This is a genomic window from Pseudomonas sp. GW823-FHT06B06 (assembly GCF_058795195.1).
In genome coordinates this window covers 1-56,198 of sequence record NZ_JBXAHO010000019.1, presented here as the reverse complement: position 1 = coordinate 56,198, position 56,198 = coordinate 1, and the positions used below count along the sequence as shown (strand labels likewise).

At 61.4% G+C, this 56,198-nt stretch carries 47 protein-coding genes, 2 pseudogenes and 1 riboswitch (1 of these 50 running past the window's edge); of the genes and pseudogenes, 31 read left to right on the top strand and 18 right to left on the bottom strand.

What is annotated here, in order from left to right; genetic code table 11:
• The 4 genes and pseudogenes from AC1Q8Q_RS18535 to AC1Q8Q_RS18520 form a co-directional block, all read right to left on the bottom strand.
• A pseudogene (locus AC1Q8Q_RS18535) lies at positions 1-35 on the bottom strand (methyl-accepting chemotaxis protein); its annotated part reaches 565 nt to the left of the window's first position; the annotation flags it as partial.
• 255 nt (positions 36-290) lie between these two features.
• A pseudogene (locus tag AC1Q8Q_RS18530) lies at positions 291-1,343 on the bottom strand (methyl-accepting chemotaxis protein); the annotation flags it as partial.
• A gap of 350 nt (positions 1,344-1,693) precedes the next feature.
• Positions 1,694-3,016, bottom strand: coding sequence for an alginate export family protein (locus AC1Q8Q_RS18525; RefSeq protein ID WP_168758343.1), 1,323 nt, complete (start codon positions 3,014-3,016; stop codon positions 1,694-1,696).
• 206 nt (positions 3,017-3,222) lie between these two features.
• Positions 3,223-3,939 carry a glycosyltransferase family 25 protein gene (locus AC1Q8Q_RS18520; RefSeq protein WP_020797716.1) on the bottom strand — a complete coding sequence of 239 codons (717 nt, stop codon included), beginning with the start codon at positions 3,937-3,939 and terminating at the stop codon, positions 3,223-3,225.
• Between the two features lie 258 nt (positions 3,940-4,197).
• Between AC1Q8Q_RS18520 and AC1Q8Q_RS18515 the strand changes: the two genes are divergently transcribed.
• Together AC1Q8Q_RS18515 and AC1Q8Q_RS18510 are read left to right on the top strand one after the other, a co-directional pair.
• Entirely contained in the window at positions 4,198-4,587 is a 390-nt protein-coding gene (locus tag AC1Q8Q_RS18515) for a c-type cytochrome (RefSeq protein WP_020797717.1), read from the top strand.
• Between the two features lie 52 nt (positions 4,588-4,639).
• Entirely contained in the window at positions 4,640-6,130 is a 1,491-nt protein-coding gene (locus AC1Q8Q_RS18510; RefSeq protein ID WP_492615334.1) for an aldehyde dehydrogenase family protein, read from the top strand.
• A gap of 113 nt (positions 6,131-6,243) precedes the next feature.
• Here AC1Q8Q_RS18510 and AC1Q8Q_RS18505 read toward each other — a convergent pair whose 3' ends face one another.
• Complete coding sequence (locus tag AC1Q8Q_RS18505; protein WP_033042502.1) at positions 6,244-8,625, bottom strand: DUF3772 domain-containing protein; 2,382 nt, start codon at positions 8,623-8,625, stop codon at positions 6,244-6,246.
• Positions 8,626-8,883: 258 nt separating this feature from the next.
• On the opposite strand from AC1Q8Q_RS18505, the gene AC1Q8Q_RS18500 reads away from it, so the two are divergent.
• From AC1Q8Q_RS18500 to AC1Q8Q_RS18490, 3 genes are read left to right on the top strand one after another with little or no spacing between them, the layout of a single operon-like run.
• Complete coding sequence (locus AC1Q8Q_RS18500) at positions 8,884-9,849, top strand: Bug family tripartite tricarboxylate transporter substrate binding protein (RefSeq protein ID WP_033042503.1); 966 nt, start codon at positions 8,884-8,886, stop codon at positions 9,847-9,849.
• Position 9,850: 1 nt separating this feature from the next.
• On the top strand, positions 9,851-10,336 hold the full coding sequence (locus AC1Q8Q_RS18495) for a tripartite tricarboxylate transporter TctB family protein (protein WP_033042504.1): 486 nt from the start codon (positions 9,851-9,853) through the stop codon (positions 10,334-10,336).
• Between the two features lie 18 nt (positions 10,337-10,354).
• The gene (locus AC1Q8Q_RS18490; RefSeq protein WP_492615333.1) at positions 10,355-11,863 is read left to right on the top strand and encodes a tripartite tricarboxylate transporter permease; all 1,509 of its coding nucleotides are present in this window, start codon (positions 10,355-10,357) and stop codon (positions 11,861-11,863) included.
• Positions 11,864-12,000: 137 nt separating this feature from the next.
• On the opposite strand, the gene grxC is transcribed toward AC1Q8Q_RS18490, so the two are convergent.
• Both grxC and AC1Q8Q_RS18480 read right to left on the bottom strand, forming a co-directional pair.
• Entirely contained in the window at positions 12,001-12,252 is a 252-nt protein-coding gene (gene grxC, locus AC1Q8Q_RS18485; RefSeq protein WP_020797723.1) for a glutaredoxin 3, read from the bottom strand.
• Between the two features lie 27 nt (positions 12,253-12,279).
• A complete protein-coding gene (locus AC1Q8Q_RS18480) occupies positions 12,280-12,798 on the bottom strand; it encodes a carboxymuconolactone decarboxylase family protein (protein WP_020797724.1) in 519 nt (172 codons plus the stop codon).
• A gap of 131 nt (positions 12,799-12,929) precedes the next feature.
• Between AC1Q8Q_RS18480 and AC1Q8Q_RS18475 the strand changes: the two genes are divergently transcribed.
• The 5 genes from AC1Q8Q_RS18475 to AC1Q8Q_RS18455 all read left to right on the top strand — a co-directional run bounded on the left by AC1Q8Q_RS18475 (position 12,930) and on the right by AC1Q8Q_RS18455 (position 21,049).
• Entirely contained in the window at positions 12,930-13,742 is an 813-nt protein-coding gene (locus tag AC1Q8Q_RS18475; RefSeq protein WP_492615332.1) for a cupin domain-containing protein, read from the top strand.
• Between the two features lie 87 nt (positions 13,743-13,829).
• The gene (locus tag AC1Q8Q_RS18470) at positions 13,830-14,702 is read left to right on the top strand and encodes a mechanosensitive ion channel family protein (RefSeq protein ID WP_033044521.1); all 873 of its coding nucleotides are present in this window, start codon (positions 13,830-13,832) and stop codon (positions 14,700-14,702) included.
• Positions 14,703-14,789: 87 nt separating this feature from the next.
• On the top strand, positions 14,790-17,600 hold the full coding sequence (locus AC1Q8Q_RS18465) for an amino acid adenylation domain-containing protein (protein ID WP_492615331.1): 2,811 nt from the start codon (positions 14,790-14,792) through the stop codon (positions 17,598-17,600).
• A gap of 97 nt (positions 17,601-17,697) precedes the next feature.
• Complete coding sequence (locus AC1Q8Q_RS18460; RefSeq protein ID WP_033044524.1) at positions 17,698-18,078, top strand: RidA family protein; 381 nt, start codon at positions 17,698-17,700, stop codon at positions 18,076-18,078.
• A gap of 973 nt (positions 18,079-19,051) precedes the next feature.
• Entirely contained in the window at positions 19,052-21,049 is a 1,998-nt protein-coding gene (locus AC1Q8Q_RS18455) for a peptidase U32 family protein (protein WP_083349303.1), read from the top strand.
• A gap of 58 nt (positions 21,050-21,107) precedes the next feature.
• Here the strand turns inward: AC1Q8Q_RS18455 and katG are convergent, their stop codons facing one another.
• Positions 21,108-23,360: a catalase/peroxidase HPI gene (gene katG / locus AC1Q8Q_RS18450; protein WP_020800947.1), complete on the bottom strand. Its 2,253-nt coding sequence runs from the start codon at positions 23,358-23,360 to the stop codon at positions 21,108-21,110.
• Between the two features lie 492 nt (positions 23,361-23,852).
• Between katG and AC1Q8Q_RS18445 the strand changes: the two genes are divergently transcribed.
• On the top strand, positions 23,853-24,392 hold the full coding sequence (locus tag AC1Q8Q_RS18445; RefSeq protein WP_168758336.1) for a hypothetical protein: 540 nt from the start codon (positions 23,853-23,855) through the stop codon (positions 24,390-24,392).
• A 4-nt stretch (positions 24,393-24,396) separates the two neighbouring features.
• Here AC1Q8Q_RS18445 and msrA read toward each other — a convergent pair whose 3' ends face one another.
• The 3 genes from msrA to AC1Q8Q_RS18430 are packed head-to-tail and all read right to left on the bottom strand — an operon-like array spanning position 24,397 to position 26,050.
• Positions 24,397-24,903, bottom strand: coding sequence for a peptide-methionine (S)-S-oxide reductase MsrA (gene msrA, locus AC1Q8Q_RS18440; RefSeq protein WP_033044096.1), 507 nt, complete (start codon positions 24,901-24,903; stop codon positions 24,397-24,399).
• Between the two features lie 53 nt (positions 24,904-24,956).
• Positions 24,957-25,445, bottom strand: coding sequence for a copper chaperone PCu(A)C (locus AC1Q8Q_RS18435; RefSeq protein WP_168758335.1), 489 nt, complete (start codon positions 25,443-25,445; stop codon positions 24,957-24,959).
• Entirely contained in the window at positions 25,445-26,050 is a 606-nt protein-coding gene (locus AC1Q8Q_RS18430) for an SCO family protein (protein ID WP_020800942.1), read from the bottom strand. The genes AC1Q8Q_RS18435 and AC1Q8Q_RS18430 overlap by 1 nt, the downstream gene beginning before the upstream one ends.
• Positions 26,051-26,290: 240 nt before the next feature.
• Here AC1Q8Q_RS18430 and AC1Q8Q_RS18425 point away from each other — a divergent pair, with 240 nt between their 5' ends.
• Positions 26,291-26,491, top strand: coding sequence for a YbdD/YjiX family protein (locus AC1Q8Q_RS18425; protein ID WP_033044098.1), 201 nt, complete (start codon positions 26,291-26,293; stop codon positions 26,489-26,491).
• 1,115 nt (positions 26,492-27,606) lie between these two features.
• On the opposite strand, the gene AC1Q8Q_RS18420 is transcribed toward AC1Q8Q_RS18425, so the two are convergent.
• Both AC1Q8Q_RS18420 and AC1Q8Q_RS18415 read right to left on the bottom strand, forming a co-directional pair.
• Positions 27,607-28,920, bottom strand: a complete 1,314-nt coding sequence (locus AC1Q8Q_RS18420) for a PQQ-dependent sugar dehydrogenase (protein ID WP_083348464.1) — start codon at positions 28,918-28,920, stop codon at positions 27,607-27,609.
• A 68-nt stretch (positions 28,921-28,988) separates the two neighbouring features.
• The gene (locus AC1Q8Q_RS18415; RefSeq protein ID WP_020800356.1) at positions 28,989-29,573 is read right to left on the bottom strand and encodes a hypothetical protein; all 585 of its coding nucleotides are present in this window, start codon (positions 29,571-29,573) and stop codon (positions 28,989-28,991) included.
• Between the two features lie 151 nt (positions 29,574-29,724).
• Positions 29,725-29,959, top strand: a riboswitch (cobalamin riboswitch).
• Between the two features lie 83 nt (positions 29,960-30,042).
• On the opposite strand from AC1Q8Q_RS18415, the gene cobO reads away from it, so the two are divergent.
• The 14 genes from cobO (at position 30,043) to AC1Q8Q_RS18345 (ending at position 41,643) form a co-directional block, all read left to right on the top strand.
• Positions 30,043-30,654 (top strand): cob(I)yrinic acid a,c-diamide adenosyltransferase, encoded by a 612-nt coding sequence (gene cobO, locus AC1Q8Q_RS18410; protein WP_168757473.1) that lies wholly within the window; start codon positions 30,043-30,045, stop codon positions 30,652-30,654.
• Positions 30,651-32,036, top strand: coding sequence for a cobyrinic acid a,c-diamide synthase CobB (locus AC1Q8Q_RS18405; RefSeq protein ID WP_168757474.1), 1,386 nt, complete (start codon positions 30,651-30,653; stop codon positions 32,034-32,036). Before cobO ends, AC1Q8Q_RS18405 begins: the two co-directional genes overlap by 4 nt.
• A complete protein-coding gene (bluB, locus tag AC1Q8Q_RS18400) occupies positions 32,029-32,679 on the top strand; it encodes a 5,6-dimethylbenzimidazole synthase (RefSeq protein ID WP_033043976.1) in 651 nt (216 codons plus the stop codon). The genes AC1Q8Q_RS18405 and bluB overlap by 8 nt, the downstream gene beginning before the upstream one ends.
• Positions 32,676-33,584 carry an adenosylcobinamide-phosphate synthase CbiB gene (cbiB, locus tag AC1Q8Q_RS18395; protein WP_492615330.1) on the top strand — a complete coding sequence of 303 codons (909 nt, stop codon included), beginning with the start codon at positions 32,676-32,678 and terminating at the stop codon, positions 33,582-33,584. Before bluB ends, cbiB begins: the two co-directional genes overlap by 4 nt.
• Positions 33,577-34,569: a threonine-phosphate decarboxylase CobD gene (gene cobD / locus AC1Q8Q_RS18390; RefSeq protein ID WP_020800351.1), complete on the top strand. Its 993-nt coding sequence runs from the start codon at positions 33,577-33,579 to the stop codon at positions 34,567-34,569. The genes cbiB and cobD overlap by 8 nt, the downstream gene beginning before the upstream one ends.
• A complete protein-coding gene (locus AC1Q8Q_RS18385; RefSeq protein WP_492615329.1) occupies positions 34,566-36,017 on the top strand; it encodes a cobyric acid synthase in 1,452 nt (483 codons plus the stop codon). The genes cobD and AC1Q8Q_RS18385 overlap by 4 nt, the downstream gene beginning before the upstream one ends.
• 148 nt (positions 36,018-36,165) lie before the next feature.
• The gene (gene cobU, locus AC1Q8Q_RS18380; RefSeq protein ID WP_168757476.1) at positions 36,166-36,687 is read left to right on the top strand and encodes a bifunctional adenosylcobinamide kinase/adenosylcobinamide-phosphate guanylyltransferase; all 522 of its coding nucleotides are present in this window, start codon (positions 36,166-36,168) and stop codon (positions 36,685-36,687) included.
• Positions 36,684-37,739 carry a nicotinate-nucleotide--dimethylbenzimidazole phosphoribosyltransferase gene (cobT, locus tag AC1Q8Q_RS18375; RefSeq protein WP_168757477.1) on the top strand — a complete coding sequence of 352 codons (1,056 nt, stop codon included), beginning with the start codon at positions 36,684-36,686 and terminating at the stop codon, positions 37,737-37,739. Before cobU ends, cobT begins: the two co-directional genes overlap by 4 nt.
• On the top strand, positions 37,736-38,311 hold the full coding sequence (gene cobC / locus AC1Q8Q_RS18370; protein ID WP_492615328.1) for an alpha-ribazole phosphatase family protein: 576 nt from the start codon (positions 37,736-37,738) through the stop codon (positions 38,309-38,311). Before cobT ends, cobC begins: the two co-directional genes overlap by 4 nt.
• Before the next feature lie 2 nt (positions 38,312-38,313).
• Positions 38,314-39,048: an adenosylcobinamide-GDP ribazoletransferase gene (locus AC1Q8Q_RS18365; RefSeq protein ID WP_033043969.1), complete on the top strand. Its 735-nt coding sequence runs from the start codon at positions 38,314-38,316 to the stop codon at positions 39,046-39,048.
• 157 nt (positions 39,049-39,205) lie between these two features.
• Positions 39,206-39,610 (top strand): MarR family winged helix-turn-helix transcriptional regulator, encoded by a 405-nt coding sequence (locus AC1Q8Q_RS18360; RefSeq protein ID WP_020800345.1) that lies wholly within the window; start codon positions 39,206-39,208, stop codon positions 39,608-39,610.
• 52 nt (positions 39,611-39,662) lie between these two features.
• Positions 39,663-40,871, top strand: a complete 1,209-nt coding sequence (locus AC1Q8Q_RS18355; protein WP_020800344.1) for an MFS transporter — start codon at positions 39,663-39,665, stop codon at positions 40,869-40,871.
• Positions 40,868-40,990: a hypothetical protein gene (locus AC1Q8Q_RS18350; protein WP_492615327.1), complete on the top strand. Its 123-nt coding sequence runs from the start codon at positions 40,868-40,870 to the stop codon at positions 40,988-40,990. Before AC1Q8Q_RS18355 ends, AC1Q8Q_RS18350 begins: the two co-directional genes overlap by 4 nt.
• Positions 40,991-41,076: 86 nt before the next feature.
• Positions 41,077-41,643, top strand: a complete 567-nt coding sequence (locus tag AC1Q8Q_RS18345; RefSeq protein ID WP_020800342.1) for a glutathione peroxidase — start codon at positions 41,077-41,079, stop codon at positions 41,641-41,643.
• Between the two features lie 180 nt (positions 41,644-41,823).
• On the opposite strand, the gene AC1Q8Q_RS18340 is transcribed toward AC1Q8Q_RS18345, so the two are convergent.
• From AC1Q8Q_RS18340 to AC1Q8Q_RS18330, 3 genes are all read right to left on the bottom strand, one after another.
• Complete coding sequence (locus AC1Q8Q_RS18340; RefSeq protein ID WP_033038448.1) at positions 41,824-43,092, bottom strand: OmpP1/FadL family transporter; 1,269 nt, start codon at positions 43,090-43,092, stop codon at positions 41,824-41,826.
• Positions 43,093-43,238: 146 nt separating this feature from the next.
• Positions 43,239-43,721, bottom strand: coding sequence for a hypothetical protein (locus tag AC1Q8Q_RS18335; protein WP_020800340.1), 483 nt, complete (start codon positions 43,719-43,721; stop codon positions 43,239-43,241).
• A gap of 262 nt (positions 43,722-43,983) precedes the next feature.
• Positions 43,984-44,208: a hypothetical protein gene (locus AC1Q8Q_RS18330; protein WP_007898912.1), complete on the bottom strand. Its 225-nt coding sequence runs from the start codon at positions 44,206-44,208 to the stop codon at positions 43,984-43,986.
• 976 nt (positions 44,209-45,184) lie between these two features.
• Here AC1Q8Q_RS18330 and AC1Q8Q_RS18325 point away from each other — a divergent pair.
• Entirely contained in the window at positions 45,185-45,508 is a 324-nt protein-coding gene (locus tag AC1Q8Q_RS18325; protein WP_080725343.1) for an SEL1-like repeat protein, read from the top strand.
• A gap of 175 nt (positions 45,509-45,683) precedes the next feature.
• Positions 45,684-47,048 (top strand): DNA recombination protein RmuC, encoded by a 1,365-nt coding sequence (locus AC1Q8Q_RS18320; protein WP_169840440.1) that lies wholly within the window; start codon positions 45,684-45,686, stop codon positions 47,046-47,048.
• Between the two features lie 190 nt (positions 47,049-47,238).
• Here the strand turns inward: AC1Q8Q_RS18320 and AC1Q8Q_RS18315 are convergent, their stop codons facing one another.
• Both AC1Q8Q_RS18315 and AC1Q8Q_RS18310 read right to left on the bottom strand, forming a co-directional pair.
• Positions 47,239-50,709 carry a hybrid sensor histidine kinase/response regulator gene (locus AC1Q8Q_RS18315; protein ID WP_454866412.1) on the bottom strand — a complete coding sequence of 1,157 codons (3,471 nt, stop codon included), beginning with the start codon at positions 50,707-50,709 and terminating at the stop codon, positions 47,239-47,241.
• 236 nt (positions 50,710-50,945) lie between these two features.
• Positions 50,946-51,482: a TetR/AcrR family transcriptional regulator gene (locus AC1Q8Q_RS18310; RefSeq protein WP_110746374.1), complete on the bottom strand. Its 537-nt coding sequence runs from the start codon at positions 51,480-51,482 to the stop codon at positions 50,946-50,948.
• Between the two features lie 126 nt (positions 51,483-51,608).
• Between AC1Q8Q_RS18310 and AC1Q8Q_RS18305 the strand changes: the two genes are divergently transcribed.
• The 3 genes from AC1Q8Q_RS18305 to AC1Q8Q_RS18295 all read left to right on the top strand — a co-directional run bounded on the left by AC1Q8Q_RS18305 (position 51,609) and on the right by AC1Q8Q_RS18295 (position 56,036).
• Complete coding sequence (locus AC1Q8Q_RS18305; RefSeq protein WP_432669190.1) at positions 51,609-52,799, top strand: MFS transporter; 1,191 nt, start codon at positions 51,609-51,611, stop codon at positions 52,797-52,799.
• Between the two features lie 105 nt (positions 52,800-52,904).
• Positions 52,905-54,056, top strand: a complete 1,152-nt coding sequence (locus AC1Q8Q_RS18300) for a TDT family transporter (RefSeq protein WP_020800333.1) — start codon at positions 52,905-52,907, stop codon at positions 54,054-54,056.
• A 105-nt stretch (positions 54,057-54,161) separates the two neighbouring features.
• The gene (locus AC1Q8Q_RS18295; RefSeq protein WP_151141038.1) at positions 54,162-56,036 is read left to right on the top strand and encodes an MFS transporter; all 1,875 of its coding nucleotides are present in this window, start codon (positions 54,162-54,164) and stop codon (positions 56,034-56,036) included.
• Positions 56,037-56,198 lie beyond the last annotated feature (162 nt).

Sequence of the window (56,198 nt, the reverse complement as noted above, 5' to 3'; positions counted from 1 at the left end):
ATTTTTGCCGACAGTTCGTGCATCACTTCAATGGTGCGTTGCACCACCTGGCGACCGTCCTCGGCCTGTTGTCGCGCACTGGAGGCCTGGTGCGAGGCATCGGAGGCGTTATGCGCGATCTCTTGCGCAGCGGCGCCCAACTGATTGATGGCGGCGGCGACACTGTTGGTGCGGCTCGATTGATCGTCGAAATTGCTCAGCGACGAATGGGAGGCCTCCAGCACCCGGCGGGCACCTTCGTTGACGCCCAGGGCTGCCGACGACACTTCGCGAATCGACTGGTGAATGCGCTCGACAAAGCGGTTGAACGCCATGGCCAACTGGCCGATTTCATCCTGTGACTGTACTTGCAGGCGCCGGGTCAAATCACCCTCGCCAAGGGAGATATCCTCCATGACCCGGGTCAGCACTTGCAGCGGCCGGGTGATGCGCCGTGCCGTGTACCCGATCAGCAGGAGGCCAAGCAAGGCCGAGCCGCCACCGAGCAGCAGTTCCAACGCCGTGCTTTGCACGCCCTGGGCGTCGAGTTGTTTTTGCAGGCTGGCGACCGGTGCCAGCAATACGTCTTGGGGCACGCCGACCAGCACACCCCAGGGCGCAGCACCGGCAATCGGTGGCAGCGGTTCAAGGACGTTGATCTGCTGCGGGTCTTCAAACACCTTCGGCTGACCCTGGCGCAAGGCGTCCATCACCTGGGCATTGTCCATCGGTTGTCCGAGGCGGCTGACATCCTGGCTGTTGGCGGAGATCACGCCACGGGGGCTGACGATGCTGATCTGGCCGCGGCCATCGAATAATTGCAGCGCACTGTTCTCGCTGTTCTTTTGCAAGGCGGCGAGGTTGATGTCGAGGCCGACCACGGCGATGACTTTGCCGTTCTCCAACAGCGGGAAGGCGACGCTGGTCACCAGTTTGCGACTGCCCGATGCCTCGTCGAAGTAGGGTTCCAGCACACAGGCCTGGCGAGTGTCGCGGGCGCAGGTGTAGAAGGCGTTGTAGGGTGCGCCGCTGGGGCCTGGCTCGGTGTTGGCCAGCAGGCCTTCATCGCCGATCACCGCTTGCAGTTCGCCGGGTTTGCTTTGCACCCAGTACAGGGAGAAGCGTCCGGTTTCGTTGCTGCCCAGGTCCGGCTTGCCGGCGAAGCCCGCGTCGGCACCGTCCAGCGCATCGGGTTCAAAAATGACGTAAAGCCCGAGCAGGTCGGGCTTGTCGATCAGGGCCTGTTGAAGCTGGGTGCTCAGCTCCTGGCGCAGTTGTTGGCGGGTCAGATTGCCCTGATGCTGGAGTTGCCTGAGGTACAACAGATACCGCGACAATCCCTGGCCGAATTCGTGGGTCTGCATGAAGGTGCGTTGCACTTGCATGGCCTGCACTTTACCCAGGGCCTGCATGTGTTCCCGGGCCGCGTCGGCGAGCATGTCGCTGCTGGCCCGGGCCACTTGCTGGCTGCTCTTGTGTGTCTGGTAGAGCGACAGGCCCATCAGCAAACCCACCACCAACACCAGGCAGAGGCCGGCGAGCAGGGTGATCTTGCTCTGGATCGTGAGGAATCTTCTGTGCATCGGAAAGGCCTTTTCCATGGGAAACAATAGCGCTGCGATTACGAACCTGTAGGAGCTGCCGCAGGCTGCGATCTTTTGACTTTCAAGATCAAAAGATCGCAGCCTGCGGCAGCTCCTACATCGGTTCGAGATTAGAAATTGGTGGCGAAAATCAGCTGGCTGTAGAGGTTCTTGTCGTTGTTGCCCAACTGCGTACCGCCCTGGTCGGCGCTCTTGTCCGGCTGGAACAGACCGACCAGCGGCATCACCGAGATGTGGTCGTTCAGGTGCCATTCGGCGTACAGGTCGACTTCGTGGCCATCGGTGTTGCCCAGGTCGCGGTCGATGGTGTCGAAGTTGAAGTACATCGCGCCGACGGTCAGGTTCTCCAGTGGCGAGACGGTGAACTTGAGTTGCTGGATGCGCGAGTTGGTGTTGAACGGGCCGGCGTAGTTGCCCGCCACTTCACCCTGGAACCAGGTGCCGAAGCCACGGCTGAAACCGTAGAACAGCGTGTCGTAGCCTTCCGAGAAACGGCTGTAGCGGTAGCCGGCATACGGCGTCCATGGCGCCTCGGAAAAGGTCCAGCCGGCTTCCAGGTACCAGGCGTCTTCGGTGGCCGTGTGGGGTTTGTCCTGCTTGGCATATTCACCGGAGAGGAACAGGTCCTTGAACCCGGCGTTGCCGGTCGCGCGCAGGCTGTAGGTCTTCATGCCGTCGCGCTCGAGTTGCGCGGGGGAGGCGAACTGCTCATCGACGTCCGTGGTGTCGATGTAGGTCAAGCCGACGGTACCGGCCTCGGACACGTGCTCCAGGGTGCCGACGTACATTTCGGTCTTGGCTTGCGCGCGGTTGTTGGATTTCAACCACATCAGGTCACTGCGCCAGCCTTCCTTGCCGCCGATACGCAACACCGCGGTTTCGTCGAAGGCCTTGCGCGCGGCCAGCCAGTAGGCGCCACCGCGATTGAATTCGCCGTCGGCCAGGCCCTTGCCCAGATTCAGTGCATCGCCGTTGATCAGGAAACCGTCGCCGACCACGATGTTCTGGCGGCCGAAAGACAGGTCGATGCCGTCAGCACCCAGCGCGGGAAACAGATCGCTCGAGCGCCAGCCGAGGTACGCATCTTCGAACTTGGTGGTGCGCTCCGAACCGTCGGTGAAGCCAGCGGCGTCACCGTCGCCCCAAGTGCCGGAGCTGAGCATGTTCGCCGCGCCGTAAGCAGTGCCGACCCCAGCCAGGCCCTGGTCGAAGCTCAGGCCGTACTTGATGTAGCCCTCGCGCCAAGAAGACGAACCTTCGTCGAGGCGACCCGACAGGGCGTAGTTTTCCTGGCTGTGGAAAACGCCGAAAACCGCTTCCAGGGTGGCGTTCAGATGACTGTCGTCACTGGCGTAGAGTTCGTAGGCGCTCGCCTGGCCGGCACTGATCATCAGCGCCAGGGTTGAAAGGCGAAGCAAGGGGGACTTGAGCATGGTGTGGCATCCGTTCTTGTTCTTGAGCGCAGGGTTGCGGTCCTTCCAGATACTAATGCCGGGATTTTTTGCGCCTTGTTGCCTCGGTGCCAAAGAGTTGGTTGTGCTTGCCAGATTGCATGGCGAGGTGACAGTGCACACGTGGGTGCACTGATTGAGAGGGGAGTGTGGGATTGTTTCCGGTTAAAGAGAGGCGGAGCGGGACACTATCGAATTCTTCTCAGGTTCATGGCCTTCAACTTCCTGAGCATGCCCATGACATCGCGCAGGACAGGCGTCCTGTCGAACAGGGACAGCGCATGCAAGTCCGTGCGCGAGGGTCTTTGATAGCCCAGGTTCCAGGTGAAGTAGTAGGCCTGGACGTCTTTGTTCGAATGAATGAGCGTATTGAGGGCGGCGTCATAGTGCATCGGCCCGCCGTCAGGATGCCCTGGCGGGCGCTCCAGGATCTGCAGCAGGAAATCGCGCAACCGGGTAATGCATTTGCCGTTTACCGCATAGAAATGCGACAAGTGTATGGGCTGGTCGACCGCTTTCCAGGTGGGCGAGCTCGAATCGCCTTCGAACGGATGGCCAAAGTAGGCGATGTCCCACTCCATGCCTTGCAGGGATTCGATGGCCTGTTTTCCATAGTGGGAAATGCGTCTGGAAAACTGTATGTCATCCTCCAGGATCAATATGTTTTTCACGTTCAGGCGTATCGCCTCTTCCAGGATCCCCAGGTGACTCATGAAGCAGCCCCTGGCGCCGATGCTTGGAAAACCGTTGTCTTCACTGGGCGTCACCGCCTGGAAAAAGCTGACTTTTTCGTGATCAAAGGGAAAGCCGTTGCGCGCGAATTCTTGTACCGTTTCTACGCGGCGATCCTTTCTTGACGCGATGTTGATGATTCTGGCTCGATCGAAATAGTCGGTCACATTCATCCAGCAGTTCCTCAGCGCAGGTGATCGGGGCGGCTGGATTGCAGTATAGGCAGAACTTTGGATCAAGCCTGGCTATCGCTGATCGCGCCCGTGCAGCACTTTGGCAGAACCGCCAACACAACTGGCAGGCAGGGCAAAACCTGCTAGCCGGCGACCACCGACAATCGCTCTCAACCTGCCGAAGCACCAAAGCCTCGGCACTTTCAGTGTTGGCGTTCGCTTTGCCAGCGAATGCGTGGATTTTCAAGGTCGTTTCTTATGTTCACCACCCTGCGTTTGTCCCTCGTTGCTGTGTTGTCCGTCACTCTGGCGCAGGCTGCTGTTGCCGCCGATTGCGCACCGCTGCAGCAGCGTGGCGCCGAAGTGTTCGCCAATGAATGCGGGGTGTGCCATGCGGTGAGCAAAGGCACGATGGGCATGATGGGGCCGAACCTTGCAGGCGTGGTGGGGCGCAAGTCCGGCTCGCTGGAAGGCTTCAACTACTCGCAAGCCATGCGCAACAAGAACATCGACTGGCAAGCCGAGAACATCGCGCAACTGATCACGCAACCCCAGGCCTATGTGCCTGGCACCTACATGCCCTACATGGGCATGGCCTCGGCGGATGATCGCCAGGCGGTGGTGTGCTTCCTCAAAGAACAACACTAATTGACGCTTTCGCCGGCAAGCCGGCTCGTCCATCTGAATTCAAAGGTGATTTATGAGCAACGTTGAAATTCTGCCGCAGGTTGCTGCATTCCTCGATCGCCAACACGGCTGCTTTATCGATGGCCGGTGGGTGTTTGCCGAAGGTCAGACCATTGCAGTGGTCAACCCGGCCACCGGGCAAACCCTGTGCGAAACCCTCGACGCGCCCCTGGAGATCGTCGAGCGCGCCGTGCAATCGTCGCACCAGGCTTTCAAGTCGGGCGTGTGGTCGGGCCTGCGTCCAGCGGACCGCGAGCGCATCCTGCTGAACTTCACCCGCCTGGTGGAGGAGCATGCCGAAGAGCTGGCGCAGCTGGAAACCCTGAGCCAGGGCAAGTCGATCAACATGGCCCGCGCGCTGGACCTGAACGCCACGGTGGAGTTCATGCGCTACATGTCCGGCTGGGCGACCAAGATCGAAGGGCAGACCTTCGATGTGTCGATCCCGCTGCCGCCGGGTGCCAAATTCACGGCGTTCACCAAGCGTGAGCCAGTGGGGGTCGTGGTCGGCATTGTGCCGTGGAACTTCCCGCTGCTGATCGCCGCCTGGAAACTGATGCCGGCGCTGGCCACCGGTTGCACGGTGATCATCAAGCCGGCGATGGAAACCCCATTGACCGCCATGCGCCTGGCCGAGCTGGCCCTTGAAGCGGGCATTCCGGCGGGTGTGTTCAACGTGGTGACCGGCGGCGGTGCCTCGGTCGGCGGCGTGCTGACCGCGCACCCACTGGTGAGCAAGGTGTCGTTCACCGGATCCACCGCCGTGGGCAAGAGCGTCGGCGTGGCGTGCATGGAAAACATGACACGTTTCTCCCTGGAGCTGGGCGGCAAGAACCCGATGATCGTGCTCGCCGATGCCGACATCGAAAAAGCCGTGCAGGGCGCGATCCTCGGTGGCTTGCTGAACAATGGCCAGGTGTGTGCGGCGGCTTCGCGTTTCTACGTGCATCGCTCAATCCACGACAAATTCGTCGAAGCCCTGGCGGCGGCGGTCTCGGCGATGCCGATTGGCGCGGGCATGAACTGCGAGGCGGCGATCAACCCACTGGTGTCGCGCAAGCAACAGCAGAGCGTGCTCAAGCACATTGAGCTGGCCCGCCAGGAAGGTGCGCGGGTGGTGGCGGGCGGCGAGTTGCTGGAAGGCGAGGGGTTCTTTGTCCAGCCGACCATCCTCGCCGACATTGACCACAGCATGGCCGTGGCGCGCGAGGAGGTGTTCGGTCCGGTGCTGGGAGTGATGCCGTTCGACGATGAAGACGCCGTCATCGCACTGGCCAACGACAACCGCTACGGGCTGGCCGCCAGCCTGTGGACCAACGACCTGGGCAAGGCCATGAACCTGGTGCCGCGTATCGAAGCCGGTACGGTATGGGTCAATGCCCACGTATTGCTCGACCCGGCGATGCCGTTCGGTGGCGTCAAGCAGTCGGGCATGGGCCGTGAGTTTGGTCGTGCGGTGATCGAGGCCTATACCGAGCTGAAATCGGTGTGCATCGCTCACTGATCAACCCGTAGGAGCTGACGAGTGAAACGAGGCTGCGATCTTTTGATTGTTAAATGCAAAATCAAAAGATCGCAGCCTCGTTTCACTCGGTAGCTCCTACAAAGGCATTCGCGTTACGCTGTTGGCGGTTTCGCCAGTTCTATCCCGGCGGCACCCAGCCGCTTGAGAATCTCGAACAACAGCTCGCTCTTGATTGCAGTGACCATGCGCGGGCTGTTGACGTAACCGGTGACGGTCAGGGTAATGCCCTCCGGTTTGAGTTGGCTGAAGCGCACCACCGGCGCCGGTTTTTCCAGAATGGTCTCGTGCTCGCTGAAGGTCTCGTACAGCAGGTTGCGCACTTGCTCGGGGTCGATGTCCAGCGGGAACATCAGTTCAAGTGTCGCCACCCCCTGGGCGCTGCCACCCAGGGTGACGTTGCGCAGGTTCTGCGAGATCAACTGCGAGTTGGGCACGATCACGATCGAGCGGTCGGCCAGCTGTATTTCCGTGGCCCGCACGTTGATCCGGCGGATGTCGCCTTCGACCCCGCTGATGCTGATCAGGTCGCCGACTTTCACCGGGCGTTCGGTCAAGAGGATGATGCCGGAAACGAAATTCTTGACGATCTCCTGCAGGCCGAAGCCGATGCCCACTGACAGGGCGCTGACGATCCAGGCCAGGTTGGTCCATTGGACCCCCAGCGATGACAGGGTCAGCAGGAGCACCAAGGCATAGCCGATGTTGGAGAACAGCGTGCTGAGCGAGGCACACATGCCGGGGTCCATTTCGGTTTTCGGCAGGAACTCGTCGTCCAGCCAGCGCCGCAGCGAACGAATCAGGTAGAGGCCGATGACCACGGCGAGCACGGCATGCAACAGGTTGGCCGGGACGATGTTCAGTTTGCGCAGGCCGTCGCCGCCGAGCATGGCGAGGATGTTGGTGGCCAGTTGTTCGAGCGTCGAGCCGATCCCGCCCACCATCAAGGTGATCAGCGCTATCAGCAACAGTGCGGCGCGACCGGCACCGGACAGGATGACCGAAATCTGTTCCAGCCGCGTATCGCCAATGCCCAGCAGCTGCTTGAGGGTCTTGCCGGTGGAGTGGCGGGGGGAAAACAGGTGTTCGCAGCCGTCCTTGAACAGCTGGGTCAGCAAATAGAAGCCGGCGAATATGATGAAAAACCACACCAGTTCGTAGGTGATGAACCGCGAGAGCGATATGTAGCCGGTGAGCAGGGCGAGGAGGGAAATCGCGATCGCGATGCTGGCGAAGGCATAGATCATCCCGGCCAACGTCCGCCCCGCTTCGGGGGCAATGCCCGCCGCGACCATGTCCCGGCGGGTTTTGTTAACGCGCAACAGCAGCATGGCGATCATGGCCGAGACGATCAATGCGACCAGGCCACGGACCGAGATCACCAGCCCCGGGGTCATGCCAGTGACATTGGTTATCTGCGCCAGCGACACCAGCACAAGCAATGCCAGGGCCAGGCGTGTGGGGTAGGGTTTGATCGCCAGGGCGAGCGGATCGGCAAAGGCCGGCAGGCGCCATGAAGGGTGCTGCGTGGATAGCAGTGCGCGACTCAGGCCGGTAATCAGCACGCAGGTATAGACGATCTTTTCAAAATCCTGGGAAAACCCTGTGAGTTGCGGCGTCAGGGGCAGCTCGCGGGTGACGGTAAAAAACAGCAACTGCAGGGCGATCCAGGCAGACAGGATCGTGGCCACCACCGATGAAAGCGCAAGGGTGCTGCGTCGCAGGCGTCCTTCCGGCATCCGGTGAATGCACAGCCAGGTCAGCCCGCGCTCGGCCACCCTCCGACCGAAGATCCAGAAAACCAGGGCCATGACGATTAAAAAGCTGGTCAACAGGCGTTCGCCCGGTCGCCAGGTGGCGCCAAGCGTGGCGCCGATCTGCTGGAGGAATGCGTTGAATTTTTGCCGGTCATCCTCTGGCGGATTGAACAATGTTGCCCAGAACCAGGGATTGAGCACGCTGCGGGTCCGCTGGGTCACTTCGGATTCCAGCAGGCTGCGGCGAATGGCGGCAATCTGGATCAGCAATTCCGCCGCGCTGCTTTTAAGCGTTGCCAGGGATTTCAGTTTGGCGTCGACCAGGGCTTTTTGACCCGTCAGGGTGGCTCTTTGCAGGGCGATGTCGGATTTCTCGGGCGTGGCATCCGGTGGCGCGGGTCCCAGCACGCCCAATTGCGCCTGCAGCTGAGCCTGCTCGGGCAGCAGCAGCGTCGTCAGGCGATCGACCTCCTTGATGAGTGCCTGAACCAGGTCCTGCGGGCCTTCAAGCTGGCTGTAATTGCTGGCCTGTGAAACCTGCTGTTTGAAACTGCTGAGTTGGCCCAGCAACGCCTCCAGTTCGCTGTCGGAAACGCTGGCGGACGGGAGGGGCTGGGCGGTGACGGGGGCATCGGACATGGGCGCCGCCGACAGCCATCCGACGCTCGGCCCCAGCAGCGCGAAAGCGATGAGGATCACTAGCTTCAATGCATAACGCATGGGCGTGCTCGACTGGTTGATAGTCATTGCGCCTATGAGGTTAGGTCATGATGGGGGCAATCGAGCTTTTTTTGGACGGATGTGCCTGGCGCCTTCATATGTAGGCGCGAGGCGACCATGAATAAGGTCAACGAGTTAAAACTGCCCGATCAACGGCGTCATGGCCTACGCTTGTTGGCAGGCCGGATGTCGTCGCGCAGGCGTTTACTGCACATGTGCAAATGGCACCCATAAAAACAAGGTACTCAGGAGGTGCGCATGTCCGCTTTGATCCGTAGCTTCAGCCGTAGTCTGTTGGTCGGCATTACCGCTGCCACGCTTTGCTCCCCGGCCTTCGCGCTGGATACCGTCAAGTTCATGGCCCCCGGTTCGGTGGGTGGCGGCTATGACCAGACGGCTCGGGTGCTCGGCAAAGCCCTGATTGAGGCCAATGCGGCCAAATCCGTCACCTTTGAGAACAAGGGTGGCGCGGGCGGTACGCTAGGGCTGGCGCAGTTTGCCAACAGCACCAAGGGCGACCCGAATGCGTTGCTGGTGGTCGGGGCGATCATGGTTGCGGGCATTGAACAGAACAAACCGCAAATCAGCTTGAAAGACGTGACGCCGATTGCCCGCCTGTTTACCGAATACAACGTGATCGCGGTGCGCAAGGACTCGCCGTACAAGACCCTCGATGACCTGATCAAGGACTTCAAGGCCAAGCCCACCAGCGTTACCTTTGGCGGTGGCTCTAAAGGCTCGATCGACCATATCGGCATTGCTGAACTGGCCGGCAAGCTGGATGTGCCGGTCAACAAGGTGAATTACATCGCTACCGGTGGTGGCGGTGAAATCGTTGCCCAGGCCCTGGGCGGCCAGATCAAGGTGATCACCGGCGGTTACGCCGAACTGGGTCAATACATCAAGAATGGCCAGTTCCGCGTGCTCGCCATCGGTGCCCCTGAGCGCGTGCCCGGGATCGATGCCCCCACCCTCAAGGAAAGTGGCTACGACGTGGTTATCGGCAACTGGCGTGGTGTCTATGGCGCCGCGGGCCTCACGCCCGAGCAGCGCAAGGAAGTGACTGACGCGGTGGTGGCCGCTTCCCGGAGCAAAGTCTGGCAGGACAACATCAAGACCAATGCCTGGACGCCGAGCGTGCTAACCGGTGACGATTTCGGCAAATTCGTCGAGGAAGAACACGTGCGGTTGCGCGCCATGTTGGTCAAGGTCGGGTTGCTTTGAAATGGCCGGTGCGCGCGCTGTCGTACCGACCCAGTTGGCCATTGGCGTTGGCTTGATTGTGCTCAGCGTCGTGTTGGCGGTGGGCGCCTGGCGCTTTCCGCCGGAGATGGGCTTCGTGATACTGCCGGCCTATGTCTACCCCTGGGTGGTCGCGGGTTTTCTGGGGGCGGTGGGCGTGTTGTTGAGTTATCAGGCGGTGAGTGGCGGTTTTCGCGAACTGGATAACGAACAGACCCACACCGTGGCGGGCGGCAAGGCCGGCGCGGCCTGGGTCACCGCAGGCTTGATCGGTGTGGCCGTGCTCATCAACCTCATCGGCTTCGTGCTGGCGGCGGGCTTGCTGTTTGCCTGTTCGGCGCGGGGCTTTGGCAGTCGTCATCCGCTGCGCGACCTGGCCATCGGCATGGCCCTGACCCTGCCGATCTATTGGTTGTTCAATGCCGGGCTGGGCGTCTCCCTGCCGCCGCTGGTCAACGCCTGGATCTGATCCAAGGAGATCGACAGCATGGACATTCTCGCCAACCTGGCGATGGGTTTTTCCGCAGCGCTGACGCCGATCAATCTGCTGTGGGGCTTTATCGGCTGTCTGCTGGGCACCGCCATTGGCGTATTGCCGGGCATCGGGCCGGCGCTGACGGTGGCCTTGTTGTTGCCGATCACCGCCAAGGTCGACCCCACGGGCGCCCTGATCATGTTCGCCGGGATCTACTACGGCGCGCAGTTCGGCGGTTCCACCACCTCGATCCTGCTCAATACGCCCGGTGAGTCCTCGTCCATGGTCACGGCGCTGGAAGGCAACCTCATGGCGCGCAATGGCCGGGCAGGGCCGGCGCTGGCCACGGCGGCGATCGGTTCGTTCGTGGCCGGCACCATTGCCACCGTCCTGCTGACCCTGTTCGCACCGGTGGTGGCCAGGTTGGCGCTGAATTTCGGGCCGGCGGAATATTTCGCGATCCTGGTGCTGTCCTTCACCACGGTGTCGGCGGTCCTCGGCGCCTCCATGCTGCGTGGCTTTGCGTCACTGGGGATCGGATTGACCATCGGCCTGATCGGCCTCGATTCGACGTCGGGCATTGCCCGCTACACCCTTGGCGTACCCGAACTGGTGGATGGCATCGAGGTGGTGCTGGTGGCGGTCGGTTTGTTCGCGGTCGGCGAAGCCCTGTACAGCCTGCTTTATCAAACCGAGCAGGCGGAGGGACGGCATCGCCTGACGTCGTTGTGGATGACCCGCGCCGACTGGAAACGCTCGGTGCCTGCATGGCTGCGGGGCACGCTGATCGGTTTCCCGTTCGGCTCGATTCCCGCTGGCGGCGCAGAGATCCCGACCTTTCTGTCCTATTCCACCGAACGCAAGCTGAGCAAATACCCGAAAGAGTTTTCGGCCAACAAAGGCGAGGGCGCCATCGAGGGGGTGGCCGGCCCGGAAGCCGCCAACAATGCGAGTGCCACCGGCTCGTTGGTGCCATTGCTGACCCTGGGCATCCCGACGTCCGCCACGGCGGCGATCCTGTTGGCGGCGTTCCAGAACTACAACCTGCAACCTGGGCCGATGCTCTTCGAGACCTCCGCCGAGCTGGTCTGGACCCTGGTGGCTTCGCTCTACATCGGCAACGTCATCTTGCTGATATTGAACCTGCCGTTGGTGGGCCTGTGGGTCAAGTTGCTGCAGATCCCCCGGCCTTACCTCAACGCCGGGATCCTGGTGTTCGCCACCATTGGCGTCTACGGCATGCGTCATTCTTCCTTCGACCTGCTGCTGATGCTGGCCATCGGTTGGGCTGGGGTGCTGATGCGGCGCTTCGACTTCCCGGTGGCGCCGGTGATTGTCGGCATGCTGCTCGGCCCGATGGCCGAGAAACAGTTGCGCAACGCCTTGTCGATCAGTGAGGGCGACTGGACGATTTTCCTGACCCAGCCCATCTCGGCGGCGTTCATGGCCCTGACGTTGTTGGTGCTGGTGGTGCCACCGCTGTTGCATGCACGTGGTATCAAGTTGCATGAGGATGACTGAGATGTCGGTCCCCTGTAGGAGCGAGCATGCTCGCGAAAAACTCAAGAGCGCCACGGGGTGCCAGGCTTCCCGCATCATCGTTGACGACCATCGTCGGAACGCCGCCCGGAGCATGCTCGCTCCCTACAAACAGGGGATCAGGCCAGCATGGACATCAGGGCACCCTGGCGGTCCAGTTTGGCCAGGTCGTCGAAGCCGCCGATGTGCGTGTCGCCGAAGAAAATCTGCGGCACGCTGCGCCGGCCGCTGCGACTGAGCATTTCTTCGAGTTTGCCGGGCGTGCGCTGAACGTCGATCTCCTGCGGTGTCACGCCTTTGCCGGCCAGTAACGCCTTGGCGCTGCGGCAGTACGGGCAGGTGTCGGTGGTGTACAGGGTTACCGTCTTCATGAAATTTTTCCTCTGCAGCAGAGTGGTTCAGGCGTCGATAGCCGGAAAGTCGATCTCGGTCAGGGCGACGTTGTTCAGGTAGTTGGTCAGCGTCTGCGAAGCGACATGGGCGACCACTTCGACGATTTTCGCGTCATCGATGCCAGCGGCGCGGGCCGCGGCAATTTGCTCGCTGCCCAAGTGGCCACGACTTTCGGTGATTTGCCGGGCGAGCAACGCGTAGGCATCGAGCTGGCCTTCACGGGCACTGAGTATCTCCTCGCTGGAAAGCCCCGCCTTACCGGCAAACAGCGTGTGCGCCGCGAGGCAGTAGTCGCAGCCGTTGACCTGGGAGGTGGCGAGGAAAATCGCTTCCTTCTGTTTGGCGCTCAAGGACGTCTTCGTCAATGCCGCCGAGTTCTGCAGGTAGGAGGCCAGTACCGCGGGGGCGTGGGCCAGGACCCGGAACACGTTGGGCAGGAAGCCGATTTTCTTCTGTACGCCGTCGAGCAATGGGCGGGAGTTCTCGGCGGCGTGTTCGAGGCTGACAGGGTTGATGCGTGGCATGGTGATTCTCCGTGGTTGATGCGCGACAAGCGCTGGGTACGGAGTGGATGCTAATGATTCGGGCTGGCCTATTGGGTGCAAATCGTCGACGATATGCGACAGATCGTCCAGAACTGCTGCCGGGGGTATTCATGGATCGCCTGTCCACCTTGCTTGCGCATTTCGGTGTCAATGCCGGGACCTTTCACAGCGGTGCGTTTTGCGGCACGACAGCGTTCGATGGCCGCCAGGCCTGCGGTCATTTGCATTTGCTCCAGGCGGGCGAGTTGTCCCTCAGGCTCGCGGATGACCGTGAGCTGCACATCACCGAACCGACGCTGATCTTTTTCCCCCGGCCGTATCGCCACCGCCTGCTTGCCCCACAGGACGGCGATACGCAACTGGTATGCGCGACCCTGGACTTCGACGGCGGCGCGGGTAACGCCCTCGCCACGGCGCTGCCGGATTACCTGGTGCTGAAACTGGATGAAATCCCGGCCCTGGCCAACACGTTGCAATGGTTGTTCAACGAAGCCTTCGACGGTACCTGCGGTCGCGAGGCGGTGATGGATCGGCTGTTCGAGCTGGTGGTGATCCTGTTGTTGCGGCACATCCTGAGCAGTCGCAATCAGCAGCCCGGCATGATGGCCGGTCTTGCCGATCCTCGCCTGGCGCGGCCCTTGAACCTCATGCACGAGACGCCCGGCAAGGCCTGGAGCGTGGCCGAACTGTCGGTGGCGGCCAACATGTCCCGGGCCAGTTTCGCCGAGCACTTCAAACGGGTGGTCGGGCAGGCCCCAGTGGATTATCTGGTGAGCTGGCGTATTAGCCTGGCGCAAAAGCGCCTGCGTGAAGGCAAGCCCATTGCCTTGATCGCCGAAGAGGTCGGGTATGAAAGCCCTTCGGCACTGGCCCGGGCTTTTCGTCGCAAGACCGGGGTCAGTCCCCGGCAATGGCGAGGATAAAGGTGCAGGACCTGCGGCGGCGGACTGGCGGGCCATGGGAGCTGTGCTAGCGTCTTGGGGTGAATCTCTCATTTGCGAGCCTCTGCCATGGACGAGACAATCGTTAACGTGACCACCCAGAAGTTCAATGCCCTGATTGCCGTGGTACAGGCCTACGGCGCCGCATTCGCGGTCAAGCTGCTGACCGCCATCGCCTTCTGGATTGTCGGACGCTGGCTGATCGGCTTTGCCGTCGGCATGGTGCAGAAGGCCTTGGGCAAGCAGAAGGTCGATCCGACCGTGCTGCGCTATGTGGGCTCGGCGATCACCGTGACGCTGAACATCATTCTGGTGATCGGCATCCTCGGCTACCTCGGCATGCAGACCACCACGTTCGCGGCGCTGCTGGCCGCCGTCGGCCTGGCGATCGGCATGGCCTGGTCCGGGCTGCTGGCCAACCTGGCGGCCGGCGCCTTCATCATTGTGTTGCGTCCATTCAAGGTCGGTGACTTCATCAGTGCGGGCGGAGTGGTCGGTACCGTCACCGAGATCGGCCTGTTCGCGACGGCGATCAATACCCCGGACAACGTGCTGACCCTGGTCGGCAACAACAAGATCTTCAGCGATAACATCCAGAACTTCTCCCACAATATGTTCCGTCGTGTCGAACTGAAGGCGCAATTGTCTGGCGCGGCCGACTGGAAAGCGGCGGCGGCCTTGCTCAAGGAGCGCATCGCGGCCATCCCCAATGTGCTGGCCGAGCCGGCCGTGGATGTGGAAATTCTCGAGTTCAACCTGGTCGGCCCGGTACTGGCGGTGCGGCCTTATTGCCACAATGAACATTACTGGCAGGTGTATTTCGATACCAACCGCACCATCAAGGATGCCCTCGGCGAAGCCGGCTTCCCGGCCCCAATGCCAGCGCAGACGGTGATCTTCCAGCAAGGCGCCGCGTTACCGCAGGCGATGACAAAACAATGAGTGAGCAGGGCTCGGGGCGGTCTTTCCAGACAGGCCGCCATGGGCCTGCCGTTGTGTCTTACAGGCCATGGGGAGTCAATCAATAACATGCAGGATGCGCGCCCAAACCCGACGCTGGAACTGGCGTATTGCGTCGAACGTCCGATATTCATGGACTTCCTGCAACACGCTGGACGTACCCCCGATACCGTGGCCGTGGTTTCGCAAGAGGCCACGTGTAGCTACGGTGAGCTGGAGACGATAAGCCAGCGCCTTGCCTGCTTTCTGCTGGAACAGGGCGCGAGCGCATCCGATCGGGTCGTGATCGTCTCCAGTCGCTGTGCCGGCCTGGTCTACGCCATGCTCGGTGCCTCACGGGCCGGCTTGACGTTCACCGTGGCCGATATGGCCTATCCCCGTGCGCGCATCGAACAGATCATCCAGGCGCTCAAGCCGACCTTTGTCCTGGTCTGCGGCGAGGCCACCTATGAGCCAGATCCCCAACGCGGGTCCGTCGTACGCGTGGTCGACATACCGGAAATGCCCACCGACGCGCTCAAGGCGTTCGCCGTCGAGCCAAAGGCCTTGCCCGAGGTAAACCCTGGAGACCCGGCCTATATCACCTTCACTTCGGGCAGTACCGGTGAGCCGAAAGGCATCGTCACCCATCACTCGCCCCTGGTTCATTTCATCGAATGGCATAGCCAACGTCACTCATTGACCAAGGACAGTTGTTTTTCCCTGCTGTCGGGGCTGGGCCACGACCCGGTCTACAGGGATGTGTTCACGCCGCTCTCCATTGGCGCAAAAGTCATCATCCCGGCCCAGTCGACCGTGATCGATCCAGCCGCCTTGGCGAGGTGGATACACCAGCATGGGATCACCGTCATTCACCTCACGCCGCCCTTGGGCAAACTCATTGAAACCGGCGCGAAAATCAGTGGCTTGCAGTTCAACGCGCTGCGCTATCTGTTTTGGGGTGGCGATGCCTTGAGCAGCACCCTTTACGAGCAAATACGCGCCATCGCGCCCAACGCCGTCAGCGTCAACTTCTACGGCACGACCGAAACGCCGCAGGCGATGGCTTACCATCAACTCGATCCTGCGCTCGACAATGCCAAAATCCCTCTGGGCAAAGGAATCGAGGGCGCGCAACTGTTGCTGGTCAATGAAGCCAATCAATTGGTCGGCGAAGGCCAGGTCGGGGAAATCCTGATCCGTAGCCCGTATCTGTCCCTGGGGTACTACGGCGACGCAGCACTCACCCGGGAAAAATTCGTGGTCAACCCCTTCACCCATGCCGAGGGTGATATCTGCTATCGGACCGGCGACCTGGGCACTTACCTGGCCGATGGCAGTGTCATGTTCCGCGGGCGCGGCGATAGCCAGGTGAAGATTCGCGGCCATCGCATCGAGCTGGCCGAAATCGAAGCGTCGATCTCAAGGCATCCGCGGATCAAACAGTGCGTGGTGCTGGCCAACAACGACCGTTCGAACGTGAAACTGGTGGCCTGTTGCGTTTGCGCCAAGCCTGTTGCATCGGGTGAGCTGCGTGAACAGGTGGGGCAGCAGTTGCCGGACTACATGGTGCCGGCCTTGTTCGTGTTCGTGGAGGCGATTCCACTGACGCCGAACGGCAAAATCGACAAGCGGGCGTTGCAAGCGCTTGTCGATAAACAGGCGGCACCGGTCAATAGCAGCCAAGACCTGTCGCCGCTGGCGCTCAAGTTGAGCCAGGCATGGGCGGAAATTCTTGAAGTGCCGCGCATCGATCCAGCGTTGACGTTCGTGGAGCTGGGCGGGGACTCACTCTCGTTCGTTCAGGCGTCAATGGTGCTGGAAGAGCTTATCGGTCATCTGCCCGATCAATGGGAAATGATCCCGGTACTCGAGTTGTGTGAACTGGCCAGCGACACCAAGGCCTCGAGGTTTTCGATACGGGCAATGGAAGTGCCGGTGTTTTTACGCGTGGTTTCCATCGTGTTGATTGTGATGGGGCATTTCCAGGTCGTTGAACATTGGCCGATGTTCGGCGAAACAATGGCCTTGTTCCTGGTTTCCGGGCTCAGCCTGGCAAGGTTTCAATTCAAGGCCATCAAGGAGTCCGGCAGCGTGCGCACGCTGGTCAAGTCCGTTGCCAGTATCGCGGTGCCCACGATCCTGTACACGGTGTTGGTGCAGGTGCTGTTCGATAAGGTGCATTGGCAATCCTTGCTGCTGATTTCCAATTGGTATTCGCCGAACCTGATCGGCAACTTCGTCTATTGGTACATCGAAGTATTGGTGCAGATGCTGCTGATCATCGGGTTCGTCCTGTCGTTCGAGCGCGTCAGGAACATCATCAGTGCCGACCCGTTTCGCTGTTTCGTCATTGCGACTTGCGTGTTGGCGGTGGCTGACGTGCTGATCAGTCGCTATGTGTTCGATGCAAGCGCGCTGTTCAATCGGGTGCCACAGCATTACCTGGCGATCATGGTGCTCGGAATGGCCATTCACAGTGCCAATTCGACTACCCAGAAGTGGATCGTCACGCTGGTTGCCATCGTGGTGGTAGGTTGGCAGGACATGCAGGCAATGCTGGGGTTTGGACCCCTCGCTGCCGACGTCTGGAGCCATATCGATATCGCCGTGCCTGCCGCTCTCCTGGTGATCTGGGTCCGCTCCATTCCCGTGCCCGGCCTGATGGCGAGGGGCATGGCATTGATTGCCTCCTCGACACTGTATATCTACCTGACGCACTTCCAGTTCCTGTCGGTGGCCCGGCGCATCGGCGATTATCCGCTGCTCGGGGTGGTTTTCGCCGTCGTCGGTGGTGTCGTGGTGGCTTATGCCTGGAACAAGGTCGTGCGCTGGGTATTGATGCGTGGCAACTTTGATGCCAAGAAACGTCGCGCGGATAAAGTCGAGCGGGTGGCGTGAGGGTTCCGTAAACTGGCGGCGCAACAGGCGTTGCCGCATGAATGCCGCGGCTGACATGCGTGCGCCGCCGCCTTACCACCTCAAACAAGAGACCCCCATGGCTAACCAAGACCTGACCTTCGTTCCCGATCCCGATGCGGACTCCATCTCCTCCGACGTCGCCGGTTTCGCCGGCATGCTGGTCTCCACCCAGATTCCGACCCGTGCCGATGGCAGCCTTGAACTGGGCGATATCACCCTGCAAAGCGAGTGCACCCTGCAGGCGCTGAAAGTGGCCCTGGAGCGCGCCGGCAGTTCCATGGACCGCGTATTGCACTTGACTATCTACCTCACCGACATGGCCGACCGCGCCGCCTTCAACGAGGTCTACAAGCGCTTCTTCGCCAAGCCGTGGCCCGTGCGCGCGGCTGTGGGCGTGGCGTCGTTGGCGGTTGAGGGCATGCGGGTGGAAGTTACGGCGATGGCTGCGAAGGCCTGATCTGATCCCACGCGCGCTCTGTAGGAGCCAGGCTTGCCGGCGAAGAACGATGACGCGGTTTAATTGGGTACATATCCATTGCTGCGGTAACGGCCACTTATGGTTTCGCCCTTACGGCGAGTCCCTTTTGGCAAACGCCCCAAAAGGAACCAAAAGGTCTTGCCCCACCACTCGGTGCCTCGCTAAGGCTCGGCATGCCCTCACTCCGGCATTGCTCCGTGGGTCGCCGCGATGGGCCATCCCTGGCCCAGCGCGGCTAAACCGGCGTCCTGCCGGTTTACCCACTGCGCAATGCCTGCGTTCGGCCAGCGTGGTTAACGGGGCGCCCGCGATCAACAGCAAAGCGAGGCGGCCTTAAAGCCGACCTGACTTTTCCGGTTACCCCCAATGATCGTTCCCACGCTCTGCGTGGGAATGCATCCTGTGACGCTCCGCGTCACCGTTGCGCATTGCTCACGTCGTGTGTCGTCTGCGGAACGCGGAGCGTCCCTGGCGGCGTTCCCACGCAGAGCGTGGGAACGATCAATGCGCACGGCTCCCGATCAGGTCGGCTGTCAGGCCGCCTCGCTTTCGCGTTTGATCTTGATCTGGCTTTTGATTTTCTTGCCCCATCGCGGCGACCCACGGAGCAGGACCGGAGCGAGGGCATGCCGAGCACTAGCGAGGCACCAAACGCCAGGGGCAAGAGCCCTTGGTTACTTGGGGCCAGGCGGCGTTCCGTTTTTCCAAGTGACTCGCTGTAAGAGCGAAACCATAGGTGGCCGTTACCGCAGGAATGGATATGTACACCGTAAAAATAGATTCGCCTATAAGGCCGCCTTCGCCGGCAAGCCGGGCTCCTACAGGGTTTATGCGGTACATGCGATGTTGAAGGTTCGCTCCCGAACCCGCCACCTGGCAGTACACGGGTGCCCCGCGCTCATTTCACCGCTACAATGCGCGCCTCGACCGTGACAGCCTGACTAAAAAATATATGTCCCTGCCCAAACATCACCTGGAATTGCTCAGCCCCGCCCGTGACGTGGCCATCGCCCGTGAGGCGATCCTGCATGGCGCCGACGCCGTTTACCTCGGTGGCCCAAGTTTCGGCGCGCGCCACAACGCCTGCAACGAGGTGAGCGATATCGCCGCGCTGGTGGAGTTCGCCCATCGCTACCACGCCCGGGTGTTCACCACGATCAATACGATCCTGCACGACAACGAGCTGGAGCCGGCCCGCCAGTTGATCCATCAACTGTACGACGCCGGTGTCGACGCGCTGATCGTCCAGGACCTGGGTGTGATGGAGCTGGACATCCCGCCGATCGAGCTGCACGCCAGCACCCAGACCGATATCCGTACCCTGGAGCGGGCGAAGTTCCTCGACCAGGCCGGCTTTTCGCAACTGGTACTGGCCCGCGAGCTGAACCTGCAAGAGATCCGCGCCATTGCCGATGAAACAGAGGCGGCGATCGAGTTCTTTATCCACGGTGCGTTGTGCGTGGCGTTTTCCGGCCAGTGCAATATTTCCCACGCGCAGACCGGCCGCAGCGCCAACCGCGGTGACTGCTCCCAGGCCTGCCGCCTGCCGTACACCCTCAAAGATGAAAAGGGTGGGGTGATCGCCTACGAGAAACACCTGCTGTCCATGAAGGACAACAACCAGAGCGCCAACATTCGTGCGCTGGTGGAAGCTGGCGTGCGCTCGTTCAAGATCGAAGGGCGCTACAAGGACATGGGCTACGTGAAAAACATCACCGCCTACTACCGCCAGCGCCTGGACGCCGTGCTCGAAGACCGTCCGGACCTGGCTCGCGCCTCCAGCGGCCGCACCGCGCATTTCTTCCTGCCCGATCCGGACAAGACCTTCCACCGAGGCAGTACCGACTACTTCGTCAGCGAACGCAAGATCGACATCGGCGCGTTCGACTCGCCGACCTTCACCGGCCTGCCCGTGGGCGTGGTGGAAAAAGTCGGCAAGCGCGATCTGCTGGTGGTCACCCACGAGCCGCTGTCCAACGGTGACGGCCTCAACGTACTGGTCAAGCGTGAAGTGGTGGGTTGGCGGACCAACATCGCAGAAGCTAAAGGCGAGTTCGAAGAAGACGGCGAGAAGCGCTATCGCTACCGCGTCGAGCCCAACGAGATGCCCAAGGGCTTGCACCAGTTGCGCCCGAATCACCCGCTTAGCCGCAACCTGGATCACAACTGGGCCCAAGCGCTGCAAAAAACCTCGGCCGAGCGCCGGATCGGTCTGTCCTGGGTCGCCCGCTTGCGCGAGGAGCGCCTGGAACTGACCGCCACCAGCGAAGAGGGCGTCAGCGCCAGCGTTGCCCTGGACGGGCCATTCGGTGTGGCCAACAAGCCGCAGCAGGCCCTTGAGCAACTGCATGACCTGCTGGGTCAATTGGGCACCACCGAATACCACGCCACCGACATCAAGCTGGATGCACCGCAGGCGTACTTCATTCCCAACTCGCAGCTCAAGGCCTTGCGTCGCGAAGTGATCGAGGTGTTGACCGATGCACGCATCCAGGCCCATCCACGGGGTGGCCGCAAGGCCGAGACCAGCCCGCCGCCGGTGTATCCGGAGTCGCACCTGTCGTTCCTGGCCAACGTCTACAACCAGAAGGCCCGCGACTTCTATCACCGTCACGGGGTCAAGCTGATCGATGCGGCCTACGAGGCCCATGAAGAAACCGGCGAAGTCCCGGTGATGATCACCAAGCACTGCCTGCGGTTCTCCTTCAACCTGTGCCCCAAGCAGGCCAAGGGCGTGACGGGCGTGCGCACCAAGGTCGCCCCGATGCAGTTGATCCACGGCGACGAAGTGCTGACGTTGAAATTCGACTGCAAGCCGTGCGAGATGCACGTGATCGGCAAGATGAAGGGGCATATCCTCGATCTGCCGCAACCGGGCAGCGTGCAACAGGTCGTCGGGCACATCAGCCCCGAAGACCTGCTCAAGACCATCCATCGCGCGCCCCACTGAGTGATCGGCGAGCGCGCAGCCGAGGCTGCGCGCTCGTCAACTCACCCGGCGAGTCCGCTCACCTCAGGTCGAAGCGGTCAAGGTTCATCACCTTGGTCCAGGCCGCCACAAAGTCCTTCACGAACTTCTCCTCGCCGTTACTGGCATAGAACTCCGACAGCGCGCGCAATTGCGAGTTGGAGCCGAAGACCAGGTCGACTCGCGTCCCCGTCCACTTTTTCTGGCCGGTCTTGCGATCGCTCGCTTCAAACTCTTCCTGGGCGTCCGACACCGGTTTCCACTCCACGCCCATGTCCAGCAGGTTGGTGAAGAAATCGGTGGTCAGTGCTTCGGGCCGCGTGGTGAAGACGCCGTGTGAAGTCTGCCCGACGTTGGTGTTGAGCACGCGCATGCCGCCAATCAACACGGTCATTTCCGGCGCTGTGAGGGTCAGCAACTGTGCCTTGTCGATCAACAGCGACTCTGCCGATACGCGGTATCGCCCCTTGAGGTAATTGCGGAAGCCATCGGCAATCGGTTCGAGAAAACCGAAGGATTCGACATCGGTCTGCTCCTGGGAAGCGTCTGTGCGCCCCGGCGAGAAAGGCACCGTGATCGTGTGTCCGGCATTTTTAGCAGCCTGTTCAACGCCTGCACAACCGGCGAGCACGATCAGGTCGGCCAGGGAGATCTTCTTGCCACCGGCGTTGAATTCCTGCTGGATACTCTCCAGTTTTGAAAGTATCCCCGCCAGTTGCTCGGGCTGGTTGGCCTGCCAGAACTTTTGTGGAGCCAGGCGCAAGCGCCCGCCATTGGCACCGCCGCGCTTGTCCGAACCGCGGAAGCTGGACGCCGCGGCCCAGGCCGTCGAGACCAGTTGCGAGACCGACAGACCCGAGGCCAGCAGTTCGCTTTTCAGGGCCGCGACGTCGCTGTCGTTTACCAACGGATGATCGACTGCAGGTATCGGGTCCTGCCACAGCAGTTCTTCATTGGGCATTTCCGGGCCAAGGTAGCGCGAGAGCGGGCCCATGTCGCGGTGCAGCAGCTTGTACCAGGCACGGGCGAACGCGTCGGCCAGTTGATCGGGGTTCTGCAGAAAGCGCCGTGCAATCGGCTCATAGATCGGGTCGAAGCGCAGCGCCAGGTCCGTGGTCAGCATGGTCGGGTTGCGACGCTTGGTTGGATCGTGCGCGTCAGGAATGATCCCGGCGCCAGCACCGTTCTTCGGCGTCCACTGATGGGCGCCTGCCGGGCTCTTGGTCAGTTCCCATTCGAAACCGAATACGTTCTCCAGGAAGTTGTTGCTCCATTTCGTCGGCGTGGTGGTCCAGGTCACTTCCAGGCCACTGGTGATGGTGTCGGGGCCTTTGCCGGTGCCAAAGCTGTTCTTCCAGCCCAGCCCTTGCATTTCGAGGCCAGCGGCTTCGGGTTCGGCACCGACATTGTCGGCAGGGCCAGCGCCGTGGGTCTTGCCGAATGCGTGACCGCCGGCAATCAGCGCCACGGTTTCCTCGTCATTCATGGCCATGCGGCCGAACGTCTCGCGGATATCCTTGCCGGCGGCTACCGGGTCCGGGTTGCCTTCCGGACCTTCCGGGTTGACATAGATCAGGCCCATTTGCACGGCCGCCAGCGGGTTCTCCAGATTGCGTCCTTGCTCGGTACGGCTCTCCTCATTTTCCCCGGGCTCAGCGACAAGTGGGCCTTCGCCGGGCTCCTGCATGGCTTTTTGCGCCTTGTCGTAGCGTACGTCGCCCCCCAGCCATTTGTTTTCCGAGCCCCAGTAGACATCCTCGTCCGGTTCCCAGACGTCAGGCCGGCCACCGGAAAAGCCGAAGGTCTTGAAGCCCATGGTTTCGAGTGCGACGTTACCGGTCAGGACGATCAGGTCGGCCCAGGAAATGTTGTTGCCGTACTTTTGCTTGATCGGCCACAGCAGGCGGCGGGCCTTGTCCAGGCTGACGTTGTCGGGCCAACTGTTGAGCGGCGCAAAGCGTTGCTGGCCAGAGCCGGCGCCGCCTCGGCCATCGCCTGTACGGTAGGTGCCCGCGGCGTGCCAGGACATGCGCACGAACAGCGGTCCGTAATGTCCGAAGTCCGCAGGCCACCAGTCTTGAGAGTCAGTCATCAACGCGGTCAGGTCACGCTTGAGCGCGGCAAAATCCAGGGCCTTGAACGCCTCGGCGTAGTTGAAGCCCTCGTCCGCGGGGGAGGACAGGGACGAGTGCTGGTGCAGGATCTTCAGATTCAGCTGGTTCGGCCACCAATCGCGGTTCGTGGTGCCACCACCAGCGGCATGATTGAACGGGCATTTCGTTTCAGTTCCCATCTGTGAGCTACCTTTGGTCGTGTTCATTCAGCCATCGTTCCGTTTCGGGCACGATGGCGGTGAGTGAAATCAATGACTCAGGCTGTTGGCCCAGCAAGTCGATCAACTGATCATCGTGGCCAAATGGGCATCTCCGGCACTGGCAAGCGAATTGCCAACGGGATGACCCACGGTATGCCTAGTCGGTTTCTGACTCCCGCGTTATCTTCTTATCAGGTCTCGACCGGCCAGACGGCACCGGCGTTAGATAAGGCTAGACCGCCCTTGGGCAGACGGCTAATAGCTGGAGTATTTGTAGCCGATAGGCGGAATCTTTCAAGGCGTCTTCGATTACTGTCGAGCACCGCTCAGTTCCTTCCCCCAAGGCAGCTGAAAGGGGGCAGGTAAGGGCGGCGACGGATTGATAGCTATTTGCCACATCAGCCGACCATTGGCATGGCGAACAGCGCCTTCCTGTGCCTTACTCGGGAATCGGTCCGGGGAGGGCAGTGGATGCGACATAGAGGCGCACAATTCTGGCTTTGGCTCAATAAACGCCTGCCCGTCAAAAGCTACGAAGACGTACTGGTGGACGGCAGGCAGATCGAGGTCCAGGCCCGCATTACCCCGCAGGGCATGACCCAGGTATTCATCGGGATCTACGCCGCCAATGGTTCTTCGATTTGCGAAGAATTTCATGACCGCAGCCTGCGCGAGCCGTTTGCGCTGGCGCTGCAGTGGGGTGGTCAGCGGGCCAGGGCGATTCTCCTGGAGACCCAGCCGTTCATTGCGCCCCATCGAGCCCAATTGACCTTGAGCACGATCATCACTGACGAAACGGTATTGGCCTTGCGTCGTCTGGAGATGAGCAAGTACGAGCGCTTGAAAATCATGGCCGACGATGCCCAGGCCGAATACACGGCGGCACTGTCGGCCATGCTCGAGCTGATGCGTTCACCCAAAGTCGATCCCCAAGTGTGGGATGAACACAGTGAACGGTTGCGCCAGGCCATTGATCGACGGGTCTGCGTACAACGCAGTTATCTGTCTTGATTCATTATTTACGTCTGGGCAGTGTCCAGTTCGGTCGTATGAAGTGGCAGGTGTAACCGTTAGGGTAATGCTCGAGGTAATCCTGATGCTCGGGCTCCGCTTCCCAGAATGGGCCGGCGGGGGCTATTTCCGTGACCACCTTGCCGGGCCAGAGGCCGGAGGCGTCAACGTCGGCCACGGTGTCTTCGGCGATGCGTTTCTGCTCGTCATCCAGGTAAAAGAGTGCCGAACGATAGCTCGTCCCCAGGTCATTGCCCTGGCGGTTTCTGGTGCTCGGGTCATGGATCTGGAAGAAAAACTCGAGGATCTGGCGATAGCTGATCTGCTCCGGGTCGAAGACGATTTCGATCGCTTCGGCGTGGGTGCCATGGTTGCGATAGGTGGCATTGGGTACATCGCCCCCCGAGTAACCGACACGCGTGGAAATCACCCCCGGGTAGCGTCGAAACAGGTCCTGCATGCCCCAGAAGCAGCCGCCAGCGAGGATGGCGGTTTCAGTGTTCGTCGTCATCAGTACGCACCTCCCATCAAAGAGCGGCCTCCATGGCGGAGGCCGTCAGACCCTCAATGCATCTTGCTGTGATCCATATTGCCATGATCCATCGTATTCAGTGCCTTTGCCGGCGCGTTCACCTGGATCGTTTCTTTCTCGCCCTTGGCGTTTTCCACGGTCAGGTTCAGGGGCACGCTATCGCCTTCCTTGATCTGGCCCGTCAGGTCCATGAGCATGACGTGGTAGCCATGGGGATCGAAGCTCACCGCCTTGCCGGCCGGCAATGCCACGGACTCGACCTGCTGCATGCTCATCACATCGTCCTTCATGCTCGACTGGTGAACCTGCACCGTCTTCGCCACGGGCGATTGCACGCTGAGCAGCTTGCTGTCGCTGTCGGCCTGCAAGGTCATGAAGGCGCCGCTCGAAGGCTGGCCGGCCACCGTCGCCCTGACCCAGGCATCGTTGACCCTGGTTTGCGCGGACACCTGCCACGCCATGCCGATCAGGGCCATTCCCAGTACAAGCTGTTTAAAGCTTGGTGCGCAAAACGAAGTCATCAGCAAACCTCCATGACGGTGAGCAGGTCTTCTGCGCACTCTTGAGCGGTAAGGGACGCGGACAGGCCGAGGCGCAAATTGCCCCGGGAGTCGAACACGAAGCTGGTCGCGGTATGGGACAGGGTGTAGGTGTCGCCGCTTGGGACTTTTTCGAAGAATACGCCGAACTCCTTGGCGGTGGCGGCGGTTTCTTCCAGGGTGCCGTACAGCGCCTCGAAACTCGGGTCGAAGGCCTTTACGTATTTGTCGAGCAACTCGGGTGTATCGCGCTCAGGGTCCAGGGTGATGAAGATCACTTGCAGGCGCTCGCCATCGCGGCCCATCAGTTTTTTCGCCTGGGCGGCGCGGGCCAGCGTAGTCGGGCAGACTGCGGGGCATTGGGTGAAGCCGAAGAAGATCATCGGCATCATGCCCTGGTAGCTGCCGAGCATCCGGGTTTCGCCCTCGGTGTCCTTGAGCTTGAAGGAGCGGCCCATGATCTTGTCGCTCAGGTCCTTGCCGTATTTGAACGACAGCTTGCTGCTGTCATCGCAGCCGGCGAGCAGGCCGAGGCTCAACAGGCTCATGCCTTGCAGGACTGTGCGGCGGGAATACAACGTACTCATGGAAAAAAGCTTCCTGTGTGCAACAGAGAAAACACAGTGCCTGACGGATCAGGCGAAAAAAAGCGCAGGGATGTTAACAAACTGTTGCCCGTTGGCGCTCAATCGATGGCCAGCCGGTCATGCGCCAAAAGGTCGCGGGGGCTTGAATACATGAAAATACAATTGGCCGGGAAGCGGACACATTGCAGATACATCAGTGGGGTTATATCGGGCTGTCCAAATCTCATCGAGAGCACTGCCATGATCCGCAAATTGCAGCAAGCCGCCAGTTTCCTTAGCCAGAGCGCGCGTTTGATGGTGGGCGTTCCTGATTACGACAACTATGTCGCACAGAGGGCGATCAGCCATCCGGGCGAGCCGGTGATGACCTACGAGGCGTTTTTCCGTGAGCGTCAGGACGCGCGTTTTGGGCGCGGGAAATGTAATACGCGGTGTTGCTGACGCTGCAAATTCCCCCGCGCCCCGAGGATGTACTCGATCTACTGTGGGAGCGGGCTTGCTCGCGAAGGCAGCCTGACAGCCGACCAATCTCTCGCGGCTGTACGCGATCCACTGTAGGAGCGAGCCTGCTCGCGATGGCGGCCTGACAGCGTACATATCCATTCCTGCGGTAACGGCCACCTAGGGTTTCGCTCTTACAGCGAGTCACTTGGAAAAACGGAACGCCGCCCGGCCCTAAGTAACCAAGGGCTCTTGCCCCTGGCGTTCGGTGCCTCGCTAATGCTCGGCATGCCCTCGCTCCGGTCCTGCTCCGTGGGCCCGCCGCGATGGGCCATCCATGGCCCAGCGCGGCTAAACCGGCATCCATGCCGGTTTACCCACTGCACAGAACCTCCACTCGGCCTCACGAGGGGGCAAGAAAATCAAAGGCCAAAGCAACAGCCAAAGCGAGGCGGCCTTACAGCCGACCTAATTGGGAGCCGTACGCGTTCCTCCTGTAGGAGCCAGCGGTGCGGCGGTCCGACTTGCCGGCGAACCAGGCGCTGCGGTGTGTCTGTTGTACCGTGTTATCGTTCTTCGCCGGCAAGCCTGGCTCCTACAAGGGGATTGGGGTGTTTGGAAAGGATTAGGTCGGCTCTCAGGCCGCCTCGCTTTTGTTTTTGATCTGGGTGCCCCGTTAACCACGATGGCCGAACGCAGGCATTGCGCAGTGGGGAAACCGGCAGGACGCCGGTTTAGCCGCGCTGGGCCAGGGATGGCCCATCGCGGCGACCCACGGAGCAATGCCGGAGAGAGGGCATGCCGAGCCCTAGCGAGGCACCGAGTGGTGGGGCAAAGCCTTTTGCTTACTTTTTGGCGTTTGAAAAAGTGAGTCGCCGTAAGGGCGAAACCATAAGTAGCCGTTACCGCAGCAACGGATATGTACTCAGAAAACAATCTCCCACAACAAGCTTCGATGCGGCATGGATCAACGTTGGTAGAGGCCCCGATGGACGTCGTCACAGGTTGACGGACAGACTCAGGGTGTGAGGGGGCAAGAAAATCAAGATCTAAAGCCAAGCAAAAGCCAAAGCCAAAGCAAAAGCCGACCGGTCGGCCTGTTTTTCAAGTGCAGGTTAATGAGCGGCCGACACCCGCCACACCTTATTCCCCACATCATCGGCCACCAGCAAGGCGCCTTGCTGATCGATCACCACGCCCACCGGCCGACCCATGGCTTTTTCCTCATCATTGAGGAACCCGGTGAGCACATCCACCGGTTGCCCGCTTGGCTTGCCACCGCTGAAGGGCACGAAAATCACTTTGTAACCGCTGTGCGGCTTGCGGTTCCAGGAGCCATGCTGGCCGATGAACGCGCCTTCCTTGAACTGCGCCGGCAACCTGTTGCCTTCGGCAAACGTCAGGCCAAGTGAAGCGGTGTGAGGCCCCACCGCATAGTCCGGGGCGATCGCCTTGGCCACCAGGTCCGGGTTTTGCGGGTCGACACGCTCGTCGACATGCTGGCCGTAATAACTGAATGGCCAGCCATAGAAGGCGCCGTCTTTCACCGAGGTGATGTAGTCCGGCACCAGGTCGCTGCCGATTTCGTCCCGCTCATTCACGGCCGTCCACAGCGCACCGCTTTGCGGCTCCCAGGCCATGCCGTTGGGGTTGCGCAGGCCTGAAGCGAAGATCCGGTGGTTGCCGGTGGCGCGATCCACTTCCCAGATCGCCGCGCGCCCTTGCTCCTGGTCCATGCCGTTTTCGCCGACGTTGCTGTTGGAGCCCACCGTGACATACAGCTTGCTGCCGTCCTTGCTGGCGATGACGTTTTTGGTCCAGTGGTGGTTCAGGGTGCCCCCTGGCAAGTCGACGACCTTGATCGGTTTGTTCTGGATTGCCGTGTCGCCGTTCTCATAATGGAAGCGCAACAGCCGGTCGGTGTCGGCCACGTACAGGTCATTGCCGACCAGGGTCATGCCGAAGGGCGAGTTGAGGTTTTCCAGGAATACCGTGCGGGTTTCGGCAACGCCATCGTGGTTGCCATCTCGCAGCAGGGTGATGCGGTTCGGGCTCGGCACGCCGGCACCGGCGCGCCCCATGACTTTCTTGGTGATCCAGCCCTTGATGCCTTTGTTGTCATCGGGTTTGGGCGGGGCATTGGTTTCGGCAACCAGCACGTCGCCATTGGGCAGCACATAAAGCCAGCGTGGATGATCGAGGTTCTCGGCAAATGCGCCGACATGAGTACCGCTGGCCGCGACGGGTTTTGCGCCGTCCGCCCAGCCAATGGCCGGGGCGATGTTCATTGTCGGGAACAGCGTCTTGTTCGGTTCCGGTAGCTTGGGGGACGGCCCGATGCCGTCGGTGACTTGCAAGCGGGCGGTTTCGCCACAGGCGACGAGCCCTCCCGCTAATGCGATGACGAAAACCAGCTCGGATGTGCGCATTGCTGACCTTCCCTATGAATGCAGTGACTTAAATCATAGAGAAGCGGCAAAGCCCGATGGTTCAACCTTTAGCCGCGAGCTTCCTTGAGCAACACGGCAATGCCTGGGTGATAGTGACCGGCTTCATTGCGCAATTTGCGATAGGCATAGGGGAAATACCAGGCCACGGCGCAGCAATGCTCCTTTTGCAGGTCATCGACCATGTCCTGGAGTTCCTCCGGGGTGGCGCCTTGCTGGCTCTTGTGGGGAGCGACGAACAGGCAGCCGATTCTCAGGTCGCTGGCGTAGCTGATTTTTTTCGCGTCACTGGTGATGTCCAGCAAGGCCTGGGTCAGGTTCAGGCTGTTAACGCGTGGCCAGCGCTGCGTGGCCTGCAGCCAGGCGCGATCTTCGGTGGTGGCGATAAACAGGTCGGCGCGGCCGTTGCGTTCGCCTTCTTCGGTCTGTTTGCGCGTGGGCGATTGTTGCAGTGTGACCATCTCAGCCATCCAAGCCGCGGCAGAAAGCAGGCCGAGGTTGGCTTTTTCATCGAGCCAGTAGGGTGTCTCGTTGTCGCCGCGAACGGCGTTATAACGATCGATACAGTCGAACCAGCGCTCCAGCACCGGACGCAGGAATTCCAGCTTCGGATTACTGATGATCATGCCTTGCATAGGGCTCACCTTATTATTGTGTTGTGAGATTGTGGCAAATTGATATCGCTGAAGTGAGTGTGACACAAGATTGACGTCATTTTATGAATGGTTGGCAGTTATTCGTTCCGGCACCCTGTCTTCAATTGACGCTCCACCCCCAACCCTCTAACCTTCGCCGCTTGTTTCAGGTGCTCTGTGGCTTGGGTCGACAGAGTGAAACAGGGAAGCCGGTGAGTGAGCGCTTCAGTCGATGAAGCCCTGCGATCCCGGCGCTGCCCCCGCAACGGTAAATGAGTGAAAACTGCGCTTGAAGCCACTGCGTCGATCCATCGATGCGGGAAGGCGCGCAGCGAGGCGTCACGCCGCTCATGAGCCCGGAGACCGGCCTGATCCATCCAAGCGGCATCACGGTGGGCGATGCCAGGCTTCTTGCCGTCTATTCTTGTGCCTGCCCGCCGTTAATCCTGCCTCAACGGAGAGCTCCCCCATGTCTGACAATCCTGATCGTGACGAACGTCACCTGGCGCGCATGCTGCGCAAAAAGGCCGTGATCGACGAACGCATCGCCAATTCCCCAAACGAATGTGGCCTGCTGCTGGTGCTGACCGGCAATGGCAAAGGCAAGAGCAGTTCGGCGTTCGGCATGCTGGCGCGTGCCATGGGGCATGGCATGCAGTGCGGCGTGGTGCAGTTCATCAAGGGGCGTAACAGCACCGGTGAAGAGCTGTTCTTCCGGCGCTTTCCCGAGCAGGTGCGTTTTCATGTGATGGGCGAGGGCTTCACCTGGGAAACACAGGATCGCCAGCGCGACATCGCGGCTGCCGAAGCGGCCTGGGCGGTGTCGCAGCAACTGCTGCGCGACCCGTCCATCGGCCTGGTGGTGCTGGACGAACTGAACATCGCCCTCAAGCACGGCTACCTCGATCTCGATCAGGTGCTCAGCGATTTGCAGGCGCGTCCGCCTATGCAGCACGTGGTGGTTACTGGTCGCGGCGCCAAGCCGCAGATGGTTGAACTGGCGGATACCGTCACTGAAATGGGCATGATCAAGCACGCCTTCCAGGCCGGTATCAAGGCGCAAAAAGGCGTGGAGCTGTGAACCAGCCTCGACGTTGCCCGGCGGTGCTGATTGCTGCGCCGGCGTCCGGCCAGGGCAAGACCACCGTGACCGCTGCGCTGGCCCGGTTGCATCGTAACCAGGGCCGTAAGGTTCGCGTGTTCAAGTGCGGCCCGGACTTTCTCGATCCGATGATCCTCGAACGCGCCAGCGGTGCGCCGGTGTATCAACTGGACATGTGGATGGTCGGCGAGCTGGACAGTCGCCGCCTGTTGTGGGAGGCCGCTGGCGACGCTGACCTGATCCTGATCGAAGGCGTCATGGGGCTGTTCGACGGTACGCCGTCCAGCGCTGACCTGGCGCGGCATTTCGGCGTGCCGGTGCTCGCTGTGATCGACGGCACCGCCATGGCCCAGACCTTCGGCGCACTGGCCCTGGGCCTGGCGCGTTATCAGCCGGACTTGCCGTTTGCCGGCGTGCTGGCCAACCGCGTGGGCACCCTGCGCCACGCGCAACTGCTCGAAGGCAGCCTGACCGAAGGCCTGCGCTGGTATGGCGCCTTGTCACGGGAGACCGGGATCGAATTGCCGAGTCGACACCTTGGCCTGGTGCAGGCCAGCGAGTTGAATGACCTGGATGTGCGCCTCGATGCGGCGGCCGAGGCCCTGGCCGGCAGTTGCGAAGTCGAACTGCCGCCGGCGGTGGAATTCGCCGCGCCCGATGTGGTGACAGTCGAGCCCTTGCTGGCTGGCGTGCGCATCGCCGTGGCCCGTGACGAAGCGTTTGCCTTTACCTATGGCGCCAGTCTCGATGTGCTGCGGGCGATGGGCGCCGAGCTGCGGTTTTTCTCGCCGATCCGTGATGCAGGTTTGCCAGAGGCCGACAGCCTGTACCTGCCGGGTGGCTATCCGGAATTGCACCACGTGGCATTGGCGCAGAACACTGCCATGCTCAGCGCCATCCGCGCCCACCACGCGGCAGGCAAACCCTTGCTGGCCGAATGCGGCGGCATGCTTTATTTGCTCGATTCGCTGACCGATGTCGAGGGCACTCGTGCCGAGCTGGTCGGCTTGTTGAAGGGCGACGCGGTGATGCAAAAGCGCCTTGCTGCATTGGCTCTGCAAGCGGTTGAGCTGCCGGAAGGTTCTTTGCGCGGGCATACCTATCACCATTCGTTGACCACGACCGAGCTTGTTCCGATTGCCCGTGGCCTGAGTCCTAACGGCGGGCGTGGGGCCGAAGCGGTTTATCGTGAGGGGCGGATGACGGCCTCTTACGTGCACTTTTATTTCCCGTCCAATCCATCAGCGATTGCCGCTTTGTTTGCGCCTGACTGGACGGACGCCTTCGCGAGCAGGCTCGCTCCCACAGGGGAACGCATATCAAATGTGGGAGCGAGCCTGCTCGCGAAGAGCCATGACTGACAACGCCTTCAGCCAGGCCGAACGCGACGCGGTCTACCGCGCCATCGGTGAACGCCGCGACATGCGTCACTTCGCCGGCGGCACGGTCGAGCCCGAGCTGCTGCGACGCCTGCTCGAAGCCGCGCATCAGGCCCCAAGTGTCGGCCTGATGCAGCCCTGGCGGTTCATCCGCATCAGCGATCGAGCCTTGCGTGGCCAGATCCAACAGCTGGTGGAGCAAGAACGTATCCGCACCGCCGAGGCCCTGGGTGAGCGCACCGACGAATTCATGCACCTCAAGGTCGAGGGCATCAACGATTGCGCCGAAGTGCTGGTCGCCGCGTTGATGGACGATCGCGAACGGCACATCTTCGGTCGTCGCACCCTGCCGGAAATGGACCTGGCCTCGTTGTCTTGCGCCATCCAGAACCTCTGGCTGGCGTCCCGCGCCGAAGGGCTGGGCATGGGCTGGGTCTCGCTGTTCGAACCGCAAGCCTTGGCGGACCTGCTGGGCCTGCCGCCTGGTGCCAAGCCCCTGGCCATTCTCTGCCTGGGACCGGTCAAGGCCTTCTATCCGGCGCCAATGCTGGTGCTCGAAGGCTGGGCGCAGGCGCGTCCGTTGAGTGAGCTGCTGTACGAAAATTATTGGGGAGTGAGTCAATGAGTGTGGCGTTGTTGAGTGTCGCCGCGGTAGCGCTGGATGCGCTGCTGGGTGAGCCCAAGCGCTGGCATCCGCTGGTGGCGTTTGGCCGTTTCGCCGAGCGCATCGAGCAACGTTTCAATGGTGGCGGTCGCGGCTGGCGCAGCCATGGGGTCACCGCGTGGGTGATCGCCGTAGTGCCGCTGACCCTGTTCGCCACGGCGCTCTCATGGGCGCCGTACGTCGGCTGGATCGTCGAGATTCTCGCGCTCTATTGCGCCCTGGGCATGTGCAGCCTCGGCGAGCACGTCACGCCGGTGGCCAAGGCCTTGCGCAGCGGTGACCTTGAAGAAGCGCGCCAACGCGTGAGTTATCTGGTCAGCCGCAAAACCAGTGATCTGGATGAAACCGCCGTGGCCCGTGCCGCCACCGAATCGGTGCTGGAAAACGGCAGCGACGCGGTGTTCGCCGCGCTGTTCTGGTTTGCCGTGGCCGGTGCGCCCGGCGTGGTGCTCTACCGTTTGAGCAACACCCTGGACGCGATGTGGGGCTATCGCAACGAACGCTTCGAGCGTTTCGGCTGGGCGGCGGCCAAGATCGACGACGTGCTCAATTACATTCCGGCGCGCCTGGTGGCGCTGACCTATGCACTGTTGGGCAAGACCCGACTGGCGTTGAAATGCTGGCGTACCCAGGGGCCAACCTGGGACAGCCCGAATGCCGGTCCGGTGATGGCGGCGGGTGCCGGTGCGTTGGGCGTCGAGCTGGGCGGGCCGGCGATTTATCACGGTGAACTGCATCAGCGCCCGACGCTGGGCGAGGGCGTGCCGGCGGATGCCGACGCCATCGACCGCGGCTGGCAACTGGTGCAGCGTGGGGTATGGTTGTGGCTGCTGATTCTGTGCGTGGGGTCTGAATTTTATGCTTGAGCACGGCGGACGACTGCGCAAGGCGGCGCACGATTACGGCATCGATGAAGCCGATTGGCTTGACCTGTCCAGCGGCCTGGCCCCCTGGCCGTTTCCAGTGCCGGACATCCCGCAACGGGCCTGGGCGCGATTGCCGGAAACCAATGACGGTCTGGAGCAGGCGGCCTGCGACTACTACGGCACCTTGCAAGCGTTGCCGGTCGCCGGTTCGCAGATGGCCATCCAGTTGCTGCCGCGTTTGCGGCGGGCGGGCAAGGTCGGCGTACTGTCACCCTGTTATGCCGAACATGCCGAGGCGTGGCGGCGCAATGGCTACATCGTGCGCGAAGTGCTGGAGCAGGAGGTCGACTTCTTCGTCGATAGCCTCGACGTGCTGGTGGTGGTCAACCCGAATAATCCAACCGGGCTGAACCTGACGCCCGCCCGGCTGCTCGACTGGCATTCGCGCCTGGCCCCGCGCGGTGGCTGGCTGGTGGTGGACGAGGCCTTCATGGACAACACGCCGCACCTGAGTGTGGCGCCGTTTGCCCATCAGGTAGGCTTGATCGTGCTGCGCTCCTTTGGCAAGTTTTTCGGCCTGGCCGGCGTGCGCCTGGGTTTTGTCCTGGCTGAGCGCAAGTTGCTCAAGTTGCTCGCCGAGCAAGTAGGGCCGTGGGCGGTCAGCGGGCCGACCCGAGTGCTGGGCCAGGCGTGCCTGCGCGACACCGAAGGGCACGTTCGGCAGCGCGAGCGCGCTGATGAGGCCAGTGCGCGGCTGGCCACCCTGTTGACCCGGCACGGCTTCCAACCCCAAGGCGGGTGCGCCTTGTTCCAATGGCTAATCACCGAGCGCGCCGAAGTACTGCACGAGTTCATGGCCCGGCGCGGCATTCTATTGCGCCTGTTCACCCACAACAGCAGCCTGCGTTTCGGCCTGCCTGGCGATGAAGCCGACTGGGCACGCCTCGACTGCGCGTTCGACGCCTTCACCAGGGAAAGCCAATGACCACGCTAATGGTGCAGGGCACCACATCCGACGCCGGTAAAAGCACGCTGGTGACGGCACTGTGCCGCTGGGTTACGCGCCAGGGTGTCAGCGTGGTGCCGTTCAAGCCGCAGAACATGGCGCTCAATAGCGCGGTGACTGCCGACGGTGGCGAGATTGGTCGCGCGCAAGCCGTGCAAGCCCAGGCTGCTTTTCTTGAGCCCCACACCGACATGAACCCGGTGCTGCTCAAGCCCAACAGCGATACCGGCGCCCAGGTGATCATCCATGGGCGTGCAGTCACCACGATGAATGCCGTGGCCTATCACGACTACAAATCCATTGCGATGCAAGCGGTGCTGGCGTCCCACGAACGCTTGAGCTCAGCGTATCCAGTGGTGATGGTCGAGGGTGCGGGCTCACCGGCCGAGATCAACCTGCGCGCTGGCGACATCGCCAACATGGGCTTCGCCGAAGCGGTGGATTGCCCGGTGGTGCTGATCGCCGACATCAATCGGGGCGGGGTTTTCGCTCACCTGGTGGGCACCCTGGAACTGCTGTCGCCCTCCGAGCAGGCGCGGGTCAAAGGTTTCGTCATCAACCGTTTTCGCGGTGACATCGCCCTGCTGCAACCCGGTCTCGACTGGCTGGAAACGCGCACTGGCAAACCGGTGATCGGCGTACTGCCGTACGTGATGGACCTGCACCTGGAGGCCGAGGACGGCATCGACCAGCGCCAGGCCGACAAGGCCGGGCAGCTGTTGAAGGTAGTGGTGCCGGTGCTGCCGCGCATCAGCAACCACACCGATTTCGATCCACTGCGCCTGCACCCGCAAGTGGACCTGCAATTCATTGGCCCCGGCCAGGCGATTCCAGCGGCCGACCTGATCATTCTGCCAGGCTCGAAAAGCGTGCGTAGCGATCTGGCCTATCTGCGCGCCAATGGCTGGGACGCCGCGATCTCGCGACACCTGCGCTATGGCGGCAAAGTCCTGGGTATTTGCGGTGGCCTGCAGATGCTCGGCGAGCAGGTGCATGACCCGCTGGGACTTGAAGGCGCGCCGGGGTCCAGTGATGGCCTGGGCCTGCTGGCATTCACCACGCAGCTCGAAGAACACAAGCAGCTACGCAACGTGCGCGGGCGTCTTGCACTGGAGAATGCCGAGGTCTGCGGCTATGAGATTCACGCTGGCGTTACCACCGGACCTGCCCTGGAAAATGCCGCCGTGCAGTTGGACGATGGTCGTTGCGATGGCGCGCAGAGTGTCGATGGGCAAATTTTCGGCACCTATTTGCATGGCCTGTTTGAATCCCCGGCGGCGTGCAGTGCGCTGTTGCGATGGGGGGGGGTGCAGAATGTGCAGGAGGTGGATTACCACGGCTTACGCGAGCGGGATATCGAGCGCTTGGCGGATCTGGTTGAAAAGCATCTGGATACCGGGCTGTTGCGCGAGCTCTGTGGTTTTTAAGTTGGCCGTGCTGGCCCCATCGCGGGCAAGCCCGCTCCCACAGGGTTACCGGGTGTACTTAAGTTTTGTGACCAACCCAAACAACTGTGGGAGCGGGTTTGCCCGCGAAGGGGCCCGTCATGACACTGCACATTTTATGGAATAAACCATGCTCCAACTGATCCTCGGCGGTGCCCGCTCTGGGAAAAGTCGCCTGGCGGAAAAACTCGCCAGCGACAGCGGCCTTCAAGTGACCTACATCGCCACCAGCCAACCCCTGGACGGTGAAATGAACGAGCGTGTCGCCCATCACCGCGCCCGCCGTCCAGCCGAATGGGCGTTGATCGAAGAGCCTGTGGAACTGGCCCGCATCCTGCGCGAAACCGCCAGCAGCGAGCGCTGCCTGCTGGTGGACTGCCTGACGTTGTGGATGACCAACCTGCTGATGCTCGATGACACCGAGCGTCTGGTGGCCGAGCGCGAAGCCTTGCTCGAATGCCTGGCGTCGTTGCCGGGTGAAATCATTTTTGTCAGCAACGAGACCGGAATGGGCGTCGTGCCGCTGGGCGAATTGACTCGCCGCTATGTCGATGAAGCCGGTTGGCTGCATCAAGCCCTGGCCGAGCGTTGCCAGCGTGTCGTCCTGACCGTTGCCGGCCTGCCCCTGACTTTGAAAGGAACTGCTTTATGAGCCCAACCTGGTGGCTGAACCCCTGCCAACCGATCGACGCCCAGGCGGTCGAGCAGGCGCAAGCCCGTCAACAGCAACTGACCAAGCCGGCCGGCTCACTCGGTCAGCTTGAGTCGGTGGCGGTGCAACTGGCCGGACTGCAGGGGCAGGTGAAGCCGAGTCTGGAGCGGTTGTGGATCGCGATTTTTGCCGGTGACCATGGTGTGGTGGCCGAGGGAGTGTCGGCCTATCCCCAGGAAGTCACCGGGCAGATGCTGCTCAACTTCGTCAGCGGCGGTGCAGCGATCAGCGTGTTGGCGCGGCAGTTGGGCGCCTCCCTGGAAGTGGTCGACCTGGGCACCATCACACCGTCGTTGAACCTGGCGGGTGTGCGACACCTGAACATCGGGCCCGGCACGGCGAATTTTGCCCAGGGGCCAGCGATGACCGCGGCGCAAGGCGAACGCGCGTTGCAGGCCGGTCGCGACAGCGTTGAGCGCGCCGTTGCGATGGGTGCGCAACTGTTCATCGGTGGCGAAATGGGCATCGGCAACACCACGGCGGCCAGCGCCCTGGCCTGTGCCTTGCTCGATTGCCCGGTGGTGCACCTGGCCGGGCCGGGTACGGGGCTGGATGCGGCGGGTGTCAGTCGTAAAGCGCAAGTGATCGAGCGCGCGCTGGTGCTGCACGGCGCTCAACGTGGCGATGCGCTGCAGACCTTGTTCAATCTGGGCGGTTTTGAAATCGCGGCACTGGTGGGCTCCTACCTGGCGTGCGCCCAGCAAGGCATTGCAGTGCTGGTGGACGGGTTCATCTGCAGTGTCGCGGCCTTGGTCGCGGTGCGGTTGAATCCGTCGTGCCGCCAATGGCTGTTGTTCGGTCATCGCGGAGCCGAGCCGGGCCATCGTCATGTGCTGGAAACCCTGAAGGCCGAACCCTTGCTGGACCTCGGCTTGCGCCTGGGCGAGGGCAGTGGTGCCGCGCTGGCCGTGCCATTGCTGCGTCTGGCGTGCGAGCTGCACGGGCAGATGGCGACGTTTGCCGAAGCGGCGGTGGCGGACCGTCCGGCATGATCTTGCATCTGGACTTGTTGCGTCACGGTGAAACAGAACTCGGTGGCGGCTTGCGCGGCAGCCTCGACGATGCGCTGACCGACAAGGGCTGGGCGCAGATGCGCCAGGCGGTGGCGGGGCAGGGGCCTTGGGATCGCCTGGTCAGTTCGCCTTTGCAGCGCTGTGCGCGTTTCGCCGAAGAACTGGCGATGCAGTCAGGGCTGCCGATCGAGCTGAACAAAGACCTGCAGGAACTGCACTTCGGTGCCTGGGAAGGACAGAGTGCCGCGGCACTGATGGAAGCCGACGCCCAGGCCCTGGGTTTGTTCTGGGCTGATCCGTATTCGTTTACCCCGCCAGAGGGTGAACCGGTCGCGGAGTTTTCAGCGCGAGTACTCGCGGCGGTCGCACGCTTGCATGGGGCGTACGCCGGAGAGCGTGTGCTGCTGGTCAGTCATGGCGGGGTCATGCGTTTATTGCTGGCCCACGCCCGGGGCTTGCCCCGCGAGCAACTGCTCAATGTCGAAGTGGCGCACGGCGCGCTGTTATCGCTCTTGGTCGAGCCCGGTGGTCTCTTGAGGGAAGTGCGCTGAACATGTTGCCATTCTGGATCGCCCTGCAATTTCTCAGCAGCCTGCCGGTTCGTTTGCCGGGCATGCCGACGCCTGAGGAGCTGGGGCGCTCGCTGCTGTTTTATCCGCTGGTGGGTGTGCTGTTCGGCGTGATTCTGTGGGCGCTGAACGGGCTGTTGCTGGGCACGCCACTGCTGCTCCATGCCGCACTGCTATTGACGGCGTGGGTGCTGCTCAGTGGCGCGCTGCACCTGGACGGCCTGGCCGACAGCGCCGATGCATGGCTGGGCGGATTCGGCGACCGCGAGCGCACGCTGACGATCATGAAGGATCCGCGCAGCGGGCCGATCGCCGTGGTCACGCTGGTGCTGGTGTTGCTGCTGAAATTTACCGCGTTGGTCGCGCTGATCGAACAGCAGCATGCGCTGGCCCTGATCATTGTTCCCTTGATCAGCCGCAGTGCGTTGCTGGGGTTGTTCCTGACCACGCCTTATGTGCGGCCCGGCGGTTTGGGCCAGGCGCTGGCCGATCATCTTCCGCGGTTGGCGGGCAAGCAGGTGTTGGCGGTCAGTGCCTTGTTGTGTGTGCTGATCGCTGGGTTCAACGGCGTTTGGGCGCTGCTGCTGGCGGCGCTGCTGTTTGCCTGGCTGAGGCAGGTGATGCTGCGCCGATTGGGCGGCACGACAGGTGACACGGCAGGGGCGTTGCTGGAGCTATTGGAAGTAGCAGTGCTAGTGGGCGTGGCGCTAATCCTGTAGGAGCGAGCATGCTCGCGATGGAGGTACAAGCACCGAGGGGTGTCAGGCAGTCAGCGTCATCGTTGACGTCCATCGCGAGCATGCTCGCTCCTACAGGTAGAGGGGTTTGGTGTAACATAAATTTGCTTTCATTCAACCACGGGTATATACACGCACCATGCTCGAATCCCAATGTTTATGCATCAACCTGCGTCGCGCCGCCCGTGGCGTCAGCAGGCATTACGACGGCGCTCTCGATGGCTTCGGGATCAACGTTGCGCAGTATTCTTTGCTGTGCAACCTGCAGCGCCTGGATCAACCGAGTATCTCAACCCTCGCCGAAGCCATGGGCCTGGATCGCAGTACCCTGGGGCGCAACTTGCGTGTGCTGGAGGGTGATGGCCTGGTGACGCTGGTCGAGGGCGAGGACATGCGCAATCGCATCGTCCTGCTCACCGAAGCGGGCGCCGAGCGCCTCAAAGCCGCCTTGCCCGCCTGGGAGGCGGCGCAACAGCGCTTGGTCGATCGCTTGGGCGCGGAAAAGCGTGAAACGTTATTGAAGTTGCTGGACGAACTGGCTTGAGGTCAGTTTTTTCGATTTTAAGCGGGTATATACCCGTAAATGGAGAACAAGAATGACCTCGATGTGGCGTACGTGCGGTTGGGTTTTACTGGGAAGTGCGCTGATCCTGGCGTTGTCCCTCGGGGTGCGACACGGTTTCGGGCTGTTCCTGGCGCCGATGAGTGCCGAGTTCGGCTGGGGGCGTGAAGTCTTCGCCTTCGCCATCGCCCTGCAGAACCTGATCTGGGGCCTGGCGCAACCCTTCACCGGCGCCCTGGCGGACCGCTTTGGCGCGGCCAAAGTGGTGCTGGTCGGCGGCGTCCTGTACGCGGCAGGGTTGGTCTGCATGGGGCTTTCCGACTCGGCGGTGACCTTGTCCCTGAGCGCCGGCCTGCTGATCGGGATCGGCCTGTCCGGCACCTCCTTCTCGGTGATCCTCGGCGTGGTCGGGCGCGCGGTGCCGCCAGAAAAACGCAGCATGGGCATGGGTATCGCCAGTGCCGCCGGTTCGTTCGGCCAGTTCGCCATGCTGCCGGGCACGCTCGGTTTGATCGGCTGGCTCGGTTGGTCGGCGGCGTTGCTGGCGCTGGGTGTGCTGGTGGCACTGATCGTGCCGCTGGTGAGCATGCTCAAGGACAAGCCGCTGCCGCTGCTCGGCCACGAACAGACCCTTTCTGAAGCGTTGCGCGAGGCGTGCTCCCATTCGGGGTTCTGGCTGCTGGCATTCGGCTTTTTTGTCTGTGGCTTCCAGGTGGTGTTCATTGGCGTGCACCTGCCAGCGTACCTGGTGGATCAACATCTGCCGGCGACGGTGGGTACCACGGTGCTGGCCTTGATCGGCCTGTTCAACATCTTCGGCACCTATACCGCCGGCTGGCTCGGCGGGCGCATGTCCAAACCGCGTCTGTTGACTGGCCTGTACCTGCTGCGCGCCGTGGTGATCGGGTTGTTCCTGTGGGCGCCAGTGACGACGACCAGCGCCTACCTGTTCGGGATGGCCATGGGGTTCCTATGGTTGTCGACCGTTCCCTTGACCAACGGCACCGTGGCCACCTTGTTCGGCGTACGAAACCTGTCCATGCTCGGTGGGATTGTTTTCCTGTTTCACCAGCTCGGGTCATTTCTCGGTGGCTGGCTGGGCGGGGTGGTGTACGACCGGACCGGGAGCTACGACTTGATCTGGCAGGTGGCGATCCTCTTGAGCCTGATGGCGGCCGCGCTTAACTGGCCCGTGCGTGAGCGGCCCGTGGCGCGTCTGCAAAGCCAGCTGAGTGCGACATGAACAGCCTCTGGTCGCGGATCGTGATCGCCGCTGTGTGCGGCTTGATGCTGGCCGTGGCCTGGTGGGGCTGGCATCAGGGCGGCCTGGCGTTGATGCAACTGGGCATGGGGGCGTGCTAGAGGGCGGCATTCTTCAAGGACGCTTGCTAGCAGCAAGTGAGGGCGAGTAACTTCAATCTCACAAGAACTCTCAAGGAAGCACCGATATGCTGATGCGCTGGCTGGCGGTTCCCGTGTTACTGGTAGCGTTTACCGGATTGGCCCAGGCGGCAGAGTGCCCGGCGCTGCTCGAAGGCTCGTTGCCCAAGCTGCGCGCCAAGGAATCCATCGATCTGTGCCAGCGTTTCGCCGGCAAGCCGCTGGTGGTGGTCAATACCGCCAGCTTCTGTGGATTTGCCCCGCAGTTCAAAAGCCTCGAGGCGCTCAATCAGCGCTACAAGGAACAGGGGCTGGAGGTGATCGGTGTGCCGTCCAATGACTTCAAGCAAGAGTCCAAGGACGGTGCCGAGACCGCCAAGGTCTGTTACGTGAACTACGGGGTGACCTTCACCATGACCGAACCGCAGAAAGTTCGTGGTGACGATGCCACGCACCTGTTCCAGGTCCTCGCCAAACAAAGCGGCGCGCCGAAGTGGAATTTCTACAAGTACGTGGTCGATCGCCAGGGCAAGGTGATTGCCAGCTTTTCCAGCCTGACCAAGCCCGATGATCCCGAGTTCATTGAGGCCGTGGAAAAAGCCCTGGCTTCGCCACCGTTGGCTTCCACCCCCTGATCTGTGGGAGCGAGCCTGCTCGCGATGGACTTGAGAGCGCCGCGGGGTGTCAGGCTTCACACGTTATCGTTGACGTCCATCGCGAGCAGGCTCGCTCCCACAAAAAAGCCCCGCCTCTGTGTAAGAGCGCGGGGCTTTTTTTGATTCAGGCGGCGAGCCTTTCAAACTCCCTGACGGTCATCAGAAGCGGTAGGTCGCACCGACACCGAAACCGTTCGCCCAGTTTTCATACTTGGAGCTGTAGGCTTGGCGGCCGTTGTTATCGTTGACCTTGACCGACTCTTCATGCAGGTACGAATACGCAACGTCGATGGTCAGGTCGTCGGTCGGGCTCCAGCCGGCACCCAGGCTGAAAATCTTGCGATCGCCGGTGGGGATGCGTGGAGAGCGGTTTTCGTTGTTGGTTGGCGCCTGGTCAACCGACAGACCGGTACGCAGTACCCACTGCTTGTTCAACTGGTAGGAGGCACCGATGGCGTGAGCCCAGGTGTCGTGCCAGTTCTGCTCTTCGGTGATGGTGCCAAACGCTGGGTTCAAAGCAGCAGGCACGCCACTGTTCTCGACGGTGATTTCTTTCAGGCGGCTCCAGCGAGTCCAGGTGCTGCCTGCGTAGAGGGTCCACTGGTCGTCCAGTTGATGGGTAACCGAGAAGTCAACCGACTCAGGCGTGGTGATGTCCAGTGAAGCGTCGTACTTCTGGTTCGGGTTCTGACGCAGGTTCGTGAGGAAGCCGTAGTTGACCTTGGTGTCACCCTCGAGCTTGTACTTCACTTTCGAGTGGTAGGTCAGGCCGACACGAGTGCTGTCGGTGGCTTGCACCAGGATACCGATGTTGTAGCCCAGAGCGGTGTCGTCACCCTTGATCTTAACTTCGCCGTCCGGAGCCGCCGGGTTCAGCGAAAGGTTCGATTCCAGCTTGCCGTCGATGCGGTTGATGGTCGGACCGAAGCCGATCGACACCTTGTCGTTAAAGGCGTAGCTGACGGTTGGCTGCAGCGTCACGATGGTGACTTCACTCTTGCTGCCGAAGTAACGGCCGGCAAAGCCGTTCTCGTAGTCGGTCACCAGGCCGAATGGAGCGTAGACGCCGAAACCGACTGCCCACTGGTCATCGAGTGGCTTGACGTAGTAGCCCATCGGCACGCCCATGAAAGGGACCATGTCACCTTTGTTGGTGCCGCCATTGGGACGGGAGCTGGCATCGCTAATGTCAGCGTGGGCGTCGATGAATGCAACACCGCCAGTCACTTGTTCGCGCTTGAGGCGCGACATGCCAGCAGGGTTGCCAAATACGGTGGATGCGTCGTCGGCAGCGGAAGATCGCCCGGCAAAACCTGTCCCCATCCCGCTGATGCTTTGTTCGTTGAGGGCGAAACCACTCGCGAAGATCTGGGTGGATGCCAAGGCAACGGCGAGGCTAATGGTGGTTTTGAGCATTACTTTTTTCATTATTAGAACTCCTGGTGATCACCGGGGCGAAAATTACCAACATTTTCGTCCCAGCGCCATAGGCTGTAATGCTTGATTTAGAGCGGTTTTGTAGGACAATCCGACCAGATTCGCTGCCAGTTGAGCGATCTTTGGATTTCGGGCAATCAGCAGGCAACCTGATTCAGCGGTGCAACACAGGTTTGCCAGGCGCAGGTGAAATCTCTCAGGCGTCCCTGGGGCTGGAAGGTCTGGCGCCAGATTCGGGCCATGCCCAGCAAGTCGTCTGGTTCGGGGAGGGGGGTATTCTGTTCTTCGACCAGCAGCCAGGCGATGGCGGTGGCGTAACGCAGGTTGACGGTCAATTCCAGGTGCGGGCCGCTGAGGAATGCATGTTGGCTGGCCAGGCCACGCACCAGGCTGGCGCGTTCCGGATCGAGTGCCAGGTAATGGTCCCAAAGTGCCTGGTGGCGGGGTTCGGCGATTCGATACAGGCCGTGTCCACGGCGGTCATGCAGGGCGGAACCAAGGGCTGACTGGCTGGCGGCGATGCCTAGCAGCAGAGATTCGGCGGTTGCGCTATGGCGTCCAAGGTAGATCAAGGTCGGACGGATCACATAACGGCACAGCTCGCTGGCAGCGATACCCATAAAACCCTCGATACATCAAATTGGCGACGAACCTGAAAGGCTTTGGCAGCAGTGAATCGACTCAGGCTCGTCGGAAGCGGATCAAGCCCGCTTGAGTTGAAGTCTAGTGTCATATTCACCGCGTAAAGGTCTGTTTTTAAAATATTTCTGCCGGCGAGTTATAAACGTTATATCTATCCGTGCTTAGTCATCGTGAAACCTTGCGCAACAAAAAGCCCCGCTTTTCGGGCGGGGCTTCTGGTGTTTCAGGCTTGCTGGCGTATCAGGCGACCAGGGCCTGGCGCGTACGCTCGATGACCGCTTGCAGCGGTTCGGCGCTGGAGTACTGGTCGGGGTACAGGCGTTCGCTGTGACGGGCGATGCCGTGTTCGTTGACCAGGGTGAAGCTGAAACAGCCTTTGCGAGCGGCCATGATCAGGCAGTTCATCGGTGCAAAAGCGTTGGTTAGGGTGCGGATGGCATCCTGGGTGTGGATTTGAGTAGACATAGTCATTGGGTGTTCCTACAAGCGACACGGATAAGAGCCGTGCAAAATTAAAACGTTCCAGTAACGACGACCACCGTTGGTCGAACGAAGAACCCTGACTGGAACAAAGCAGCCAGTTTGAAGCGCTGATAAATTGGCGCGCTTGGGCTGGCAGGTAGGTACTTAGGAGGGCAGGCAACACATCAAGGGCAAAGGTTCTGGGCCCGGGGTGAAGATCCTGATCAATTTGCAGGCTGGTTCGGTCAGCGTAAATGAGCTTGGCAACACCCTTCGTTTATTCAAAGGCTGTATTGGCGCAAGATTTACCTGGAAACCATCGAGGTGGTCGATCCCGCTTTTTCGGTAGCGGCTTCCTGTGGGAAGGCTGCGCCGGGGGGATTTGTTCGACCAGAATTGACTTTCAGCTTGGTACTAACGCCGCGGATAGTAACGGATTGAAAAGGCAAAGGGAAGTGTGCTGGCAAAAAATCCTGGATGTTCGCTTGGCGTCATCCTTCGCCTACGCTTCGACGAGCCTTGGAAATTGTTCGAACATCGCGCGTAATCCGACCGGCGGTCATCGCTGGGAGCTGCCTGGAGCGCGGGTTTTACGGGGGGTTATCCCCAACGAGCAAGAAAATTGCGCCGAAAAAAACCGGTGATATAACCATCCAGAAGGTAGTTGTGCACATTAGTTGCGCAGACTGTCACCCTGCTGTCATCCAGCCTTCAAACGCAGTGGGTGCCTGTAACCAAAATTTAAGTCAATGAAAAATATCGTCTTTTTTAACTGGTGAAAAAATCGTCAGTTTGACTGCAGGCCCCATTCCATAAGCCTTTGCGCGAGTTCAATGGCGGTTGTCCACTGAGTTATCCACAGCTTCTGTGGATTGTCCCGAGCGCTTGCTCTAGGACGGGCGTGCCGGGTTTTTTTCGGCTTTACCTGTAAGAAAAAGAGAGTAGAGTGGCGCGCCTTCCGATCTGCCCACAGTGCTTTATGAAGTTTCGTACACCACCTCCTTCCTCTTCCGCCAAATCGTCCACGGTAGCCTCACCCAAGCGCTTTTCGATGCGGGTGGCCGAGTGGTTGCTGGACAGCCCGCGCCTGGGCGAAAACTCCAACGTCAAACACATCGCCGGACGTTTACTCAAGCAACCGGCCCGTGAAGGTGTCGTCGCCGCGCAAAGCCGGTTGGGGCAGCTGATGTGCCGGGAATGCGGCAATGCCCGGGATCGCCGGATTGGCCAGGATCTCTTGCGTCAGGCCGCGCGGGCAGGGGACCTGCGTGCGCAACAGGAACTGGGCCTGATCGAAGACTGAGCTGTCCAAGACCTGACGCCTTGGTTAACCTTCAGGCTTTATTTCAATGGCAGGAGTGGCTATGGCTATGGACTTGACCAGCGCATTGCTGGGGCTGGCGGGCGCGGCGTTGCCATTGCTGGTGTTGGCCTGGCAACTGCAGCGCCGGGCGAGCACCGCCCAGGCCCAGGCATCGTTGCTGGAAGAGCGCCTGGCCACGGCGAATCTGGCGCAGGATGGGGTGAATGCGCAACTTGAGGCCTGTCGCGATGAAATCGCCGATCTCGGTCAAGCCAACGCAGCCAAGCAAGCGGACCTCGCCGCGGTGCGCCGTGAGGTCGAGCTGCTGCAAATCGAGCGTGACGATGCCCGCGATGCTGCTCACGCCTGGAATATCGAACGCGCCGGCAAAGAAGTCGAACTGCGCCGCCTCGACGCCCTGGCCGCTTCTCTCAAGGCCGAGCTGCGCGAGCAACAGGAAAGCCATCAGCAGCGCCTCAACGACCTGCAGGGCTCACGGGACGAGCTGCGTGCGCAGTTCGCCGAACTGGCCGGGAAAATCTTCGACGAGCGCGAGCAGCGTTTTGCCGAAACCAGCCAGCAGCGCCTGGGGCAATTGCTCGATCCGTTGAAAGAGCGCATCCAGTCTTTTGAAAAGCGCGTTGAGGAAAGTTATCAGGCTGAAGCCCGAGAGCGCTTTTCCCTGGCCAAGGAACTGGAGCGCCTGCAACAGCTCAACCTGCGCTTGAGCGACGAAGCCACCAATCTGACCCGCGCCTTGAAAGGACAGAAAACCCAGGGCAACTGGGGCGAGTTGATTCTGGAACGCGTGCTTGAGCATGCGGGGCTGGAGAAGGGGCGCGAGTACCAGACCCAGGTCAATCTCAAGGGCCCGGACGGCGAGCGTTTCCAGCCGGACGTGATCATTTACCTGCCCGGCGACAAGCAGGTGGTCGTCGACTCCAAGGTCAGCCTGACGGCCTATCAGCAGTACGTGGCGGCCGAAGACGAAGCCATCGGCCAGATCGCCATCAAGCAACATGTGCTGTCGCTGCGCAACCACGTCAAGGGCTTGGCCGGCAAGGACTACAAACGCCTGGACGGCTTGCACAGCCTGGACTTCGTCCTGTTGTTCGTACCGATCGAAGCGGCGTTCTCTGCCGCGTTGCAGGCGGAGCCCACACTGTTCCAGGAAGCCTTCGACCGCAACATCGTGATCGTCAGCCCGACCACGCTGCTGGCGACCCTGCGTGTCATCGACAGCCTGTGGAAGCAGGAGCGGCAAAGCCAGAACGCCCGGGAAATCGCCGAGCGGGCAGGATGGCTGTACGACAAGTTCGTGTTGTTCATCCAGGATCTGGACGAAGTCGGCAATCGCTTGCAGCAACTGGACAAGGCCTACAGCTCGGCGCGCAACAAGCTGACAGAAGGCCGCGGCAACCTGGTCAGCCGCAGTGAGCAGCTCAAGCTGCTGGGCGCGCGGGCGAGCAAGAGCTTGCCAGCGGATTTGCTGGAGCGGGCGATGACCGATATTGACGGGTTGGTCGAATTGCCGGAATAGGCGAGCCTGCCCGCGATTGTTGATCGTTCCCACGCTCCTGCGTGGGAATGCATCCCGTGACGCTCCGCGTCACCGTTGCACCCGACTAAAGCCTTGCGTCGAAAGCGGAACGCGGAGCGTCCCCGGCGGCATTCCCACGCGGAGCATGGGAACGATCGGTGCGCAGGGCCCGCGGGCTAAAGCGAAAGCGTTATAGCGGCAAATGCCGACTCAACAACGCCCGCAACGCCGCCGGTTTCACTGGCTTGGCCAAATAATCCAACCCCGCAGCATGCACCTGGGCCACGGTCTCGGGGCGCCCGTCGGCGCTGATGACCACGCCGGGTACCGGCTCGCCCAGTCGGGTGCGCAGCCAGGCCATCAGTTCGGTCCCGGTTTCGCCATCGTCCAGGTGGTAATCCACCAGTGCCAATTGCGGGCGCAGGCCATCGCTGAGCAGAGCCATGCATTCCTCGCGGTTACGCGCGGTCCAGACTTGGCAGCCCCAGCGGGTGAGCAGGCTGTTCATGCCGATCAGGATGCTGTCTTCATTGTCGATGCACAGTACCTGGGCGCCGCTGGGCAGTTTGCCATTGAGTTCGGCGGGCTGGGCCGGCAGCGCGGCTTGCGGGCGGGCCAGGGGGACGCTGACGCTGAACACGCTGCCGCGTCCCGGCCACGAGCGCACGCGTAGCTTGTGCCCCAGCACGCGACATAATCCGTCGGCGATCGCCAGCCCCAGGCCAAGCCCTTTCTCGGCGCGGGTCTGATGGCTGTCGAGGCGTTTGAATTCTTCGAATATCACCTGTTGCTTGTCTTCCGGAATGCCTGGCCCACGGTCCCACACTTCAAGGCACACCTCACCCTGGCGACGGCGCACGCCCAGCAGCACCGGCCCCTTGGCATAGCGGAAAGCGTTGGTGAGGAAATTCTGCAGGATGCGGCGCAAGAGCTTTATGTCGCTGTTGATGCGCAGCGAACTGCGCCTGACGCGAAATTCCAGGCCCTGGTCCCGCGCCAGCGCCTTGAACTCGGCACCCAGGGTGTCGAACAACTCATTGAGGGCGAACGGCTTGGCATCCGGGTTGATCTTGCCGTTTTCCAGGCGGGAAATGTCCAGCAAATCGCTGATCAGGTCTTCGGCCGATCGCAGCGAGCTGTCCAGGTGCTGGACCAGTTTTTGCGCCTCGGCGGACAAGCCGTCGTCCTGGTGAGTCAGGGCGGCGGAAAACAGGCGCGCGGCGTTCAACGGTTGCATGAGGTCATGGCTGACCGCCGCCAGGAATCGGGTCTTCGACTGATTCGCGGCCTCGGCGGTGCCCTTGGCTTCGGTCAGGGCTACGTTGAGTTGCGACAGCTCGTGCGTGCGCTCCGCGACACGCTGTTCCAGGCCCTCATTGGCCTCGGTCAACGCCTGCTCGGCTTCGCGGAACGCCGTGATGTCGGTGAAACTCATGACGAAGCCGCCGCCGGGCATCGGGTTGCCGATCAGTTCGATCACCCGGCCATTGGGGAACAGCCGTTCGGACGTGTGCGCCCGACCTTGGCGCATCCAGTGCAGGCGACGCGCGACGTGCACTTCCGCTTCACCGGGGCCGCACAAGCCGCGCTCGGCGTTGTAGCGGATGATGTCGGCAATCGGCCGGCCGACGCTGATCAGGCCATCCGGGTAGTTGAACAGCTCCAGGTAGCGGCGGTTCCAGGCCACCAGCTTCAGCGACTGGTCGACCACGCTGATGCCCTGGGTGATGTTCTCGATCGCGCCTTGCAGCAGCGCGCGGTTGAATTGCAGGACTTCGGAAGCCTCGTCGGCGATGCGCACGACGTCTTCGAGTTGCATTTCACGGCCTTCAATGGCGGCTTTTACCACCGCACGCGTCGATGAAGCGCCCAGCACACCCGCGAGCAATCGTTCGGTGTGGGCGATCCACTCACCATCGGCGTTCTGGTTCGGATTGAAGCCCTTGCCCTGGCGGTAGGCAAAACGAATGAAGCTCTGCCGCGCGCGTTCTTCACCGACGAAGCGCGCGGCCAGTTGCAGCAGATCGTCGATCTGTACCGCGAGCATCGAGCGGGCGCTGGGTCTGGCACTGATTTCCTGGCCGATGAAGCGCCCGGCCTGCCAGTGCTCCGACACGCGGGTGCGCGACAGCACCGAGACCCAGGCGAACAGTGTGAAGTTGCCCGCCAGCGACAGCACCACGCCTTGGGTCAGCGGGGTGATCGGCAGGTTCAGCGGATTGCTGTGCAGCCAGGCCAGGCCCGGAAAACTGTTCAGGGATAAACCCAGGCTATGGGCGGCAATCGGCAGGACCAGTGTGTAGAACCACAGGAATGTACCGGCGGCGAGTCCGGCAAATACGCCGCGGCGGTTCGCCTGTTTCCAGTACAGCGCGCCGAGCATCGCCGGTGCCAGTTGCGTCACGGCGGCGAAGGCGATCTGGCCGATGGTTGCCAGGCTGGCGGTCGATCCCAGCAGGCGATAACTGACGTAGGCCAGCAGCAGGATGACCACGATGGTCACGCGGCGCACCGACAGCATCCACTGGCGAAAAACCTCGAATGGGCGCTCGGCATTGTTGCGGCGCAGCAGCCAGGGCAGCAGCATGTCGTTGGAGACCATGGTCGACAGCGCCACGCTGGCCACGATCACCATGCCCGTGGCCGCCGATGCGCCGCCGATAAAGGCCAGCAGCGCCAGGGCAGGATGAGCCTGGGCCAGCGGCAGGCTGATGACAAAGGAGTCCGGCAGCACGGAGCTGGGCAGCAGCATCTGGCCCGCCAGCGCGATCGGCACGACAAACAAGGCCGCCAGGGCCAGGTAGGCCGGGAACACCCATTTGGCCAGGCGCAGATCCTGCGGGTCGATGTTCTCGACCACGGTCACGTGAAACTGCCGCGGCAGGCAGATGATCGCCATCATCGCCACGCCGGTCTGCACCACCATCGATGGCCAGTTGATGGTCTCCTTCCAGTATTCCTCCAGGCGCGGGGCGAGCATGGCCTGGTCGAACAGGTCATCGAAACCGTCGTAGAGGCCGAAGGTCACGTAGGCGCCCACCGCCAGGAAAGCGAACAGCTTGACCAGCGACTCGAACGCAATCGCCAACACCATGCCGCGGTGGTGTTCCGTGGCGTCGAGGTTGCGCGTGCCGAAGACAATGGTGAACAGCGCCAGTACGAGGGACACCACCAGCGCAGTGTCTTGCGCGCGAACCCCCATGGCATCGGCGCCGGCACCGATCAGCAGGTTCACACCGAGCACGATGCCCTTGAGCTGCAGTGCGATGTAGGGCAGCACTCCGACCAGGCAGATCAGCGCCACCACCACCGCCAGGGACTGCGATTTGCCGTAGCGGGCGGCAATGAAGTCGGCAATCGAGGTGATGTTCTCCTGCTTGCTGATCATCACCATTTTTTGCAGGACCCACGGCGCACCGAGCAACAACAGGATCGGCCCGAGGTAGATCGGCAGGAAGGACCAGAGCTGCTCGGCCGCCTGGCCCACCGCACCGAAGAAGGTCCAGCTGGTGCAGTAGACCGCCAGCGACAGGCTGTACACCCAGGCCCGCATCCGCGGCGGCAAGGGCGCGCTGCGACGGTCGCCGTAGAAGGCGATGGCGAACATGATGGCCATATAGGCCAGGGCGACGACGGCAATCAGCCCGCTGGACAGCGACATGGGAACTCCAGGCAACCAAAGACACCCGGGCCTCCCGCCCGGACAGACAGTCTCGCACGATGGCCGGGGTTAGTCAGTGTCGACCAAGGTCGTGGCGTGGCGGGGTGTCGCAGGGTTGTGCGCTGTCAGATCTTTGGTGTCTGTGCGGTCCTCATTCGCGAGCAAGCCCGCTCCCACATTTAATCCGTGTACGACGCAGATCCAATGTGGGAGCGGGCTTGCTCGCGAAGGCGGCCTCACTGCCCCAACGCAATCTCGATCAACCGATGCAACTCCTCACTCTCCAGCGGCGCCTCGGAGAACAGGATACGAAACACAATGGGTGCCGCCACCATATTGATCAGCCGGTCGACGCCAGGCTTGGGCTGATCCGGGTAGCGATCCAGAATCACCTGCAATTGCCCGCCAATGATCGTCGCGCAATAGCTCGGTTTCAGGCTCGATTGCACGTCGCGCAGCATGTTACGACCGGGCGCGGAGCTCATCTCGTCCAGGTACTGATCCGCCCAGGCTCGCACATCACCCAGCAGGCTGCCGGTATTGGCCGACTCGGTCTCCGGCTGCATGCGGGCCAAGGCGACGTCCGCCAGCAGCGCCGACAGGTCTCCCCAGCGCCGATAAATGGTCGAAGGCGTGACCCCCGCGCGCGCGGCAATTTGCGGCACGGTGACGCTGGCGCGGTCTTGCTCTTCAAGCAGTTCGCGCACGGCGGTGTGGATCGATTCCTGAACCCGGGCGCTGCGGCCGCCGGGGCGTAGAGTGGGCGCTGTCATTGCAAATGTCCTGTTTTACGGGGCTCTGTAGGGCCATGCCGGACCTTAACACAAAGAATTTGCTTTAAGCGCCAGCCGGTAGCACACTCCGCAAAAGCAAAAAATTAGCTTTTGCGGAGCGTGTCCATGCCCAATTCCCATCCGAACCGTGCCAGCCTGTGGTTCCTGGCTATCACCTTGCTCAGTTTCCTGGCGGCTTCCACGGCGCCGACGCCGTTGTATCACTTGTATCAGGAGCAGCTGCAGTTTTCCGCTGCCATGCTCACCCTGATTTTCGGCGTGTATGCCCTCAGCCTGTTGGCTGCGTTGCTGACGGTGGGTTCGCTCTCGGACTACCTGGGGCGCAAGCCAGTGATTTTCACTGCTGTCGTGCTCAATGGCGTGGCGATGCTGCTGTTTATCTACGCCGATAGCGTTGCCTGGCTGATCGGTGCCCGGGTGCTGCAAGGTTTTGCCACCGGCATGGCGACCGCCGTGCTCAGTGCCACCTTGCTGGATGTCGATCGCCAGCAAGGGCCGCTGATCAATAGCGTTGCGCCCTTGCTCGGCATGGCCATGGGCGGCATGGGCTGTGGCCTGCTGGCGGAGTTCGCCCCCGCGCCCCTGCAATTGACTTACTGGCTGCTGCTCGCCCTGTTTGCGCTGCAGGCGGTGTATGTCTGGCGTTTGCCGGAAAGCGTATCGCCACAGGCCGGGGCCTGGGCATCGTTGCGCCCGACCCTGCATGTGCCCGTACAAGCACGCTCGACCCTGTGGCGGGTATTGCCGCTCAATGTGGCGACTTGGGCGCTTGGCGGTTTTTACGCATCATTGGCGCCGTCGCTGGTGCGTACGGCCACCGGTTCGACCTCGAACCTGATCGGCGGAGCAACGGTCGCAGCGTTGACATTGACCGGTGCCGCGATGATTTTCACCCTGCGCAACCAACCCGCGGGCAAAGCGCTGCAGCTGGGCACAAGTTTACTGCCGGCGGGTATCGTGCTGATCCTGTTGGGCGTGCACAGCGCGAGTCTGCCACTGTTTTTCCTTGGCACCCTGGTGGCCGGCTGTGGCTTCGGCGCCGGTTTCCTGGGTGCTGTACGCAGTCTGGTGCCCTTGGCCTTGCCCCATGAGCGGGCGGGATTGATGTCGGCGTATTACGTGCTCAGTTACCTGGCGTTCTGCCTGCCGTCGTTCCTGGCCGGAAACCTGACGCATACGTTCGGCCTGGTGGCGACTGCCGATGGCTATGGGGCGGGGCTAATTATTCTCGCTGTCGGCGCCTTGCTGATGTTGTGGCGGCAGCGCACAGCCCGGGCGTGTGTTGCGGGCGAATGATTTTATATCTGCAAAATAGATAACAGTTAGAGATATTACCCGTTATATAGATATTCTATCTGGATCTAAGATGGACTCCACCTCACGAGAGGACAGGAGTTCGCCATGACATGCCCCAATACCCTCAATCCCGGAATCAAACCGTTCAGCCATTTGCAGCACCCGCGCGAAGTCATCCGCCAGTTCACCCCTAACTGGTTCGCCGCCACCATGGGCACCGGGGTGCTGGCCTTGGCGTTGATGCAATTGCCCGTTGCCAGTCCAGTGCTGCACGCCATTGCCGAAGGACTTTGGCTGTTCAATATCTTTCTGTTCCTGTTGTTTACGCTGCTGTACGCGGCACGCTGGGTGCTGTTTTTCGATGAGGCGCGGCGGATTTTCGGCCACTCCACGGTTTCGATGTTTTTCGGCACGATCCCCATGGGCCTGGCGACCATCATCAATGGCTTTGTAGTCTTCGGCTTGCCGCGCTGGGGCGAGGGTGTGATTCACCTGGCAGAGGCCTTGTGGTGGCTGGACGTGGCGATGTCCGTGGCGTGCGGGGTGCTGATTCCCTTCCTGATGTTCACTCGCCAGGAGCACAGCATCGATCAGATGACCGCTGTATGGCTGCTGCCGGTCGTGGCAGCGGAAGTCGCGGCCGCCAGCGGTGGCTTGCTGGCGCCACACCTGGCCGATGCGCATGGGCAACTGGTGATGCTGGTGACCAGCTACGTGCTCTGGGCATTTTCCCTGCCGGTGGCGTTCAGCATCCTGACGATTTTGCTGCTGCGCATGGCGCTGCATAAACTGCCCCACGAAAACATGGCGGCTTCGAGCTGGCTGGCGCTCGGGCCGATCGGTACCGGTGCACTGGGCATGTTGCTGTTGGGCGCCGATGCGCCGGCAATTTTTGCCGCCAACGGTTTATCGGGTGTCGGTGAAATTGCCGCGGGGCTGGGCCTGGTCGCCGGGGTCACCCTGTGGGGATTTGGCCTGTGGTGGATGCTGATGGCGGTGCTGATTACCTTGCGTTATCTGCGCGCCGGCATTCCTTTCAATCTCGGCTGGTGGGGTTTCACCTTTCCGTTGGGCGTCTATTCTCTGGCAACGTTGAAACTGGCCAGCACGCTGCACCTGGTGTTTTTCAGTGTCTTTGGTTGTGTGCTGGTGAGCCTGCTGATCGTGATGTGGCTGATTGTCGCCAAGCGTACGGTGCAAGGCGCCTGGCGCGGCGAGTTGTTTGTCTCGCCGTGCATTGCAGGATTAAAGAAATAACCGGCAAAGATTAGGTAATGTGTGGCCTGGATCGACGTGCGACATTCCAATGACGGTATCCACGCCATTCGTTACCCACTCACAAGCTTCAGGGACACATGGAAGATGAGTCACCCTTCACAGTTCACCTTGCTGCGCACCCGGCGTTTCCTGCCGTTCTTCGTGACCCAGTCCCTCGGGGCGTTCAACGACAACATCTTCAAGCAGTCGTTGATCCTCGCCATCTTGTACAAGTTGTCGATCGAAGGCGACCGTTCGATCTGGGTCAACCTGTGTGCGCTGCTGTTCATCCTGCCGTTTTTCCTGTTTTCGGCGCTGGCCGGGCAGTTCGGCGAGAAGTTCGCCAAGGATGCGCTGATCCGCCTGATCAAGCTTGGGGAAATCGTCATCATGGCGGTGGGGGCGGTGGGCTTCCTGTTCGATCACCTGTCGTTGATGTTGCTGGCCCTGTTCGCCATGGGCACGCACTCGGCGCTGTTCGGGCCGGTGAAGTACTCGATCCTGCCCCAGGCCCTGCATGAAGACGAACTGGTGGGTGGCAACGGCCTGGTGGAAATGGGCACCTTCCTGGCCATTCTGGCCGGGACCATCGGCGCCGGCATCATGATGTCGTCCAGTCATTACGCGCCGGTGGTTTCCACCGCGATCATCGCTATCGCCGTGCTCGGCTACCTGGCCAGTCGCGGCATTCCGAGGGCCGCGGCGGCCTCGCCGGAAATGCGCCTGAACTGGAACATCTTCAGTCAGTCCTGGGCCACCCTGAAGCTGGGTCTCGGCCAGACCCCGGCGGTGTCGCGTTCGATCGTCGGCAACTCATGGTTCTGGTTTGTCGGGGCGATCTACCTGACGCAGATCCCAGCCTATGCCAAGGAATGGATGCACGGTGACGAAACCGTCGTGACCTTGATCCTGACGGTGTTCTCGGTCGGCATTGCCGTGGGCTCGATGCTTTGCGAAAAACTCTCCGGGCGCAAAATCGAAATCGGCCTGGTGCCGTTCGGCTCATTCGGGTTGACGGTGTTTGGCTTGTTGCTGTGGTGGCATTCCGGCGGGATTCCCGACAGCGCCGTGGGCCATGGCTGGCTCGAGATCCTTGGTTTCGGCCACGCCTGGCTTGTATTGCTCGACATCCTCGGCCTGGGCGTGTTCGGCGGTTTCTACATCGTGCCGCTGTATGCCCTGATCCAGTCGCGCACCGCCGAGAACGAACGGGCCCGGGTGATCGCCGCCAACAATATTCTCAACGCGCTGTTCATGGTGGTGTCGGCGATCGTCTCGATCATCCTGCTGAGCCTGGTCAAGCTGTCGATCCCGCAGTTGTTCCTGGTGGTGTCGTTGCTCAACATCGGCGTCAACGCCTACATCTTCAGGATCGTTCCCGAGTTCACCATGCGTTTCATGATCTGGCTGCTCAGCCATTCCATGTACCGCGTAGAGCATCGCAACCTCGACATGATTCCCGATGAGGGGGCGGCGTTGCTGGTGTGCAATCACGTGTCCTTCGTCGATGCCTTGCTGATTGGCGGTGCGGTGCGTCGACCGATCCGCTTCGTGATGTACTACAAGATCTATAACTTGCCGGTGCTCAATTTCATCTTTCGCACCGCGGGGACGATTCCGATCGCGGGTCGTCATGAAGACATCCAGATCTACGAAAAAGCCTTCACGCGCATTGCGAAATACCTGAAGGACGGAGAGTTGGTGTGCATCTTTCCCGAGGGCAAATTGACCACCGATGGCGAGATCAACGAGTTCAAGGGTGGGCTCACGCGCATTCTCGAAGAAACTCCGGTGCCGGTCATTCCCCTGGCATTGCAGGGGTTGTGGGGCAGTTTCTTCAGCCGCGATCCGGGCAAGGGGCTGTTTCGCCGGTTGTGGTCGCGGGTGACGCTCGTGGCAGGGCCGATGGTGGCCGTTGAAGCGGCGCAGCCGGCCCGGTTGCAGGCGATGGTGGGTGAGTTGCGTGGGGCGGTGCGCTGAATCCTGATAACAAACCCTGTGGGAGCTGGCTTGTCGGGGGCCTGACAGCCGACCTATTGTTTGTTGACGGAGTACATATCCATTTCTGCGGTAACGGCCACCTAGGGTTTCGCTCTTACAGCGAGTCACTTGGAAAAACGGAACGCCGCCCGGCCCTAAGTA

What these genes read in the sequence shown, in the direction of transcription:
- cobU (WP_168757476.1), top strand. Translation starts at nt 36,166, where the DNA reads ATGCTCCAACTGATCCTCGGCGGTGCCCGCTCTGGGAAAAGTCGCCTG.
- cobC (WP_492615328.1), top strand. Translation starts at nt 37,736, where the DNA reads ATGATCTTGCATCTGGACTTGTTGCGTCACGGTGAAACAGAACTCGGT.
- AC1Q8Q_RS18310 (WP_110746374.1), bottom strand. Translation starts at nt 51,482, where the DNA reads ATGACAGCGCCCACTCTACGCCCCGGCGGCCGCAGCGCCCGGGTTCAG.
- AC1Q8Q_RS18470 (WP_033044521.1), top strand. Translation starts at nt 13,830, where the DNA reads ATGGACGAGACAATCGTTAACGTGACCACCCAGAAGTTCAATGCCCTG.
- AC1Q8Q_RS18495 (WP_033042504.1), top strand. Translation starts at nt 9,851, where the DNA reads ATGGCCGGTGCGCGCGCTGTCGTACCGACCCAGTTGGCCATTGGCGTT.
- AC1Q8Q_RS18430 (WP_020800942.1), bottom strand. Translation starts at nt 26,050, where the DNA reads ATGAGTACGTTGTATTCCCGCCGCACAGTCCTGCAAGGCATGAGCCTG.
- AC1Q8Q_RS18510 (WP_492615334.1), top strand. Translation starts at nt 4,640, where the DNA reads ATGAGCAACGTTGAAATTCTGCCGCAGGTTGCTGCATTCCTCGATCGC.
- AC1Q8Q_RS18360 (WP_020800345.1), top strand. Translation starts at nt 39,206, where the DNA reads ATGCTCGAATCCCAATGTTTATGCATCAACCTGCGTCGCGCCGCCCGT.
- AC1Q8Q_RS18480 (WP_020797724.1), bottom strand. Translation starts at nt 12,798, where the DNA reads ATGCCACGCATCAACCCTGTCAGCCTCGAACACGCCGCCGAGAACTCC.
- AC1Q8Q_RS18500 (WP_033042503.1), top strand. Translation starts at nt 8,884, where the DNA reads ATGTCCGCTTTGATCCGTAGCTTCAGCCGTAGTCTGTTGGTCGGCATT.
- AC1Q8Q_RS18365 (WP_033043969.1), top strand. Translation starts at nt 38,314, where the DNA reads ATGTTGCCATTCTGGATCGCCCTGCAATTTCTCAGCAGCCTGCCGGTT.
- AC1Q8Q_RS18315 (WP_454866412.1), bottom strand. Translation starts at nt 50,709, where the DNA reads ATGTCGCTGTCCAGCGGGCTGATTGCCGTCGTCGCCCTGGCCTATATG.
- AC1Q8Q_RS18465 (WP_492615331.1), top strand. Translation starts at nt 14,790, where the DNA reads ATGCAGGATGCGCGCCCAAACCCGACGCTGGAACTGGCGTATTGCGTC.
- katG (WP_020800947.1), bottom strand. Translation starts at nt 23,360, where the DNA reads ATGGGAACTGAAACGAAATGCCCGTTCAATCATGCCGCTGGTGGTGGC.
- AC1Q8Q_RS18505 (WP_033042502.1), bottom strand. Translation starts at nt 8,625, where the DNA reads ATGCGTTATGCATTGAAGCTAGTGATCCTCATCGCTTTCGCGCTGCTG.
- AC1Q8Q_RS18325 (WP_080725343.1), top strand. Translation starts at nt 45,185, where the DNA reads ATGAAGTTTCGTACACCACCTCCTTCCTCTTCCGCCAAATCGTCCACG.
- AC1Q8Q_RS18305 (WP_432669190.1), top strand. Translation starts at nt 51,609, where the DNA reads ATGCCCAATTCCCATCCGAACCGTGCCAGCCTGTGGTTCCTGGCTATC.
- AC1Q8Q_RS18425 (WP_033044098.1), top strand. Translation starts at nt 26,291, where the DNA reads ATGATCCGCAAATTGCAGCAAGCCGCCAGTTTCCTTAGCCAGAGCGCG.
- AC1Q8Q_RS18525 (WP_168758343.1), bottom strand. Translation starts at nt 3,016, where the DNA reads ATGCTCAAGTCCCCCTTGCTTCGCCTTTCAACCCTGGCGCTGATGATC.
- AC1Q8Q_RS18355 (WP_020800344.1), top strand. Translation starts at nt 39,663, where the DNA reads ATGACCTCGATGTGGCGTACGTGCGGTTGGGTTTTACTGGGAAGTGCG.
- bluB (WP_033043976.1), top strand. Translation starts at nt 32,029, where the DNA reads ATGACTGACAACGCCTTCAGCCAGGCCGAACGCGACGCGGTCTACCGC.
- AC1Q8Q_RS18475 (WP_492615332.1), top strand. Translation starts at nt 12,930, where the DNA reads ATGGATCGCCTGTCCACCTTGCTTGCGCATTTCGGTGTCAATGCCGGG.
- AC1Q8Q_RS18350 (WP_492615327.1), top strand. Translation starts at nt 40,868, where the DNA reads ATGAACAGCCTCTGGTCGCGGATCGTGATCGCCGCTGTGTGCGGCTTG.
- cobD (WP_020800351.1), top strand. Translation starts at nt 33,577, where the DNA reads ATGCTTGAGCACGGCGGACGACTGCGCAAGGCGGCGCACGATTACGGC.
- cobO (WP_168757473.1), top strand. Translation starts at nt 30,043, where the DNA reads ATGTCTGACAATCCTGATCGTGACGAACGTCACCTGGCGCGCATGCTG.
- grxC (WP_020797723.1), bottom strand. Translation starts at nt 12,252, where the DNA reads ATGAAGACGGTAACCCTGTACACCACCGACACCTGCCCGTACTGCCGC.
- AC1Q8Q_RS18460 (WP_033044524.1), top strand. Translation starts at nt 17,698, where the DNA reads ATGGCTAACCAAGACCTGACCTTCGTTCCCGATCCCGATGCGGACTCC.
- AC1Q8Q_RS18490 (WP_492615333.1), top strand. Translation starts at nt 10,355, where the DNA reads ATGGACATTCTCGCCAACCTGGCGATGGGTTTTTCCGCAGCGCTGACG.
- AC1Q8Q_RS18295 (WP_151141038.1), top strand. Translation starts at nt 54,162, where the DNA reads ATGAGTCACCCTTCACAGTTCACCTTGCTGCGCACCCGGCGTTTCCTG.
- AC1Q8Q_RS18345 (WP_020800342.1), top strand. Translation starts at nt 41,077, where the DNA reads ATGCTGATGCGCTGGCTGGCGGTTCCCGTGTTACTGGTAGCGTTTACC.
- AC1Q8Q_RS18455 (WP_083349303.1), top strand. Translation starts at nt 19,052, where the DNA reads ATGTCCCTGCCCAAACATCACCTGGAATTGCTCAGCCCCGCCCGTGAC.
- msrA (WP_033044096.1), bottom strand. Translation starts at nt 24,903, where the DNA reads ATGACGACGAACACTGAAACCGCCATCCTCGCTGGCGGCTGCTTCTGG.
- cobT (WP_168757477.1), top strand. Translation starts at nt 36,684, where the DNA reads ATGAGCCCAACCTGGTGGCTGAACCCCTGCCAACCGATCGACGCCCAG.
- AC1Q8Q_RS18335 (WP_020800340.1), bottom strand. Translation starts at nt 43,721, where the DNA reads ATGGGTATCGCTGCCAGCGAGCTGTGCCGTTATGTGATCCGTCCGACC.
- cbiB (WP_492615330.1), top strand. Translation starts at nt 32,676, where the DNA reads ATGAGTGTGGCGTTGTTGAGTGTCGCCGCGGTAGCGCTGGATGCGCTG.
- AC1Q8Q_RS18415 (WP_020800356.1), bottom strand. Translation starts at nt 29,573, where the DNA reads ATGCAAGGCATGATCATCAGTAATCCGAAGCTGGAATTCCTGCGTCCG.
- AC1Q8Q_RS18300 (WP_020800333.1), top strand. Translation starts at nt 52,905, where the DNA reads ATGACATGCCCCAATACCCTCAATCCCGGAATCAAACCGTTCAGCCAT.
- AC1Q8Q_RS18445 (WP_168758336.1), top strand. Translation starts at nt 23,853, where the DNA reads ATGCGACATAGAGGCGCACAATTCTGGCTTTGGCTCAATAAACGCCTG.
- AC1Q8Q_RS18435 (WP_168758335.1), bottom strand. Translation starts at nt 25,445, where the DNA reads ATGACTTCGTTTTGCGCACCAAGCTTTAAACAGCTTGTACTGGGAATG.
- AC1Q8Q_RS18520 (WP_020797716.1), bottom strand. Translation starts at nt 3,939, where the DNA reads ATGAATGTGACCGACTATTTCGATCGAGCCAGAATCATCAACATCGCG.
- AC1Q8Q_RS18420 (WP_083348464.1), bottom strand. Translation starts at nt 28,920, where the DNA reads ATGCGCACATCCGAGCTGGTTTTCGTCATCGCATTAGCGGGAGGGCTC.
- AC1Q8Q_RS18340 (WP_033038448.1), bottom strand. Translation starts at nt 43,092, where the DNA reads ATGAAAAAAGTAATGCTCAAAACCACCATTAGCCTCGCCGTTGCCTTG.
- AC1Q8Q_RS18515 (WP_020797717.1), top strand. Translation starts at nt 4,198, where the DNA reads ATGTTCACCACCCTGCGTTTGTCCCTCGTTGCTGTGTTGTCCGTCACT.
- AC1Q8Q_RS18330 (WP_007898912.1), bottom strand. Translation starts at nt 44,208, where the DNA reads ATGTCTACTCAAATCCACACCCAGGATGCCATCCGCACCCTAACCAAC.
- AC1Q8Q_RS18385 (WP_492615329.1), top strand. Translation starts at nt 34,566, where the DNA reads ATGACCACGCTAATGGTGCAGGGCACCACATCCGACGCCGGTAAAAGC.